Below are 56,341 nucleotides of genomic sequence, written 5' to 3'. Positions count from 1 at the left end.
TGTGGAAGAGCAAATCGGCGAAGGCCGCTTCAACCTCATGACCGAAGCCAACAACCAGAAAGTCGAACTTTGGGTGGCCCCGCAGCGTTGCGTCGACCCGGTCAGCGGCAGCCTGCAGCACATGAGCGCCGAGTTGCGCGTCAACGGCAAGGTGCAACGGGGTTGCGCAGCGTTTGGCGGTTCGCGCGACGACTGACTGGACCCCTGTGCTTTTTTAACCTGACGGGAAACGGCCTTTGGGGCTTATAATCGCCGGTTTGCAAAACAGCCGGCCTCATTGCCCGCCGCCCACCGGATCCTGTCATGTTACGAATCACCGAACTCAAGCTGCCCATCGACCATCCTGAAGAGGACCTGCGGCCTGCCATCGTGCAACGCCTGGGCATCGCCAGCGATGACCTGCTCGACTTCACCCTGTTCAAGCGCAGCTACGACGCCCGCAAGAAGTCGTCGGAGTTGTGCTTCATCTACACCATCGACTTGAACGTGAAAGGCGAAGCCGCCCTGCTGCTCAAGTTCGCCGATGACCGCAACGTCAACACCGCACCGGACGTCAGCTACAAAGTCGTGGGCCATGCGCCGCAAGGCCTGACAGAACGCCCTATCGTCGTCGGCTTCGGCCCCTGCGGGATCTTCGCCGGGCTGTTGCTGGCGCAAATGGGCTTCAAGCCGATCATCCTCGAGCGCGGCAAGGAAGTGCGCCAGCGCACCAAGGACACCTGGGGCCTGTGGCGCAAAAGCGTACTCAACCCCGAGTCCAACGTGCAGTTCGGTGAAGGCGGCGCCGGGACCTTTTCCGACGGCAAGCTGTACAGCCAGATCAAGGACCCGAAATTCCACGGTCGCAAAGTCCTGCACGAGTTCGTCAAGGCCGGCGCGCCGGAAGAAATCCTTTACGTCAGCAAACCACACATCGGCACGTTCCGCCTGACCGGCGTGGTAGAAAACATGCGCGAGCAAATCATCGCCCTCGGCGGTGAAGTGCGCTTCGAACAGCGGGTGACCGACGTACTGATCGAAGACGGCCAATTGAACGGCGTGGTCGTCGATGGCGGCGAGCCAATCCTCTCCAAGCACGTGATCCTGGCCCTGGGCCACAGCGCCCGCGACACCTTCCGCATGCTCCATGGTCGTGGCGTGTACATGGAAGCCAAGCCGTTCTCGGTGGGCTTCCGCATTGAACACCCGCAATCGCTGATCGACGCCGCACGCCTGGGTAAGTATGCCGGGCACCCGAAGCTCGGCGCTGCCGACTACAAGCTGGTGCACCACGCCAAGAACGGCCGCTCGGTCTACAGTTTTTGCATGTGCCCAGGCGGTACCGTGGTCGCAGCCACGTCAGAGCCGAACCGCGTCGTGACAAATGGCATGAGCCAGTACTCGCGTAACGAGCGCAATGCCAACTCCGGCATCGTGGTCGGCATCACGCCTGAGGTGGATTATCCGGGTGGCCCGCTGGCAGGTATCGAATTGCAGGAGCGCCTGGAGTCCCACGCCTACATTCTCGGCGGCAGCAACTATGAGGCGCCCGCGCAGTTGGTCGGTGATTTCATCGCCGGCAAGCCGTCCACGGCGATTGGCAGTGTGGAACCGTCCTACAAACCCGGCGTGTCCCTGGGAGACCTCGCCCTGGCCTTGCCGGACTTCGCCATCGAGGCGATCCGCGAAGCGTTGCCTGCGTTCGAGAAGCAGATCAAGGGCTACTCGCTGCACGATGCGGTGTTGACCGGTATCGAGACGCGTACCTCATCGCCGCTGCGGATTACCCGCAACGAATCGATGCAGAGCTTGAACGTGAAAGGCCTGTTCCCAGCCGGTGAAGGTGCGGGTTATGCCGGTGGGATTCTGTCGGCGGGTGTGGATGGGATTCGGATTGCCGAGGCATTGGCCCGGGATATGTTGGGCATCGAAGCCTAAAACACCGCGATCCAAATATGGGAGGGGGCAAGCCCCTCCCATATTTTACTTTGCGTCGGGTCAGATATTTGCGCGCAAGATGCTGGCGGGCAACGGCTCACCCCGCTCTACACTGGCCGCAACAGCCGCAATCAAACCGTCCAATTCATACCCCTGCCCCGCCAGCCACGCCGGGGCGTAGTAGGTCGTGGCGTAGCGCTCGCCCCCATCACACAAGATCGCCACGATTGAGCCTGACTCCCCGTTTTTTTTCATTTGCTGCGCCGCCACCAGCGCGCCAATCAGGTTGGTCCCACTGGAACCGCCGACCCGTCGCCCCAGCCGCTCGGCCAGGTAATGCATGGCCGCCAGCGACAACGCATCCGGCACCTTGACCATCGCATCAATCACCTTGGGCAAAAACGACGCCTCGACCCGTGGCCGGCCAATGCCTTCGATGCGCGAACCGCAGTCCAGGCGCAAGCTCGCATCGCCACTCTGATAAAAATCAAAAAACACCGATCGCTCGGCATCGGCGCACAGCACGCGGGTGCAATGCTGGCGGTAGCGCACGTAGCGACCGAGGGTCGCGGTGGTGCCGCCGGTGCCGGGGCTGGAGATCAACCAGCTCGGTTCCGGATGCTGCTCGAAGCGCATCTGCTGGAAGATCGACTCGGCGATATTGTTGTTCGCTCGCCAGTCGGTGGCGCGCTCGGCGTAGGTGAATTGGTCCATGAAATGCCCGCCACTTTCCTGGGCCAGGCGTTCGGACTCAGCGTAGATCTGCGTCGGATCCTGCACCAGGTGGCTCTTGCCGCCATAGAAGGCAATCTGCGCGATTTTTTCCTGGGAGGTGGTGGCCGGCATCACCGCAATAAACGGCAAACCCAGCAGGCGCGCAAAGTAGGCTTCGGAAATCGCCGTCGACCCGCTGGACGCCTCAATCACCGGCGCCCCCGGCTTGAGCCAGCCATTGCACAGTGCATACAGGAACAGCGAGCGCGCGAGTCGATGCTTGAGGCTGCCGGTGGGGTGGCTGGACTCGTCCTTGAAATACAACTCGATACCCGGCAATCCCGGCAACGGCAAGGGGATCAGGTGCGTGTCGGCGCTGCGCTGGAAGTCGGCTTCAATGATGCGAATGGCTTCGCGGGCCCAGGGACGGTGGTCGCTCATGGAGGTTTTCTCTAAGGATTTCGGCTTTGATTCTAGGGGGTTTCCTACACGCCACACAGGTACAGTAACGGCACGTTTGGACACACAATTGCTAGGCTTAAGCACAACCTCATCCCAGCGCTCCGCTTATAACAAATAAGAATATAACTTTTGTTTTAACAACTAACGGTACGGGTTAGGGTACCCACCTATTGAATCTGGATTGGAGAGCATCCCTTGGCTCTGCGTAGCACTTTCACCCGTTTCTTCCAGCTGGAAGCCGCCAGTGGCCTGTTATTGATCGCGGCTGCGGCGCTGGCGCTGATTATTAACAATTCGCCTTTGTCACACCTGTACAACGCGTTTCTCGATGTACCGGTGGTGGCACAGATTGGCGCGTTGAAAATCGCCAAGCCGGCGCTGCTATGGATCAACGATGGCCTGATGGCCTTGTTTTTCCTGTTGATCGGCCTGGAGGTCAAGCGCGAGTTGCTCGACGGCCACCTGTCAAAACCCTCGCAAGTGGTGTTGCCAGGCGCAGCGGCCATCGGCGGCATGGTCGTGCCGGCCCTGATCTATTGGGCGATCAACAAGGACTACCCGGCTGCGCTTTCCGGCTGGGCGATCCCCATGGCCACCGACATTGCCTTCGCCCTCGGCGTCCTCGCCCTGCTGGGCAAGCGCGTGCCAGTGTCGCTGAAACTGTTCCTGATGACCCTGGCGATCATTGACGACCTGGGCGCGATCATCGTGATCGCTATTTTCTATTCCGCTGACCTGTCCGGTGCCGCCCTGGCAGGTGCAGGTGCGTGCTTGATTGCCTTGATCGCGATGAACCGCCTGGGTGTGATCAAGCTCGGACCGTACCTGATTATTGGGCTGATCCTGTGGGTGTGCGTACTCAAGAGCGGCGTGCACGCGACGCTCGCCGGTGTGACGTTGGCATTCTGCATCCCGATGCGCACCAAGAACGCCGAGCCGTCGCCATTGCTCACGCTGGAGCACGCCCTGCACCCGTGGGTGGCCTACGCCATCCTGCCGCTGTTCGCCTTCGCCAACGCCGGGGTGTCCCTGACCGGCGTCAGCCTGGAAAGCTTCACTCACCATGTGCCTATGGGCATCGCCGCGGGCCTGTTGATCGGCAAGACCGTTGGTGTGTTCGGGCTCACTTGGCTGGCCATCAAGACCGGCATCGCTGCCCTGCCCAACGGCGCAAACTGGGGCCAGGTGTTTGGTGTGGCGATCCTGTGCGGTATCGGCTTTACCATGAGCCTGTTTGTGGGTTCGCTGGCATTTGTGCCGGGTGCCAGTGAGTTCGCAGGTGAGGACCGGATGGGGATTTTGACCGGTTCGATACTGGCGGCGTGTATTGGTTATGCGGTGACGGCAATGGCGAGTCGCAAGAAGGCTTGATACGCCCGACGAAGCATACTCACTGTGGCGAGGGAGCTTGCTCCCGCTGGGCTGCGCAGCGGCCCCAGAGCGTTTACCGCGATTGTGGTGCTATATCGCTTACCCAACAGGGGTCGCTTCGCGCCCCAGCGGGAGCAAGCTGCCTCGCCACAGGTCGTGCAAACTTGGACATACTCGGCCCTCCTAACGCTGGGCCTTACCTCCAGCGCACTTACCGGAACACGTGAGCCCTTGGATGCAGGTCAATGCATCTTTGAAGTCGCAGCCCCGTCAATAATGGGGTTCGCAATAAAAAACCGCCTTACCAAGGCGGTTTTTTATTGCCTGCATTTTTTGCAATTCAACCCGGCCACACCCCATAAAACCAAAAACCCCAACCGGTCACCCGGCTGGGGTTTTGTGTTTCTACAACCAGCGCTTAACGCGTAACGCGGCTGGTACCATCAACGGTCATGATGCGTACGCGGTCACCAATGCGGAAGATTTCATTCTCCTGCACGGCCTGCACGTAGGCGCGCATGCTGCCATCGTCTTCGCGAACGGTGATTTCCACACCTTGGGTGCGGGTCAGGCCTTCTTCGGTGGCCGAACCCAGCAGGCCACCGGCGACGGCGCCGATCACGGCGGTCACGATGCTGCCACGGCCACCGCCGATGGCGCTGCCGCCAACGCCGCCGATGACTGCGCCTGCAGCGCCGCCGATTGGGGTCTTGGTGCCTTCGATTTTCACCGGACGCAGGGATTCGATGGTGCCCATGCGCACGGTCTGCACACGACGCGCTTCGTCACGGGAGTACGAGTCGCCGGTCAGACTCGAGGCGCAGCCACCCAGCAGCAACGACAGGGTGGTAAAGCAGGCAACCAGTAAAACGGACTTACGCATAGCATCAACTCCAAAGGACAGGTGTTCATTAAACGCTGCGGCTTGACGCCTGTCACGGCAAGCCCCACAGAAAATTGCTTTCATTCAGCCTTAGTACAGACTGCCCGCACCAGAAAACTCGACGAACGGTAGCACTTCTCTCGTAGCCAGGACCTTCATGGATTACCTCATCATTGTAGTCACAACCCTTGCCGGCCTGTATTTCCACGGCTGGTTGTACCTGCGCATCAGGCGCTGGATGGACCGTGATCTGGCGCTGTCCCTGGCGGGCAATGATCTGCACAAGCGTGCCTTCATGCTCAAGCAGCTGGAGAGGGCCCGCGCATTGAAGATCAAACGGCCAGACTTGCCGCACTGGTTGAAGAATGCCGCACAGCAATACACGCCAGAAGTCTCTGTCCAAGAGACTTCAGGGTGATGGGCAACATTCAAGCGAAGTGACGAAAGGTGCAGCTCAGGGTGCCAGACGCTCGCGCGTCCACTGGGAGTCTTGCAGGCGGTAGTTCAGGCGATCATGCAGGCGGCTGGCGCGGCCTTGCCAGAACTCTATGCGCTCGGGCAACAAACGATAGCCACCCCAATGCTCCGGGCAATCGGGCTGGGTATCGCTGAAACGTTGCTCGGTGGCCTTGAGCAGGTCCTGCAGTTCTTCCCGGTCACGAATGACCTGGCTCTGCGGAGAAGCCCATGCCCCCAGGCGGCTGCCCAGCGGACGGACCTGATAATAAGCGTCCGACTCCTCAGGGGTCACCTTGACCACCCGACCCTCGATGCGCACTTGGCGCTCAAGGGTCGGCCAGAAAAACGTCATGGCCGCAAACGGCCGTGCCGCGAGCTGTTGGCCCTTGGCACTCTGATAGTTGGTGAAGAAGGTAAAGCCCTGCGCGTCCAGGCCCTTGAGCAACAGGATGCGACAGTGCGGACGACCGTCCTGGTCGACCGTGGCCAAGGTCATGGCATTGACCTCCACCGGTGGCTGCTCGGTTTTCACCGCGTCAGCAAACCACTGGTGGAATAAGGCAAACGGCTCGCCCGGGGCCTGGGCCTCGCTCAAACCATCCCGTGTGTAGTCACGGCGCATATCGGCCAGTGCCTGGGTCATGCGGCTTTATCCTTGTGGTTCAGCGGCTCAGTTTTTTGCCTGGTCACTGGCCGGTGCAGCAGCCTTGGCTTTGGCTGGGGCCGGTTTTTTCGCAGCGGGCTTGGCCGGGGCTTTTTTAGCGGCTGGCTTGGCGGCGGCTTTCTTGGCCGGCGCCTTTTTGGCCGGTGTCTTGGCGGCTGGGGCCGGGGCTGGAACGTCCTGCACGGCAACCATTTCGGCGGCAGGCGGGGTCTTGCCCGATTGATACTTGCTCAGCAGCGCCAGCATGGTGGTGCGCTGGGTGAACATGATTTCCATACGACGGTTCAGGGCACGGCCCTGGTTGCTGTCGTTGGCGGCACGTGGCATCAGGTCGCCCATGCCACGCAGCATCAGACGATCCTGCTTCAAGCCGCTGAGGCTGAAGATCGAGGCGATGGATTGCGCACGTTCCTTGGTCAACGCCTGACTGGCCGGGGCGGTGCCGGTGGCATCGACGTGGCCCAATACGAGTACGGCGGTCTTCGGATCGGCTTCAACGGCCTTGGCGACGCGAGTGAAGGGACCGAGGGTGACCGGCAGCAACATCGCTGGACGTTTCGGGTTGTAGGAACCGTCTACCGGGGCAATCACCACCAGCACGTTGTCGCGACGCTCAAGTTGCAGGTTGCTGTCCTTGATGGCGGCGCGCAGACGCGGCTCATAGTCGTCCAGCCAGGCTTGAGTGATTTTCGGATCGGGCATCGGCACGTTGGTCACATCGACCTTGGCCAGTGGCTTGGGCTTGCTTTCGAACGGCCACCACCAGTGGGTTTCAGTGTCGTTCTTAGCGACCGCAGGGGCAGGCTCCGCGGCCTTGAGGTCGGCTTTCAGGTCGGCCTTGGCATCGGCGGCCTTTTCGTCGGCGGTCTTGGAAGAGAACGGCCACCAACTGGAGCCGGTATCGGCCTTGGCAGTAGGCGCCGGAGCCGGCGCAGCAGCGGCAGGCGCTACCGGTGCGGCAGGCTTGGCGCCAGCAGCTGGCTTGGCGTCCGGTTTGGCATCCGGCTTGGCGTCGGTTTGGGTCACTGTATCTTTGGTCGCGGCCTTATCAGACCCAAATGACCACCAATGCCCGCCCTCGGCATCATTTTGTGGAGTTTGTGCGCAGCCGGTAATAGTGAGGCATAGCGCCAGTGCCAAGGACTTGTTCGATAACATGAGATATCCACAAAATGAGAAAAGAAACGGGGGTCTGTATGACCCATTAAACAGACGCTTACAGAACATTAAAGTTACATCATTTCGTTCAGCGCCTTCTTATACTCGCCTTTGTAACAAAAAAACGTGAAACAGCAAGGGGTTTACAGACAACCGGCCAATATTCCGACCAACTTCTGTGCCCGTGGGTCCATAAGTACGTAAGGTCCCAATGTATTAGTCACGAAACCAAATGCTACATCATGCTCAGGGTCGGCAAAGCCGACCGAACCACCGGCACCGGGATGCCCGAAAGCACGCGGGCCAAGGCCGAAGGTGGCGTTGGGGAGTTGCGGTTGGTCCAACATGCAGCCCAGGCCAAAACGGGTCTGGGTCAATAATGTTTTATCCGGCCCGATACTGTGTTCGCGGGTCAATTGTTCAAGCATGTCGGCTTCGAGCAAACTACCGTCCAACAATCCGCTATAAAAACCCGCCAGGCTGCGCGCATTACCGTGACCATTTGCCGCCGGCTGCTGCATGCGACGCCATTCAGGTTTATTAGTGCTGGTCAGAATAGACGGGGGATTGGCAAAAGCACGCGTCGTCATGGACGTAGGTTCACGCATCATTACTTGCAGTAAACGTTGCGCGGCTGCATCGCCCATGTTGCCTTTACTGCGCGCTATATGGGCGACGCGATAAAACTCTTCATCCGCCAGGCCCACATGGAAGTCCAGCCCCAATGGCCGCGCAACCCGCGCAACGATGGATTCTCCCGGCCCGCGCCCATCGGCACGACGCAGCAACTCACCGACCAGCCAGCCGTAGGTGATCGCCTCGTAGCCATGGCCTTGACCCGGCGTCCACCACGGGGCTTCGGCCGCCAGGGTATCGACCATCAGTTGCCAGTCGTAGAGCGCTTCGGTGGGCAGCATCTCGCGGATCGCCGGCAACCCGGCCTGGTGGCAGAGCAACTGGCGCAGCGTGATCGCCTCTTTCCCGGCCGCAGCAAATTCCGGCCAGTAGTGGGCGACCGGTGCATCAAGTTGCAATTTGCCTTCGGCCACCAATTGAAGGGCCGTGACGGCGGTGAAGGTCTTGGTGCAGGAGAACAGGTTGACGATGGTGTCGCTGTGCCAGGCCTCGGCACCGTCCTTGTCGGCGGTGCCGGCCCACAGGTCGACAACGGTTTCACCGCCGATCTGGATGCAAAGCGCGGCACCACGCTCCTGCGGGTCTTCGAACAACGCGGCGAAAGCTTCACGTACCGCTTCGAACTGGAGTTCGTAATGACCCTGGATCTGCACCTGAACACCCTCGGAAAACACAGCAAAAAGTGGCCGACATTGTTCCAGCCCCGGCGGGTTTTGTGAACCCGTCACCCCTCAATCAATGGCCATTCCCAGCGTGTCCGCCTGCATGTCCGGCGCCCTGCCCCGCGCCTTTGCCGTCGTGCCCGTCCCTGCCGCCTTCGTTTTCACGCACGGCGCCGGCCGCCTTGGCCTTTTCCGCTTCCTTGCCCAGTTGATCAACCGCCGCCAGATTGCTTTTGCGCACACTGTCGACAAACCCGTGGAACGGTACATCGGTGATGCCCACCAGGCCGAAGTGGCCATTTTCGCCGTCGAGCAAACGCCCGGTCACCGGCTGGTCCAGGTACTGGAACCAGTGCACACCGACAATCGACGGTTCGGCCATGGCCTGCTTGAGGAAATTGCCATAGGCCGCGCCGCGGTCTTCTTCCTTGGCCAACTGCGTCACGCCGCCCCAGAACGGCCCACGATCGGCCGAGCCGAAGTTGAATTCGGTGATCAGCACGGGTTTGTCCAACGCCCGCAACGCGGCGAAGTCATAACCGTCCTGGGGTTTGAGGGTGTACATGTTGAAGCTCAACACATCGCAGTACTGCGCGCAGGAGGCCACGGCTTCCGGCGTGCTGACCGCATACCGGCCGCCCAACAGCAGGTGGTTGGGCGCGTGCCATTTCAGCGAGTCGGAGAGGGTCTTGAAGTAAGCATCCGCGAACGTCTTCTGGAAGTATTTGAAGTCAGCTTCGATTTCCGGGTGCTCAGGGTTGGGTACCGGCGGCTCGAAGCCGGGGTCTTCCATCAGCTCCCAGCCCTTCAATTCGATGCCCCAGGCTTTCGACAGGCCTTCTTCGTTGCGGTACTTGTCGCGCAGCTGCTTGAGGAACGCACGCTTGGCCGGCACATCGGTGGTCATGCGCAGGGTGCCGTAGGCCAAGGCGTAACGGGACTTGGGATCATCACCAGGGCCGGCCCAGGCCAGTTCGTTGTCGGCAAAGAAGCCAATCAACCACGGGTCATCACGATGATCGCGGGCCGCAATGGCCACGGCGCGTTCGGTGGCCATGGCAAAGCGCGGGTCGAACGGGTCGGGCATGCCGCCCCACCAGTCGGTGCCGGTACTGATGCTGGCGTAGTCGCCGACAATCGACAGCGGCAAGGTGTACGGCACACGGTCAGCGCTGGCCAGGCTCTCGTCGCTCCAGTTGCCGACGGTGTTGAAACCCCAGGCTTGCAGGCGGTCGAGGGTGTGCGTCATCCAGCGTTTCTGGTCAAACCCTTCACCGCCATAAGTGCGCTGCAGGTTGGCGCCGTAAAAGTCATACCAACGCCCGGCACCAAAGCTGCGCCCTTCGCCCGCGCCGTTGCCGGTGCGGTTGTCGCCGCTGCCGTAGTACTTGTCGAAGGGTTCGCCGCCTTTAGGCAGCGCACCGAACATCCATTCACGGCCGGCGACGTAGGTCTGGCTGTTGTCCGGGGCCACGGTATTGACGCCCAGGGAGTAGAACGGATGCCCCTCCGGCGTCACCAAGTACCAGCGCCCATCGCGCTTCTCGGTGCGGAAAAACCCGCTGGCGTCGAACGCCGGGCCTTTGCTCCAGCCGCCATATTGGTCCAGGGCGGATTTATCCCGCGTGGCCAGCCAGCCCTGCAGTTGCTGTTGCTCCTTGGCGGCGGCGGCCTTGAGTTGCTCGTCGCTGCTGACTTTTTCCGGCCAGCGCGCACGGGTGGATTGACCGTAGGCATCCACCAGTTCGCTGTAGGCGGCCTTCAGCACCGGCTCGCTGTCCTGCACGCCGAAACGCTCCAGCAGGATGCTTTGAGCGGCGTTGGGCTTGATCATCGACAACGTCACCGAAACCACCTGGCTGCGGTCGATCTCACCCGCGCTGCTGGCGAGCAACACGCGCTGGCCGTCCACGGTGATCGGCATCGGCGGACCGGCCTTCATGCCCTGGCTCAGCGGCGAGTTGGCCTGCAGCGGTACCAACAGCGTCTGCGCCGGGCCGGCGGGCAGGTCGACGCGACTGACCAGGGTACGGCCATCACTGCTCTGCACCTTGACGTAGAGCGTCAGCGCCCAGTCCATCGCACTCTGGATGCGCAGGCTCATGGCCCCCGACTGGGACCAGTCCCAGGTACCGGTTTGCGGGCTGAGGACCAGATTCGGTTCGGCGGCCGCGTTGAAGGTGATGCGGCGCAGCACTTCGCCTTCGGGCGTTTGTTCGGCGTTGTACTGCGGCAGGCTGGCGTCCTGGGTCGCCACCTTGACCACATCGGCAGGCCGGACGAAGTTGAACAAGGTCTGTTGCCCAGCAGGCGCGGCCATCAAGGGCGCGGCGAACAGCAAGGCAAAAAGGGCGGGCAGCGTGCGAATCATACGAACAAGGTTCTCCCAGACGGCCGGTGAATGGCCTGATGACATAATTGAGATAGACCACGAAGTGGGCGAATCCGCCCACGGTGGCTTAAGAAATTTCGCGCCTGAACGGCGGCAAGGCATTGAGGATAGCCTTGCCATAGCGTTGGGTGACCAGGCGGCGGTCGAGCAAGGTGATGGTGCCCCGGTCTTCTTCGGTACGCAGCAAGCGACCGCAGGCCTGGACCAGCTTCAAGGAAGCATCCGGCACCGAGATTTCCATGAACGGATTACCGCCCCGAGCCTCGATCCACTCGGCCAAGGCCGCCTCGACCGGGTCATCCGGTACCGAGAACGGGATCTTGGCGATCACCACGTGTTCGCAGTAGGCGCCGGGCAAGTCGACACCTTCGGCGAAACTCGCAAGGCCGAACAACACGCTGGAGTCCCCACCGTCCACGCGCGCCTTGTGTTTGTTCAGGGTCTCCTGCTTGGACAGGTTGCCCTGGATAAACACCTGCTTGCGCCAGTCACGGTCAAGGCCGTCGAACACGTCCTGCATCTGTTTGCGTGAAGAGAACAGCACCAGGGTGCCGCGCGAACCCTCCACCAATCCCGGCAGGTCACGAATGATTGCCGCCGTGTGCGCTGGCGCATCCCGTGGGTCGGCCTTGAGGTCCGGCACCCGCAGCACACCCGCATCGGCGTGATGGAACGGGCTCGGCACCACCGCGGTGACGGCCTTTTTCGGCAGGCCGGCGCGCATGCGGAAACGGTCGAAGGTACCCAGTGCGGTCAGCGTGGCCGAGGTCACCAGGCAGCCGTAGGCTACGTTCCACAGGTTGCGCCGCAGCATTTCGGCCGCGAGGATCGGGCTGGCGTTGACCTCGATGTCGAACAACGCGCCGCTTTCCGACAGGGTCAGCCAGCGCGCCATGGGTGGGTTGTCTTCCGGGTCTTCGACGGTGAAGGCGGTCCACAACTCCCAGTTACCCTGGGAACGCGACAACAGGCTGCCGAACAGCGGATACCATTCTTCGGCCTGGTTGCTGGCGATACCAATGTTGACCTCGCCGTCCATGCCCTCTTTGAGCAGGTCAGTGAGGCGGGTGAACAAGTCGGTCAGGCGTGAAAAGCCCTTCTTCAGCTCAATGCCCATTTCGCGCATGTGCTCGGGGATCAACCCGCCGACGAAACGGTGACGTGGCCGCTCACGGCCCTCGACGTCTTCGCCGGGCTTGAAGTCGGCTACCTGCTCGCAGGCGCTGAACATGAACTGCTGCTGGGTCTTGATCTCCCGCGCCAGTTCCGGCACCTGTTCGATCAGCTTGCCCAGGTCGCCGGGCAGCGGGTGCTGGGCCAGCAACTTGGTGAGGTTCTTGGCGGTGGTTTCCAGCCAGTCGGCGGTGGAGCGCAGGCGTGTGTAGTGGGCGAAGTGGCCGATGGCCTTGTCGGGAAGGTGATGCCCTTCGTCGAAGACGTAGAGGGTATCGCGCGGGTCGGGCAGTACAGCGCCGCCGCCCAGGGCCAGGTCGGCCAGGACCATGTCGTGGTTGGTGACGATCACATCGACCTTGCCCATGCCTTCGCGGGCTTTATAAAAAGCGCATTGACCGAAGTTGGGGCAATGGCGGTTGGTGCATTGGCTGTGGTCGGTGGTCAAGCGCGCCCAATCGGCGTCTTCCAGGGCGGTGGGCCAGCTGTCGCGGTCACCGTCCCATTTATTACCGGCCAGTTTCTCGATCATGCTGGTGAACAGCTTCTGGCTGACTTCATCCACCTCGATCTTGAAGCCTTCTTCTTCAAACAGCGACGCCGTAGCGGTTTGCGCGTGGCCTTCCTGCAACAGCACGTCAAGCTTGGACAGGCACATATAGCGCCCACGGCCCTTGGCCAGGGCGAAGGTGAAGTTGAGGCCGCTGTTGCGCATCAGGTCGGGCAAGTCTTTGTAGACAATCTGCTCTTGCAGGGCGACGGTGGCGGTGGCGATCACCAGCCGCTTGCCGGCGGCCTTGGCGGTCGGGATCGCGGCCAGGCTGTAGGCCACGGTCTTGCCGGTACCGGTGCCGGCCTCGACGGCCACGACCGCGGGCTCACCCTCGCGGCGACCTTCGTCGTCGGTGTCGATATCCCCGAGGACCTTGGCCACTTCGGCGATCATCAGGCGTTGGCCGTAACGCGGTTTCAAGCTCTTGGCTTCGAGAAAACGCGAATAGGCGCCCTGGATCGTGGTTTTGAGTTCAGTGCTGATCATGGATAGTCGGGCGCAAAAAACGCTGGATAAATTTTCAGTGGTTCGGATCGGCCGCTATCATACCCCGCTAATTAATCCCGCGCAGAACGGAGTACCACAATGACCGCGTTTAGCCTCGCTTACACCCTGCATGTATTGGCCGCCCTGGTGTGGGTCGGCGGTATGTTTTTCGCCTGGATGATCCTGCGCCCCGCCGCAGTGGCGGCACTTGAAGGCCCTGCCCGGCTCAAACTGTGGGCGAATGTGTTTCAACGTTTTTTCGTGTGGGTGTGGGTGGCGGTGCTGGTTTTGCCGATCAGCGGTGTGGGCCTGCTGCAACTGCGTTTCAGCGGTTTTGAGACGGCGCCGCGTTATGTGCAGGTGATGATGGGTTTGTACCTGGTGATGACGGCGCTGTTTATCCGCATTCAGGCGTTGAAATTCCCGGAACTGCGCAAGGCGGTGGCGGCCGAAGATTGGCCGGCGGGTGCAGCTGCGTTGGGTCAGATTCGCAAGCTGGTGGGAATCAATCTGATCGTGGGGTTGTTGGTGGTGGCAATTGCTTCGGCCCGGCCGATGTTCTGAGGCAACCATGAGTCCGCTATCGGGAGCAAGCCCCCTCCCACATTTGGAATGCATTCCAATGTGGGAGGGGGCTTGCTCCCGATAGCGCCAGGCCAGCCGATTTAGAGCCGCTGGATAGTCACAGTGCCCGCTGGCCCAGCAGGCCCCGGCTGCCCTTCCAACCCTGGGCGGCCTTTCTCGCCACCGTCGGCGCGGTACACCAGGCAGCCCTTGGACTCGCCGCCGCGACCCGGTTTACCCGCCGTGCCCGCCAGGCCACCGGGGCCACCGTCCACCCACACCTTGATCTGCTGCGCGGGGAAGTCCTGCGGCAACTCAACCCGCACCTGCGCACCGGCCGCGCCGGGCAAACCATCGCCGCCGTTATCACCATTGGCACCACGACCGGCCGAGCCCCACGTGCAACCCGGATCTTCGCCATTGGCGCCATCCAGACCGGCATAACCTTGGGCACCGGCACCGCCACGGGCGTCTACCGAGAGTTCTTCAGCGGCCAGGGAATTGATGCGCAAGGTCAGGTCACGCCCGGCCTTGGCAGGTTTTTCATGGGTACCGGGAGCACCGCGTGAGGTGATCTGGCTGCCGTGCTCCAACTGCGCATGGCGCACCTGCAATTGCAGTGCGGTGTTGCCGGGCACAATGGCGATGCGGGCGTCGCGGCCCAAATGCAGCTCATCCACCGTGACTTGGCTGATGGTGGCCGGAATCAGCAAGGTGCCGTAGTCCGCCACGTCCAGGCGCTCCAGCTGCAACACACTGGTGCTGCTGGGCAGGCGCATCAGCGAGTTGGTTTCAACACTGACGCTCTGGGCCAGGGCAACGGGGCTGACCAACAGGGCCAACAGAAAAACCTTACGCATCATGGGGCTCCTGACTTATTTCTGATTTTTTCTTTGGACGCACAGTAACGACTTCCACGGGCGCTTTGCCAGTGAAGGATCAAAAAAGTTAATAAAGGGGGAGGATTGGCAGCAATGCCCCTGTGGATCCCACAGGGGCAAGGGCCGTCAGCGGTTGATCTGGATTTCCGTGCGGCGGTTCAAGGCGCGGCCTTCAGCGGTTTTGTTGTCGGCTACCGGATGGCTCTCGCCCGCGCCGGTCACCGAGACAAAGTTGCTGCGCGGCACACCGGCGCCGATCAGGTAATCGGTGACCGAATGGGCGCGTTTTTCCGAGAGCCTTTGGTTGTAGGCATCTTTGCCGACGCTGTCCGTGTGGCCACTGACCCGCAGTTGTGCGCCAGGGGCTTCCTGTTTCAAGCGCGTGGCGACGGTATCGAGCTTGGTTTTATCCGCCGCCGTCAACTGGGCCGAATCAAACTGGAAGTGCACATCACGAATCACGATGGTTTCCTCCTTGACCACCACGACTTCCTCAACCACCACCGGTGGCGGTGCGGGTGGGCAACCGTCGGCATCCACCTGCACACCTTTCGGCGTGCCCGGGCACTTATCGCGGCTGTCCGGCACGCCATCGCCGTCCTCGTCGCCATCGCCGTGCACCCAGCAATAGGCACCGGCCATGCCGCCGACCAGCAACGCGCCGTAGCCTGCGTAGGCCGAGCTTTCAGTGGCACCGATCGCCGCGCCGGTCACGCCGCCAACCGCGGCGCAGGTGGGCCAATCGGTTTTTTGCAAGCCTGCGCAACCTGTCAATACTCCGGTTAGCAGAACCAAGGGTAGAGCTGTCCGCATGATGCTCATCTGATTTCTCCTGAGGGGATCGGCGGGGGCCGATGGGTGGAGTAAAGACGGCTCTTTTCATCTGCGCCACTACGCCGCGGCCCCGTATTCATTGAGGCTCGTCGCTTTTTTCGGACTTTTCACTGGCACCCGCTCTAGGCCCGCACGCTCAGCCGCGCTAGTCTCTACGGTCCTGATGTGAGGATCTCTGATGACCGCCGGTATTTCTGCCCGTACACCCCAGCAAGCCCTGGCCGCCTTGCTCGACCTGCACCAGCCCAAACGCCTGCTGCTGTTGGGCGCCAGCCAGTTCCCGGCGCTGGAGGCATTTCAAGCGGCGCACCCCGACACCCAAGTAGCCCTCGCCCCACCCGGGCCACTGCCGGCGGAGCTGGCGGCGCAGCGTTTTGACCTGGCACTGGTGGTCGATTGCCTTGAGCACCTGTCAAAACCGCAAGGCCTGACCCTGCTGGGCGGCATCCGTAACCTCAACGCCAGCCGCATTGCGGTGCTGGTGGACCTGGGCGCCTGCGACTGGAAGGACACCGACTTCTTTTCCCTGGCCCTGCAGGCCGGCGAGCGTTTCCAGCGTGACGAGCAGGTTCTGACGCTGTTTACCTACGATCTGCTTGACTATAAACAGGTGCCGGACTGGCTCAACGCCCGCTTCTGGGCCAACCCGGAAAACTTTGGAAAGTATTGGTGGTAACCCGATGAGTACATCCATTTGCCCCTGCGGCAGTGGCAACCTGCTGGATGCCTGCTGCGGCCATTATCACGCCGGGCACCCGGCGCCCTGCGCCACCGCGTTGATGCGCTCGCGCTACAGCGCCTATGTGCTGGGCCTGGTCGAATATCTAGTGGCTACTACTTTGCCCGCGCAACAGGCGGGCCTGGACCGCCATGCCATCGGTGCCTGGAGTGCCCAGAGCACCTGGCTCGGCCTTGAGGTGGAAAGCTCCGAGGTGTTCGGCGGCCAGCCGGAACACGCGTTCGTGACCTTCACCGCGCGCTGGCATGACAGCACCGGTGAACATAGCCACCGCGAGCAGTCCTCTTTCGTACAGAATGACGGGCGCTGGTACTTCATCGACCCGACGGTGGAAGTGAAGGTCGGGCGCAACGATGCCTGCCTGTGCGGCAGTGGGCAGAAATTCAAGAAGTGTTGCTCCAGCTACCTCTAACCACGACAGGACTCACGCCATGCTTCGGATGTACAGCTTGATGCTGGCGTTAACCCTCACCCTCACCGGCTGCGCGTCGTGGTTCGAAGACGATTCGCCCCCCCCTCACGTCTCCCTGGTGAAAGTCGAGGTGGTGCGCGCCAAGCTGCTGGAGCAGAAGTTCAAGCTGTACTTTCGCGTGGACAACCGCGACGACGCCGACCTGACCGTGCGCGGCCTGATCTACAAGGTCACCCTGGGCGACTTCGTGCTCACCGAGGGCGAGTCTGACGAATGGCTGACCGTACCGCCGCGCAGTCATAAGTTTTTCCGGGTGTCGGTGCGCACTAACCTCTGGCCGCAGATCCGTGATGTGGTGCAGATGTTGAAAAAACCCGACCGGCCCGTGCCCTATCGCCTGGAGGGTGAGCTGAAAACCGGCTTATTCATCGGTTATGACGTGCAGGTGAACCACAATGGCGAGATAATCCCCGGCGATTTTATTCCGGAGCGACATCGATGACTCAGCAACCCCATGTCCATGGTCCTGACTGCAACCACGATCACGATCACCATGATCACGACCACGGCCATGTCCACGGCCCGAACTGCGGCCACGCCCACCAGGAGCCGGTGCGCAATGCCTTGAAGGACGTTGGTCGCAACGATCCTTGCCCCTGCGGCAGCGAGAAGAAATTCAAGAAGTGCCACGGGGCTTAATGCCCTGACCCTGTAGGAGCGGGCTTGCTGTGGTGAGCGGGCTTGCCCGCGCTGGGCTGCGCAGCAGCCCCAACACATTCAACGCGGTCTCTCAGACACAACCCAACCTCAGGTTTTAGGGTCGCTTCGCGCCCCAGCGCGGGGCAAGCCCGCTCACTACAGCAAGCCCGCTCGCTGCAAAAACAACCCCACTTCCCCCCCCACTAGCCGAACGTTCAGCCAGCAGTGCGCGGCCTTGCGCGTCGTCCCCAGGTGATGCTGCCGGACCCGGCGCTGTTTGCCGAGGTGTATGGCGTGCAGGTGCGTATCGAGCGGTGCTCGCAGCGGTCGCTGCAGGTGTTGGTGGATGGCGCCGTGTGATTGGCTTCTAAGGGTATGCGCAAATGTTTCATTGAATTTTCGCACACCCAACATTACCTATACCTACAGGCATCCGCTCAAGCATCACCACTTTTGGAGAGCTTCATGATCGACTTGTATTACTGGACCACCCCCAACGGCCACAAAGTATCGTTGTTCCTGGAAGAAGCCGGCCTGCCCTATAAGGTGCACCCGATCAATATTGGCCAGGGCGACCAGTTCAAGCCTGACTTCCTGAAGATCGCTCCCAACAACCGCATTCCCGCCATCGTCGATCAGAACCCGACCGACGGCGGCGCGCCGATTTCGCTGTTTGAATCCGGCGCGATCCTTTTGTACCTCGCGGAAAAAACCGGCCAGTTCATTCCAAAAGACCTGCGCGGTCGCCAGGAAGCGCTGCAATGGCTGTTCTGGCAAATGGGCGGCCTGGGGCCGATGGCCGGCCAGAATCATCACTTCAGCCAGTTCGCGCCGGAGAAAATTCCTTACGCGATCAAGCGCTATGTGGAGGAAACCGCGCGTCTTTACGGCGTGCTGGACCGGCGTCTGGCCGGTCGTGCGTTCGTGGCGGGCGAGGACTACAGCATTGCCGACATGGCGATCTACCCATGGATTGTTTCCCACAAGTGGCAGAGCCAGCGCCTGGAAGATTTCCCACACGTGCAGCGCTGGTTCAACAGCATCAAGGAACGGCCGGCGACGGTTCGGGCGTATGAACTGGTGCAGAAAGTGAACCCGCCAAAAGCCTGATCACCATTTTTACATTCCACTCGTTCAAATGTGGGAGGAGGCTTGCCCTCTCCCACATTGTTGTGTGTCCGTCTCACGATCTCACGCAATTGCCAAAACTCCCGCTTGCGTCGTCCCGCCGCGCTCACTAACGTAGCGCCTTTACTGACGCTACCCCCGCAGGAGCTTTGCCATGGCCTCGCCAGCCCTCTCACATTTTCTTCCCCGGTTCGGCGTTGCCGCGGCAGTGGCCAGTGCATTAAGCCTGGCCGGTTGCCAGCTCCAGAGCACCCAGGACACCCTGCCCCCTGTTGCCGGCGTACAGCCGATCAAAGGCCTGGCGCAGAACGTATCGGTACGCCGCAATGCCCAAGGCATGCCGCTGATCGAAAGCAACACCTTCCATGACGCACTGTTCAGCCTTGGTTACGTGCACGCCAGCGACCGCATCACCCAAATGGTCACCCTGCGCCTGCTGGCCCAGGGTCGCCTGGCGGAAATGTCCGGACCCGACGTACTGGATGTCGACCGCTTCATGCGGGCGGTCAACCTGAAGAAAAGCGCCGGCGAGCTGTATAACGCCTCCAGCCCACGCCTCAAGCGCTTCTTTGAAGTGTATGCGCGTGGCGTCAACGCTTACCTGTTCCGCTACCGCGACAAGCTGCCGCCGGACCTGGCCCAGACCGGCTACAAGCCCGAGTACTGGAAGCCGGAAGATTCGGCGCTGCTGTTCTGCCTGCTGAATTTCAGCGAATCGGCCAACCTGCAGGAAGAAATTTCATCGCTGGTGCTGGCGCAGAAAGTCGGCGTCGACAAGCTGGCCTGGCTCACGCCAAGCGCGCCGGATGAAGCGATCCCGCTGGCCGAGGCCGAGAAACTCAAGGGCGTCAACCTGGGCCAGGTCACCGAGCTCGCCGGGCTGGACGCGGTTGGTCAGCAACTGAGCAGCCTCAATTCACTGGCGGTCACCACCTCGAGCAACTGGGCGATCGGCCCGCAACGCAGCCGCAGCGGTAAAAGCCTGCTGGCGGGCGACCTCGCCGCCCAGCCGCAAGCGCCGTCGCCCTGGAGCTACGTGCAGATCCGCGCACCGAAGTACCAGGCCGTGGGCGCCTCGATTGCCGGCCTGCCGACGCTGTTGTCCGGCTTCAACGGCAAAGTCGCGTGGAGCATGAGCACCGTCAAGGGCGACACCCAGGACCTGTTCCTGGAAAAAGTCAGACGCCAGGGCAGCGCGTTGTACTACGAGAACAACGGTAAATGGCTACCGGCGGGCGTGCGCAACGAAACCTTCTTCGTCAAAGGCCAACGCTCGATTCGCGAAGTGGTGTACGAAACCCGCCACGGTGCCCTGCTCAACAGCAGCCAAGCGCTGACCACCGGCCTGGGCCTGGCCCTGCAAACCGCCGACTTCAAGGACGACAAGAGCCTGGACGCGTTCTTCGACCTGTCCCGCGCACAAAACGCCGGTAAAGCCTCGGACGCGACCCGCGAGATTCGCGCCATCGCGCTGAACATGGTGTTCGCCGACGCCAGCAACATTGGCTGGCAAGTCACCGGCCGCTTCCCCAACCGCCGCGAAGGCGAAGGCCTGTTGCCGTCACCGGGCTGGGACACACGCTTCGACTGGGACGGTTACGCCGACGCGATGCTGCACCCCTATGACCAGGACCCACCGCAAGGCTGGATCGGCACCGCCAACCAGCGCACCGCGCCGCGCGGTTACGGCATGCAGTTATCCAACTCCTGGGACGCCCCGGAGCGCAGCGAGCGCCTGGCGCAACTGGCCAATGCCGGCAAACATGACAGCCGCAGCGTGATCGCCATGCAGTACGACCAGACCACCACGTTCGCCGCCAAGCTCAAGACTATGTTCCAGGCGCCCGGCATGGCCCAGCCGCTGAAACAGGCGATTGATGCGCTGCCAGCGGCCGAACAGGCCAAGGCCCGTGAAGCGCTGAGCCGCCTGATGGCTTTTGACGGTCGCCTGGTGGCCACTTCCGCCGACGCCGCGCTCTACGAACTGTTCCTGCAGGAAAGCACCAGGCAGATCTTCCTCGACGAACTCGGCCCGGAAAACAGCGCCAGCTGGAAGGCATTTGTCAGCAACGCCAGCCTGTCCTACGCCGCCCAGGCCGACCACTTGCTGGGCCGTGAAGACAGCCCGTTCTGGGATGACGTGCGCACCCCGCAGAAAGAAGACAAACCGGCCATTCTAGCCCGCAGCCTCGCCGCCGCGATCAGCGTCGGTGACAGCCAGTTGGGTGCCGACCACAAGGCCTGGCAGTGGGGCAAACTGCACACCACCACCTGGAAAAACATCAATGGCCAGGTGATTCGCGGCCCACTGGCGTCCGGTGGCGACCACAACACCTTGAACCCGGCGCCCTACAGCTGGGGCCAGGACTTCACCACCACCCAAGTGCCCGCGCTGCGCATGATTGTCGACTTCGGCCAGGCGGAACCGATGATGGGCCAGGGCGGCATCGGCCAGTCCGGCAACCCGGCCAGCCCGAACTATGCCACTGGCATCGACCCGTCGCTCAAGGCGCAATACCTGAGCTTCCCGATGCAACCGCAGAAGTTCGAGAAGGTGTATGGGAAGGCGAGGCTGACGCTGACGCCCGGTAAATAACCGGGTCAACGTGTGGGGTGGCTTGTTGTGGTGAGCGGGCTTGCCCCGCGCTGGGGCGCGAAGCGGCCCCAACCCAGTCACCACGTGTTTCCAGTCAGAAACAGGTCGCCTGGTTTTAGGGCTGCTTCGCAGCCCAGCGCGGGGCAAGCCCGCTCACCACACAAGCCGGCTCACCCCAAATAGTTAATCGAACTTCTCCTCCTCCGTCAGTCAATGCAAATTTGTCTGATCCACCGCCATCGGGAGCAAGCCCCCTCCCACATTTTGACCGCATGCACTCCGATAGAACTTCTGCGCTCAGCCCCGCCTCATAAGTAACAAGCCCACCTCCCCCGGTCACCCCATGGACCTCGTCATCGCCCGCCCCGAAGGCCTCTACTGCCCCGCCGGAGATTTCTACATCGACCCCTGGCGCCCTGTGGAGCGCTCGGTCATCACCCACGCCCACGGCGACCATGCTCGCACCGGCAACCAGCACTATCTGGCGGCCGCTCCCGGCGAAGGCATCCTGCGTTCACGTCTAGGCCAGGACATCAACCTGCAGACCCTGGCCTATGGCGAAAAACTTCTACACCATGGCGTCACCCTAAGCTTCCACCCGGCCGGGCATGTGCTCGGCTCGGCCCAGGTGCGCCTGGAATACCAGGGTGAAGTCTGGGTCGCGTCCGGCGACTACAAGGTCGAGCCCGACGGTACCTGCGCGCCCTTCGAACCGGTGCGTTGCCACACGTTTATCACCGAATCTACCTTCGGCCTGCCGATCTACCGCTGGCAGCCCCAGGCGCAGATCTTCGCCGGGATCAACGACTGGTGGCAGGCGAACATCGCCGCCGGCAAAGCCAGCGTGTTGTTCTGTTATTCCTTCGGCAAGGCACAGCGCATCCTGCATGGTATCGACGCCAGCATCGGCCCGATCCTCAGCCACGGCGCGGTCGAGCCGTTGAACCGGGTGTACCGCGAGGCTGGCATCTACATCCCTGAAACGCTTTACGCCGGTGACTTCAAGAAGACCGATCCGCTGTTACGCCAGGCCCTGATCATCGCCCCCCCATCTGCGGGCGGCAGCAGTTGGATCAAGCGCTTCGGCGACTACAGCGACGCCTTCGCCAGCGGCTGGATGCGCTTGCGCGGCACCCGCCGACGACGCGGGGTCGACCGTGGTTTTGTGCTGTCGGACCACGCCGACTGGCCGGGCCTGTTGTGGGCCATCGAGCAAACCGGCGCGGAACGGGTGATGGTGACCCACGGTTCTGTCGGCGTATTGGTACGCCATCTGCGGGAAAAAGGCCTGGATGCCATGGGTTTCACCACTGAATACGGCGATGACGAAGAGGAGGCCAGCGCATGAAGGCCTTCGCCGAGCTGTACGCCAACCTCGACGCCACCACCTCGAGCAACGCCAAGCTGGCGGCGCTGCAGGCGTACTTTCGCCATGCCGCGCCGGAAGATGCAGCCTGGGCGGTGTACTTTCTGTCCGGCGGACGGCCGCGGCAATTGGTACCCACGCGTCTGTTGAGGGACATGGCCACCGAAGCGTCCGGCATCGAGCCGTGGCTGTTTGAAGAGAGCTACCAGTCGGTGGGCGACCTGGCGGAAACCATTTCCCTGCTGCTGCCGGAATCCCCCTACACCTCAGAGGACGGTCTGGCGGTGTGGCTGGAGGAAAAACTCTTGCCTCTGCGTGGCCTGCCTCCGCTGGACTTGGCAGAGCGGCTCCCTGCGTTATGGGCGCAACTGGATCAGCCGAGCCTGATGGTGTGCATCAAGTTGATCACCGGCAGTTTTCGTGTGGGCGTGTCGAAGTTGCTGGTCACCCGCGCCCTTGCCGCGATGGCAGAGCTCGACAGCAAGCGCGTGGCCCAGCGGTTGGTGGGCTACACCGATCTGTCCAATCGCCCTACGCCTGAGGGCTACCTCAAGCTGATCGCCCCTGAATCGTCCGACGAACATGCGCAACGGGGCGGGCAGCCTTATCCGTTTTTTCTCGCTCACGGCTTGGCGCAACCGGTGGAGCAGTTCGACACCTTGCTGGGTTCTCCCGCCGATTGGCAGGTCGAGTGGAAGTGGGATGGTATCCGTGCGCAGTTGGTCAAGCGTGACGGCCGTCTGTGGATCTGGTCACGGGGTGAAGAGCTGGTGACCGAGCGCTTCCCCGAACTCCACAGCCTGTTGAGCGGCTTGCCCGACGGCACGGTGATCGACGGCGAGATCGTGGTGTGGAAAGACGCGGTGCAACCCTTCGCTCAGTTGCAACAGCGCATCGGCCGCAAAACCCTGAGCAAAAAGGTACTGGAGGATGCCCCGGTCGCGGTCCTGGCGTACGACCTGCTGGAACATCAGGGTGACGACTGGCGCAACCACACCCAGGCCGAGCGCCGCGCCCAGCTTGAGCAGGTGATTGCCGGGTGCAACCAGCCTGTATTGCTGGCGTCCCCTTTGCTGACGGCAAACAGTTGGCAGGACCTGGCAGAACAGCGCGAAGCCTCCCGCAGCCTCGGCGTGGAAGGCATGATGCTCAAGGCGCGTGATGGCCTGTACGGCGTAGGCCGTACCAAGGACATGGGCGTGTGGTGGAAGTGGAAGGTCGACCCGTTCAGCGTCGACGCGGTGTTGATCTACGCCCAACGTGGCCACGGCCGACGCGCCAGTCTCTACAGCGACTACACCTTCGCGGTGTGGGACGGCCCGTCCGGCAGCGAACGTACGCTGGTGCCCTTTGCCAAGGCCTACTCAGGGCTGACCGACGAAGAGATGCGCAAGGTCGACGCGATTGTGCGCAAGACCACGGTGGAAAAGTTCGGCCCGGTGAGCAGCGTGACGCCGAGCATGGTGTTTGAATTGGGGTTTGAAGGGATTGCCCTGTCCAAGCGGCATAAGAGCGGGATTGCGGTGCGGTTTCCACGGATGTTGCGCTGGCGGCAGGATAAATCCGTGGAAGACGCTGACAACCTCGCCACCCTGCAAGACCTCCTGACCTGACACCGACCAACATGACCTTAAATGATGCACTGAATTTTCAATGCCCATTTTCGGGCATCACCTACACTCAGAACGCCCTTGTCCCACCTTTTAAAACGATCATTCGGAACTACATTCGGAACTATGGTGCAGAAATTGCTACTTGTGATCCGTCTGACACCGTTCAGTAACAGTCCTAAACGCGCCACAAGCGCTTATCTTGGTTTCCAGGGATTACATAATGAAAAAAGCATTGCTGACCCTTTCTGCACTGGCTCTGTGCATGGCCGCCGGTTCCGCGCTGGCCAAGGAATACAAGGAATTGCGTTTTGGTGTCGATCCGTCTTACGCGCCGTTCGAATCCAAGGCCGCCGACGGCAGCCTGGTAGGCTTCGATATCGACCTGGGCAATGCGATCTGCGCTGAGCTGAAAGTGAAGTGCAAATGGGTCGAAAGCGATTTCGACGGCATGATTCCAGGCCTGAAAGCCAACAAGTTCGACGGCGTGATTTCGTCCATGACCGTGACCCCGGTGCGCGAAAAGGCTATCGACTTCTCCAACGAGCTGTTCTCCGGCCCGACGTCGCTGGTGTTCAAGAAAGGCGCTGGCTACTCGACGCCTGAGTCCCTCAAGGGCAAATCCGTGGGCTACGAGCAAGGCACCATCCAGGAAGCCTACGCCAAGGCCGTACTGGATAAAGCCGGTGTGACCACCAAGGCCTACGCCAACCAGGACCAGGTGTATGCCGACCTGACTTCCGGGCGCCTCGACGCTTCCGTGCAGGACATGCTGCAAGCCGAACTGGGCTTCCTGAAGTCGCCGGCCGGTGCTGGTTATGAAGTCAGCGCAGCCATCGACGACCCACTGCTGCCGTCGAAAACCGCCATCGGTATCAAAAAAGGTAACACTGAACTGAAGGCGCTTTTGGATAAAGGTATCAAAGCGTTACACGATGATGGCACCTACGCCACTATCCAGAAGAAACACTTTGGCGATCTGAACCTGTACAGCGGCAAATAATGCCTGGAGCGCCCTTCCATTGGAGGGGCGCTTTTTTATCGCCATAGGTCCTGATTTATGTTCGAAGAATTGTTGCAAACCCTCGGGTTGAGCGCGCTCAGCTTGAAGGGTTTCGGCCCACTGTTGCTGCAAGGCACCTGGATGACCATCAAGTTGTCGGTGCTGTCCCTGGCCGTCAGCGTGTTGCTGGGCCTGCTCGGCGCCAGCGCCAAATTGTCCAGCCTGCGCCTGCTGCGTATCCCCGCCCAGCTCTACACCACGTTGATCCGCGGCGTGCCCGACCTGGTGCTGATGCTGCTGATTTTCTACAGCCTGCAAACCTGGCTCACCGGCCTGACTGATTTCATGGAATGGGAATACATCGAGATTGACCCATTCAGCGCCGGGGTGATCACCCTGGGCTTTATCTACGGTGCGTATTTCACCGAGACCTTCCGTGGCGCCATCCTTGCCGTGCCGCGCGGCCAACTGGAAGCCGCCACGGCCTACGGCCTCAAGCGCGGGCAACGGTTTCGCTACGTGACCTTCCCGCAGATGATGCGCTTTGCCTTGCCGGGTATCGGCAATAACTGGATGGTGATGCTCAAGGCCACGGCACTGGTGTCGATCATCGGCCTGGCCGACCTGGTCAAGGCCGCCCAGGACGCGGGCAAGAGCACTTACCAACTGTTCTATTTCCTGGTGCTCGCTGCACTCATCTATTTGCTGATCACCAGCGCGTCCAACTTTGTCCTGCGCCGTCTTGAACGTCGCTACTCCGCAGGCTCCCGGGAGGCAGTGCGATGATTGAACTCTTGCAGGAATACTGGCGCCCCTTCCTTTATAGCGACGGCCAGCACATCACCGGCCTGGCCATGACGATGTGGTTGCTCACGGCCGCACTCGTCATCGGCTTCGTGGTGTCGATCCCGCTGTCCATCGCCCGGGTATCGCGCAACCCGCTGGTACGTTGGCCGGTGCAGTTCTACACCTACCTGTTCCGGGGCACGCCGCTCTATATCCAGTTGCTGATCTGTTACACCGGCATCTACAGCATCGCCGCCGTGCGGGCGCAACCGGTGTTGGATGCGTTCTTTCGCGATGCGATGAACTGCACCATCCTGGCGTTCGCCCTCAACACATGCGCCTACACCACCGAGATTTTCGCCGGTTCCATACGCAGCATGGCCCACGGTGAAGTCGAAGCGGCCAAGGCCTACGGCTTGAGCGGCTGGAAGTTGTACGCCTACGTGATCATGCCATCGGCGTTGCGCCGCTCGTTGCCGTACTACAGCAATGAAGTGATTCTGATGCTGCACTCGACCACGGTAGCCTTTACCGCGACGATTCCGGACATCCTGAAAGTGGCACGGGATGCCAACTCGGCTACCTTCATGACCTTTCAATCATTCGGTATCGCTGCGCTGATCTACCTGACCGTGACCTTTGCGCTGGTCGGTCTGTTTCGTCTGGCGGAACGCCGCTGGCTGGCCTTCCTCGGGCCGAGCCATTAAGGAGCATTCATGCGGCATCACGTCCATGAGCTGATTGCGCCGGTGCCAGGCACGGCGCGGCAGATTCACAGTTTTCACTTCGGCCCGGAGCAGGCCGAGGGCAAGATCTACATTCAGTCATCGCTGCATGCCGACGAGCTACCGGGCATGCTGGTGGCGTGGCACCTCAAGGTGCAGCTGGCGAAGCTGGCAGCGGCCGGCCGCCTGCGCAGCGAGATCGTGCTGGTGCCCATCGCCAACCCGGTCGGCCTGGAACAGGTGTTGATGGATATCCCGTTGGGTCGCTATGAGCTGGAGAGCGGGCAGAACTTCAATCGCCTGTTTGTCGACCTCAGTGAGGCCGTCGGCAACCAGATCGAAGACTTGCTCGGGGATGATCCCCGGCACAACACCGAGCTGATCCGCGCGGCGCTGTCCACCGCGCTCGCCGCGCAGAGTGCCGACACCCAGTTGCAATCCCAACGCCTGGTGCTGCAACGCCTGGCCTGCGACGCCGATATGGTGCTGGACCTGCATTGCGACTTCGAAGCCGTGGCGCACCTGTACACCACGCCCGAGGCTTGGCCGCAGGTGGAGCCGCTGGCGCGGTACATCGGTTCGGAAGCGAATTTGCTCGCGACCGATTCCGGTGGGCAGTCCTTCGATGAGTGTTTCACCTTGGTGTGGTGGCAGTTGCAGCAACGCTTCGGCAAGCGCTTCCCGATCCCCATGGGCAGTTTTTCGGTAACCGTCGAACTGCGCGGCCAGGGCGACGTCAACCACGGCTTGGCGGCGCTCGACTGCCAGGCGATCATCGATTACCTGATTCACTTCGGCGCCATTGCGGGCGATGCAGCACCGCTGCCCGACCTGCCCTACCCGGCCACGCCGCTGGCCGGCGTCGAACCGGTGGCAACGCCGGTGGGCGGCCTGCTGGTGTTCAGCGCCCTGCCCGGTGAATACCTGGAAGCCGGGCAACTGATCGCCGAAATCATCGACCCCATTTCCGACCGCGTAACGCCCGTGCACTGCCGACAGGCCGGCCTGCTTTACGCCCGTTCGCTGCGCCGCATGGCCACTGCCGGGATGGTCATCGGCCATGTCGCAGGCGCTGAGGCCTACCGCAGCGGCTACCTACTTTCGCCTTGAGGATGCACGCCCCATGTACAAATTGACCGTTGAAGGCCTGCATAAAAGCTATGGCGACAATGAGGTGCTCAAAGGTGTTTCGCTCAAGGCCAAGACCGGCGACGTGATCAGCCTGATCGGCGCCAGCGGCTCGGGTAAAAGCACTTTTTTGCGCTGTATCAACTTCCTGGAAACCCCCAACGACGGCGCGATGACCCTCGACGGGCAGCCGATCCGCATGGTCAGCGACCGCCACGGCATGCGCGTGGCCGATGACGCCGAATTGCAGCGCCTGCGCACGCGGCTGGCAATGGTGTTCCAGCACTTCAACCTGTGGAGCCACATGAGCGTGCTGGAAAACATCACCATGGCCCCGCGCCGGGTATTGGGTTGCAGCAAGAAGGACGCCGAAGACCGCGCCCGACGCTACTTGGACAAGGTGGGCTTGCCGGCGCGCGTGGCCGATCAATACCCGGCGTTCCTGTCCGGCGGCCAGCAGCAACGGGTGGCCATCGCCCGGGCATTGGCGATGGAACCGGAGGTGATGCTGTTCGACGAACCCACGTCGGCCCTCGACCCGGAGTTGGTGGGCGAAGTGTTGAAGGTGATCCAGGGACTGGCCGAGGAAGGCCGCACCATGATCATGGTGACCCACGAGATGAGCTTCGCGCGCAAGGTGTCGAGCCAGGTGCTGTTCCTGCACAAGGGCCTGGTGGAAGAGCAAGGCGCGCCGGAAGACGTGCTGGGCAATCCGAAGAGCGAACGCCTGCAACAGTTCCTGAGTGGCAACTTGAAGTAAACCTTTGCCCGCTCTGGAAGGTCTGTGGAATAGGCCTTCCAGAGTGTCAGCCGCCGTATGGCAAAACCCATCGACTTCGCCAAACAATGGTTTGCCGCCAAAGGCTGGAAGCCGTTCGCCTTTCAAAAAGACGTGTGGGCGGCGGTCAAGGACGGCCGGTCAGGATTGCTGCATGCCAGTACCGGCGCGGGTAAAACCTACGCGCTGTGGTTTGCGGCGCTTAATCGCTTCGCCCTCACTCGCCCGCCTGTGACGGGTAAGCGCAAACCAGCCGCCGAACCGCTGACGGTGCTGTGGATCACGCCCATGCGAGCCCTTGCGGCCGACACTGCGCGCGCCCTCGAAGCACCGCTTGAGGCTTTACAGATCCCCTGGAGCATCGGCCTGCGTACCGGCGATACCAGCAGCAGCGAGCGCGCCCGTCAGACCCGTCGCCAACCCACCGCACTGGTCACCACCCCGGAAAGCCTGACCTTGATGCTCGCCCGCGCCGACAGCGAAGCGAGCCTTGCGCACCTGCGCATGGTGGTCGTGGATGAATGGCATGAATTGATAGGCAACAAGCGCGGCGTGCAGTTGCAACTGGCGCTGGCGCGGCTGCGGCGTTGGCATCCGGAATTGATGGTGTGGGGCATTTCGGCGACCTTGGGCAACCAATCCCACGCCCTGGAAGTTTTGGTCCCACAAGGCGGTGGGATCAATGTGCAGGGGCAAACGGTCAAGCGGCTGGAAGTCGACACCTTGCTGCCGCCTGTTGCCGAGCGCTTTCCCTGGGCCGGGCATATCGGCTTGAAAATGTTGCCCCAAGTGGTGGCCGAGGTCGACGCCAGCCGCAGTTGCCTGGTGTTTACCAATACACGGGCGCAATCGGAAATCTGGTACCAGGCGCTGCTGGACGCCCGCCCCGATTGGGCCGGGGTGATCGCCCTGCACCATGGCTCGCTGTCACGCGAGACCCGCGACTGGGTGGAGCGGGCGCTCAAAGACGGCCAGCTCAAGGCGGTGGTGTGTACGTCCAGCCTGGACCTGGGGGTGGATTTTCTGCCGGTGGAGCGGGTGCTGCAGATTGGCTCGGCCAAGGGTGTGGCGCGCCTGATGCAGCGTGCCGGACGTTCAGGGCATGTACCGGGACGGCCGTCGCGGGTGACGTTGGTGCCGACCCACAGCCTGGAACTGGTGGAAGCCGCCGCCGCTCAGGATGCGATTGCCCAGCGGCGTATCGAAGCGCGGGAATCGCCTCACAAACCCTTGGATGTGCTCGTACAACATTTGGTGAGCATGGCCCTGGGCGGTGGCTTTACGCCGGATGCGCTGCTGACGGAAGTACGTGGCGCCTGGGCGTATCGCGAGCTGACGGATGCAGACTGGGCCTGGGCGCTGGGGTTTGTGCGCCATGGCGGTCTGTCGCTGACCGCTTACCCGGATTACCGCCGCGTGGAGCCGGACGAGCACGGCATCTGGCGCGTACCCGATGCGCGGCTGGCACGCCGTCATCGGATGAGCGTGGGCACTATCGTCAGTGACGCGAGTATCCATTTGAAATACTGGAGCAAGGGCGGTGGTGGCAAGAATCTGGGCAGTGTCGAGGAAGGGTTTATCGCCCGGCTCAAACCCGGCGACGGCTTCCTGTTTGCCGGACGTTTGCTGGAACTGGTGCGCGTGGAAAACATGACCGCTTATGTGCGGCGCAGCACCGCGAAAAAGGCCGCCGTACCGCGTTGGAATGGCGGGCGCATGCCCCTTTCCAATGAGCTGGCCCAGGCGGTGGTGGAACGTTTTGATGCGGCGGCGCATGGGCACTACGACGGCCCGGAGATGCAGGCGGTGCAACCCCTGTTGCAGACGCAGTTGCGCTGGTCCGGCTTGCCGACGCGCAAGCACTTGCTGGCCGAAGCCCTGAAATCGCGGGAGGGGTGGCACCTGTTTCTTTATCCGTTCGCCGGGCGCCAGGTGCACTTGGGGCTGGCGAGCCTGCTGGCGTGGCGGGTCAGCCAGCGGCAGCCTGTGACTTTCTCGATTGCGGTCAACGATTATGGGCTGGAGCTACTGAGTGCCACCGAGGTGGAGTGGCCGGAGTTGCTGGACCCGACACTGCTGGGGCCAGAACACCTGCTGCACGATGTGGCGGCCAGCCTGAATGCCGGAGAGCTGGCCCTGCGGCGTTTTCGTGAAATCGCACGGATCGCCGGGCTGGTGTTTGCCGGCTACCCCGGCGCGCCGAAAAGTACACGCCAGGTACAGGCCTCCAGCGGGTTGTTCTTCGAGGTATTCAAGCAATATGACCCACAGAACCTGTTGCTGACGCAGGCCGGGGAAGAAGTCTTGCGTGATGAACTGGATATTCGTCGGCTGGAGGAGACATTGCTGCACATGGCGACGCTGCAATTGGACGTGCACGTGATCGAACGGCCTACGCCTTTGGCCTTTCCGTTGCTGGTTGAGCGGATGCGCGAAAGCATGAGCTCGGAAAAACTCTCGGAGCGTATTGCGCGAATGGTCAAGGATTTGGAAAAAGTCGCGGATAACGGGAAGCGCTGATGGTGTGTTCGGTGAGGCTTGAGGGAGAAGAATTGTGGTTGCTGGCAGACAAGGCGGTGTATTGGCCGGCGCGCCGCTGCCTGTTGATTGCCGATGCGCATTTCGGCAAGGCGTCGGCGTATCGCAGCCTGGGCCAGCCGGTGCCGCAAGGCACCACGAGCGAGAACTTACAGCGTCTGGATCGATTGCTCTCGGCCCTACCGTGCGCGCAGGTGATCTTTCTCGGCGATTTCCTGCACGGCCCAGGGTCTCACGCCAGTGGAACGCTGAGCGCGCTGAGAGCCTGGCGAGCGCTTACCCCTGACCTGCCGATGACGTTGATTCGCGGCAATCACGATAAGCGCGCGGGTGACCCGCCTGTCGACTTGAGGATTGAGGTTGTCCCGGAGCCGCTGCTGATGGGCCCTTTCGCCCTGCAGCATGAACCGCACGCCCATCCCAGCCATCATGTCCTGGCGGGGCATGTGCATCCGGTGTATCGCTTGCGCGGCAAAGGCCGGCAGAGTTTGCGGCTGCCGTGCTTTCAGATCGGTACGCGGGTCAGCTTGCTGCCGGCGTTTGGGGCGTTTACAGGGGGGTATGCGGTGGAACAGCGAGAAGATCACCAACTTTTTGTGATCGGCGATCAGGAAGTATGGCCAGTACGCTGAGGGACTGACCATTTCCCAACCTGCTGCCTGGCATCAAGCAACGGGAGCGGGTGGCGGCTCGTCTGGAAGGGTTGGCACCCCTTGCTCGTCGGGCTGCTCGGGCTGGCCGGGCGCAGGGTCTGGATCCGGTTGTCCAGGGACGCCACCTTCAAATGCAGGGTTTGCCATCAAGGACCAGGCCAGAACGCCAATCTGGTTGGGTTCAAGCCGGGCAAGTTCTGCGCTGATTCGCGGGTCGATCTTCATAAGGTACTCCTCAAGCGTGGCTCGGTGCGTTTTACACGCACCGAGGCAGTACACCTAGATAGAGTCATTTTCCGCAGACTAATTCCCTTTACGCGTAAGACCTTTCGATCAAGCGCGTGGGAGGGTGACGCCGCGCTGGCCCTGGTACTTGCCTGCGCGGTCCTTATAGGACACTTCACACGCCTCATCGGACTGCAGGAACAGCATCTGCGCCACACCTTCGTTGGCATAGATCTTCGCCGGCAAGGTGGTGGTGTTGGAGAACTCCAGGGTCACATGGCCTTCCCACTCGGGTTCAAGTGGCGTCACGTTGACGATGATGCCGCAACGCGCGTAGGTGCTCTTACCCAGGCAGATGGTCAGCACGTCACGGGGAATACGGAAGAACTCCACGGTGCGCGCCAGGGCGAAGGAGTTGGGCGGAATGATGCACACGTCGCTCTTAACGTCGACGAAGCTCTTCTCGTCGAAGTTCTTCGGATCGACGATCGCCGAGTTGATGTTGGTGAACACCTTGAATTCATCGGCGCAACGTACGTCGTAGCCGTAGCTGGAAACCCCGTACGAAATCACACGTTCGTCGCCTTCGCCACGAATCTGCCGCTCAACGAACGGTTCGATCATGCCGTGCTCTTGCGCCATGCGGCGAATCCACTTGTCCGATTTGATGCTCATGGCGGGTGTCCTGAATAGCGAGGTGGAAAAATACTGTGGGGCATCTTACCGGGGCCGGCGTTGGGGTTCAAAGGTCACAAGGCTTTTCTTGATGAATGCGCCGGCGGCTATAAGCCGCAGCCAGCGGGGCCGGGGTTCATATTGCCGCGCAGGGCGACCGTGGATACCACCGTCAGTCACGAATTTAGAGAAACCTTCGGAAATACCATTGGCACGTTCCGGAAAAAGGGTTAAGGTGGCGCCACTGTGCTGCTTGTGTCACTGAGAATCTCTACACGATATGTTGAATTTCGATCCAACCATCTCCAAGAATTTTTCCTGCTCTTTGCACTCAGTCTCGGCCAGGGCTTTTCCTGAGTCGCAGTTAACTTTGTCCAAGGAGATACACCATGTCTAATCGCCAAACTGGTACCGTTAAGTGGTTCAACGATGAAAAAGGCTTCGGCTTCATCACTCCACAATCCGGTGACGACCTGTTCGTTCACTTCAAAGCTATCCAATCCGACGGCTTCAAAAGCCTGAAAGAAGGCCAACAGGTTTCTTTCATCGCTACCCGCGGTCAGAAAGGCATGCAAGCTGAAGAAGTTCAAGTTATCTAACTTGTACTGACTTAGTCGAAAAGACCCCGCCCTTAAAAGCGGGGTTTTTTTATGCCTGGGATTTGGTAACACCGGGCACAAAAAATGTGGGAGGGGGCTTGCTCCCGATGGCGGTGGGTCAGTCGATACATCCAGTGACTGAACGATTGCCATCGGGAGCAAGCCCCCTCCCACATTCAAGCATTCAAGCGGCGTTGCTTACTGGAACAACGACTCACTCGACAAGCCATTCTTCTCCAGGATCTCACGCAAGCGCTTGAGCCCTTCCACCTGGATTTGTCGCACCCGCTCACGGGTCAGACCGATCTCCAGGCCTACATCCTCCAGGGTGCTGCTCTCATGGCCACGCAGGCCGAAGCGGCGAATCACCACTTCACGCTGCTTGTCCGTAAGCTCCGACAGCCACTGGTCAATACTTTGGGAAAGATCATCGTCCTGCAACAGCTCGCAAGGATCTGTAGGGCGATCATCCGTCAGGGTGTCCAGCAGGGTTTTATCCGAATCCGGACCCAGCGAGACGTCAACCGAAGACACACGCTCGTTTAAGCCGAGCATGCGTTTCACCTCCGCTACCGGTTTCTCCAGCAGGTTGGCGATTTCTTCGGGCGAGGGTTCGTGATCGAGTTTTTGGGTCAGCTCACGTGCTGCCCGCAGGTAGACGTTAAGCTCTTTGACCACATGGATCGGCAACCGGATCGTACGGGTCTGATTCATGATCGCCCGTTCGATGGTCTGGCGGATCCACCAGGTCGCATAGGTTGAAAAGCGGAAGCCCCGCTCGGGGTCGAACTTTTCCACGGCCCGGATCAGGCCCAGGTTGCCTTCCTCGATCAAGTCCAACAGGGACAGCCCACGATTGACATAGCGTCGGGCGATTTTCACCACCAGGCGCAGGTTGCTTTCAATCATGCGCTTGCGCCCAGCCGGATCGCCCTTTTGCGACAAGCGCGCAAAATGGACTTCTTCTTCGGGGGTCAGCAGAGGGGAAAAGCCGATTTCATTGAGGTACAGCTGGGTCGCATCGAGCGCCCGCGTGTAGTCAATGTACTTGTGTTGCTTTAACGCGGTGGAGTTCTTGGATTTGGCGCGAACTGAAGGTACAGCAGGTCCCTCATTCGACATCGATTCCGTAGCGATGCCGGTCTCCATAAGGAGAACCTCATCGTCGATGTCAAACTCCGGCGCTTCTTTACTGAGAGCCATTGTTATAGTCCTTTGGTGAGTTCGACCTCAAGCTCAAGCGGCGCCTTTATCCTTGGCAACGCTGGAGCCTGTTCCTTCTACGCGAGGGAACAGGCTGTGCAACACATCAACGACGGGGTAGGAATTGCAGCGGATCTACAGGCTTCCCTTGACGGCGAATCTCAAAGTGCAGTTTCACCCGGTCTGTACCCGTTGACCCCATTTCGGCAATTGTCTGTCCGACTTTGACCTGCTGCCCCTCCCGAACCAACAGCCTACGGTTGTGACCGTAAGCACTGACGTAGGTATCGCTGTGTTTGATGATGACCAGCTCGCCGTAGCCCCGTAAACCACTCCCGGCGTACACCACCGTCCCATCAGACGCAGCTAAAACAGGCTGTCCCAAATCCCCGGCGATATCAATGCCTTTATTCAAACTACCGTTTGAAGAGAATTTTCCAATCAACACTCCATTTGAAGGCCATCCCCAACCGGTCGGCGCGGGCCCGGCGGGCGGTAAAGGCGCAGGTGCGGGCTTGCTCGCAACCGTCGGTGCGGCGGTGCCGGCAGGCCGGGTAATGATGGTGGTCTTGCTTGAGGACGAGGGCGAAGATCCGGTATTTGTCACAACTGCCGTAGGCGCTGAACCGGTACGTCCATCGAAACGGATCGTCTGACCCGGATGTATCGTGTAGGGCACAGGAATATTGTTACGAGCTGCAAGCGCCTTGTAGTCCCAGCCATAACGGAAGGCGATCGAGAACATCGTATCGCCCTTGCGCACCACATACTGCCCGGTGGTTACCGTCGGCTTTTGCGGTGCGGCGTTATTACGGTCTACCACCCGCGCCCCGCTGCTTGGCGAGCTTGAGCACCCTACCAACACGGAACTGAAGACGAGGCCAAGCACCAGTCGATGAAAGCTTGTTTTACTCATACGCTGCGCAAGACCTGTGAGACTCACCCGCCGCTCCCTTTGTGGTGGCTGAACATGAATGCCTGTATCAGGCTTGAAATATGTCGCAAGTATAACTGGGCATTGAAGTTTTACCGGCACACGACTGAAACGAATCATTCAGCGTGTTTAAACGTCGTGCCAGTCATGTTGACTCAATAGACCCCGCCGTAAGACACATCCCCGCCAGCAGAATTCACCGCCGGCAAAAATTGATCACGCCAGCGGGCCATTGAGCAACGGCACAAAACGCACGGCCCCCAGCACATGCCGGGAAAAACCTTCGTCCTCACGGATAATGAGCATCAATTGTTGCACTTCACCGGAGCCTACCGGGATCACCAGGCGTCCGCCGGGAGCGAGTTGATCGAGCAATGCTTGCGGCACATCGGTGGCCACCGCAGTCACGATGATGCCGTTGTACGGCGCCAGCGCCGGCCAACCTTCCCAGCCATCGCCCCAGCGGAACACCACGTTGCGCAGGTTCAGTTCCACCAGGCGCTCCTTGGCGCGGTCTTGCAACACCTTGATGCGCTCCACCGAGAACACCCGCTCGACCAACTGCGCAAGCACGGCGGTCTGGTAGCCGGAGCCGGTGCCGATTTCGAGCACCTTGTCCAACGGCCCCGCCGCCAGCAGCAGCTCGCTCATGCGTGCCACCATGTACGGCTGGGAAATGGTCTGGTTATGGCCGATGGGCAGCGCCGTGTCTTCATAAGCGCGGTGGGCCAAGGCCTCATCGACAAACAAGTGCCGAGGCGTACGCCGGATCACTTCCAGCACTTGGGCGTTTGACAGACCCTCTTCGTACAAGCGCTGGATCAAGCGTTCACGGGTACGCTGGGACGTCATCCCGATACCCCTGCGCAGCAAGTCGTCTTGTTCACGGCCCATCAGCGCAGCCCCTCCAGCCAGCCATCGAGACCACTGAAGGCATCACTGAAGGTGCGATCAAATTGCAATGGAGTAATCGACACATAACCCTGCATCACCGCATGAAAGTCCGTGCCCTCACCGCCATCTTCGGCATCACCCGCTGCGGCGATCCAATAGCCTTCCTTGCCACGCGGGTCGACCACCTTCAACGGCGCCGCCGCACGGGCACGATGACCCAGGCGCGTCAGCTGGATGCCGCGAATATGATCGAGGGGCAAATTGGGGATATTGACGTTGAGCACCGTGCGCGGCGGCAAGTCCAGGGTGGCATGGGCCTCCACCAGCTTGCGCGCGAAATACGCCGCAGTGGGCAGGTTATCCAGTTGGTGCGAAGCAAACGAAAAAGCGAATGCGGTACGCCCCAGGAAGCGCCCTTCAAGGGCCGCCGCCACGGTGCCGGAATACAGCACATCATCGCCCAGGTTGGCGCCCAGGTTGATACCCGACACCACCAGGTCCGGCTCGTGATCCAGCAGGCTGTTGATGGCGAGGTGGACGCAATCGGTGGGGGTGCCGTTCACGCTGATAAAGCCATTGGCCAGGACCTGCGGGTGCAGCGGACGGTCGAGCGTCAGCGAACTGCTGGCGCCGCTCTTGTCCTGGTCGGGGGCGACCACCACGCACTCGGCATAATCTTCCAGCGCAGCATAGAGCGCGGCAAGACCGGGTGCGGTGGCACCGTCATCGTTTGATATCAGAATACGCATGGGTTGTCCGTCTGCCCCACCGGCACCAGATCAACAAGCTCGCGCACCAAGACAGTGGCGAAGCATCCGGCCGGCAGGACGAATTCCAATTGCAGAATGTCCAGCGAGGGATAATGCCACGTCAAACCGCCAATGGGCAGTCGCAGAATGCGACGTTCCTGGCTCATGCCGGCATTCACCAGCCAATCGCGCAGGTCGGCCTCGCCGGCGGCAATGGCCTGTTCCAGCTCAAAGGTTGCACCACTGGCAGGTGAATCGCCTTCGCCCCACTGCGGACCGGTGGGGTGTAGGTCCAGAATCGCCAGGCGCGGGTCGCTGCATTCAGCCTCCCCCGCCGGAAAAAAACTGCGGCTGTCGGTGAACGCCAGCAAGTCGCCGACCTGGGCGCGCTGCCAGGAACCCTCGGCAACCCGCGCCGCCAGCACTTTGTTGAAGAGATAACTGCGCGCAGTCGACAACAAGCGCGAACGCACATTGCGCTGCTCCGGCAACGCCTTGCGCACGGCCCACTCGCGGGCGTCGACGACGTTGCCGCCGTTATGGCCAAAGCGCTGGGTGCCGAAGTAGTTCGGAATGCCATGCTGGGCGATCAGCTGCAACCGCGCGTCGATGGCGGCGGTATCGCCGACCAACTGCGTCAGGCGCAAGGTGAAACCATTGGCCGAATGCGCGCCGCGCTGCAGCTTGCGCTTGTGGCGGCCGGTCTTGAGGATCCTGAGCGTGTCGTTTTCTGCCGCGCTCATGTCCGGATCAGCCTTGCCCGGTAGCTGCACGCTGAACCATTGGCGGGTCAACGCTTGGCGATCCTTGAGCCCGGCATAGCTGACGGTGCGCAACGGCACACCGGCCGCTTTGGCGATCCGACGCGCTGCTTCCTCGGTATTGAGACCGCGCTTCTCGACCCATAACCACAGGTGCTCGCCTTCGCCGGTCAACGGAATATCCAACACTTCGTCGACTTGGAAGTCTTCAGCCGTGGCCTTCAGCACCGCGCTGCCCAACGCCTCGCCATACGCCCGTGGGCCCAGCAGTTCCAAGTCGTTCATGCGCGCAGCAACAAGGCAACGGAGTGCACCGCAATGCCCTCTTCACGACCGGTAAACCCGAGTTTTTCGGTAGTGGTGGCTTTCACGTTGACTTGATCCAGTTCAATTTGCAGGTCAGCGGCAATCAGTGCGCGCATCGATTCGATATGGGGCGCCATCTTCGGCGCCTGGGCCACGATGGTGTTGTCGACGTTACCGACTTTCCAGCCCTTGGCATGGATCAAGCCCACAACGTGGCGCAGCAATACACGGCTGTCCGCGCCTTTGAAGGTCGGGTCTGTGTCCGGAAAGTGCTTGCCGATATCGCCCAACGCCGCAGCGCCGAGCAAGGCATCGCTCAAGGCATGCAACACAACGTCGCCGTCGGAATGAGCCAGCAACCCATGGTGGTGCGCAATGCGCACGCCGCCCAGGGTGATGAAATCGCCTTCAGCGAAACGGTGCACATCGTAGCCGTGGCCAATACGCATAAAAAAACGCCCCGATTTAATTCAGGGCGTGATTCTACCTACTTTTGCCTCACATTAACCGAGCAAAGCACGGCCATGGTGTCGCAAATGATCTTCGATGAAGCTGGCGATAAAGAAGTAGCTGTGGTCGTAGCCGGGTTGCAGGCGCAGTTCCAACGGATGGTTGGCCGCCTTGGCCGCTTGCTGCAAGGCTTCAGGCTTGAGTTGCACGGCGAGGAAATCGTCGCGGTCACCCTGGTCCACCAGCAGTGGCAGCTTTTCGGACGCTTCGCTGATCAGCACGCAGGCGTCCCACTCACGCCATTTTGAACGTTCTTCACCCAGGTAACGGGAGAACGCTTTCTGACCCCAGGGGCAATCCATCGGGTTGTTGATCGGCGAAAATGCCGACACCGATTGGTAACGCCCTGGGTTGCGCAATGCACACACCAACGCACCGTGGCCGCCCATGGAGTGGCCGCTGATGCCCCGTTTAGCCGAAGCCGGGAAATGCGCTTCAACCAATGCCGGCAATTCCTGCACCACGTAGTCATGCATCCGATAGTGCTTGGCCCAAGGTTCCTGGGTGGCATTCAGATAGAAACCGGCGCCGAGGCCGAAATCCCAGGCGTTATCCGGGTCACCCGGCACACCCGGCCCACGCGGGCTGGTGTCCGGTGCAACAATGATCAACCCCAGTTCGGCGGCCATGCGCTGGGCGCCGGCCTTCTGCATGAAGTTCTCATCGGTGCAGGTGAGACCGGACAACCAGTACAGCACCGGCAGCTTGCCGCCCTGCTCCGCTTGCGGCGGCAGGTAGACGGCAAACGTCATGTCGCAGTCGAGCACATCGGAATGATGCTTGTAGCGTTTATGCCAGCCGCCGAAGCTTTTCTGGCACGACAGGTTTTCCAGACTCATGGCCGACCTCAGAAGTGGATGACGGTACGAATGCTCTTGCCTTCATGCATCAGGTCAAACGCTTTGTTGATGTCTTCCAGGCCCATGGTGTGGGTGATGAAGGTGTCCAGCGGGATCTCGCCGGTCTGAGCCATTTCCACGTAGCTTGGCAGCTCGGTCCGGCCGCGCACGCCACCGAATGCCGAACCGCGCCAGACGCGACCGGTCACCAGTTGGAATGGACGGGTGGCGATTTCCTGGCCGGCACCGGCCACGCCGATGATCACCGACTCGCCCCAACCTTTGTGGCAGCACTCGAGGGCAGCGCGCATCAACTGCACGTTACCGATACATTCGAAGGAAAAGTCCACGCCACCGTCAGTCAGGTCGACGATCACGTCCTGGATCGGGCGATCGTAGTCTTTCGGGTTGATGCAGTCAGTGGCGCCGAGTTGCTTGGCGATCTCGAACTTGGCCGGGTTGATATCGATGGCAATGATGCGGCCAGCCTTGGCTTTGACCGCGCCAATAATGGCCGACAGACCGATACCGCCGAGGCCGAAAATGGCCACGGTATCGCCCGGCTTGACCTTGGCGGTGTTGATCACCGCACCGATACCGGTGGTAACGCCACAGCCCAGCAGGCAGACTTTTTCCAGCGGCGCTTCTTTAGGAATCTTGGCCACGGAAATTTCCGGCAGCACGGTGTATTCGGAGAAGGTCGAGGTGCCCATGTAGTGGAAAATCGGCTGACCTTTGTAGGAAAAGCGTGTAGTGCCGTCCGGCATCAGGCCTTTGCCCTGCGTGGCGCGGATGGCCTGGCAGAGGTTGGTCTTGCCCGACAGGCAGAATTTGCACTTGCCGCACTCCGGGGTGTACAGCGGAATTACATGATCACCCACCGCAACGGAAGTCACACCCTCGCCGATGGCTTCAACCACGGCACCGCCTTCATGGCCGAGGATCGACGGGAAGATGCCTTCCGGGTCGGCACCCGACAGGGTGTAGGCGTCGGTATGGCACACACCGGACGCGACCACCCGTAACAGCACTTCGCCAGCCTTGGGCATGGCGACATCCACCTCTACGATCTCAAGGGGCTTCTTGGCTTCGAAGGCTACGGCAGCGCGGGACTTGATCATCCAGGTTTCTCCAGGGAGTTAAAAACTGAGACCTAGAGTGTAAAACATGGCCATCTGATTAATAATCCAGACAAAAGCAAAACTTTATTGCTGTACAGGGATAATTGCCATGCTGGAAAACCGCTGGGAAGGCATCGACGAGTTTGTCGCCGTGGCTGAATGCAGCCAATTTACGGCGGCGGCCGAGCGCTTAGGCGTGTCGTCGTCCCATATCAGCCGGCAGGTGGCACGCCTGGAAGAGCGGCTGCAAACACGCCTGCTGTATCGCAGTACGCGCAAAGTGACCCTGACCGAAGCGGGCCAGACCTTTCTGCAGCATTGCCAGCGCCTGCAGGATGGTCGCGAAGAAGCTCTGCGCGCGGTCGGCGACCTCACCAGCGAACCCAAAGGCATGTTACGCATGACCTGCGCCGTGGCGTACGGCGAGCGCTTTATCGTGCCGCTGGTCACACGGTTCATGGCGCTCTACCCTCAACTGCGGGTGGATATCGAGCTGAGCAACCGCCCATTGGACTTGGTGCACGAAGGCCTCGACCTCGCGATTCGCCTGGGGCGCCTGCAGGATTCGCGCATGGTTGCCAGCCGGCTGGCGCCGAGACGCATGTACCTGTGCGCATCGCCGTCCTACCTGGCGCGGTATGGGCGGCCACATAGTTTGTCGGAGTTGAGTCGGCATAACTGCCTGATCGGCAGCTCGGATATCTGGCAACTGGCCCAGGACGGGCGGGAATTTTCCCAGCGTGTGCAGGGAAACTGGCGCTGCAACAGCGGTCAAGCGGTGCTGGATGCAGCGCTACAAGGCGTCGGGTTGTGCCAATTGCCGGACTATTATGTGCTGGAGCATCTGCACGGTGGCGCGCTGGTGTCGTTGCTGGAGGCACATCAACCGCCGAATACGGCGGTGTGGGCGCTGTATCCGCAGCAACGGCATTTGTCGCCGAAGGTCAGGAAGCTGGTGGATTTCTTGAAGGAGGGGCTGGCTGGGCGGCCGGAGTACAGCAGCTGACTGTATTGTTGTTTGGGCGGACCTCATCGGGGTGTAGCCCCCTCCCACCTTTGAATATGTTCACAGGTCAAAATGTGGGAAGGGGCTTGCCCCCGATGAAGTCGACACGATACAGGCGACTACCTGCGATTCGCCCACCGCAGCCGTAACCATTCCAGATCTTCGGGCCGGGTCACCTTGATGTTGTCCGAGCGCCCTTCGATCAGGCGCGGTGCCTGTCCGGACCATTCCATGGCCGAGGCTTCGTCGGTAATCACCGCATCGGCTACCAGGCTATCGGCCAAAGCACGGTGCAAAGCACCCAGGCGGAACATCTGCGGCGTATAGGCTTGCCAGATCAGACGACGGTCGACGGTTTCCACCACACGCCCGTGCTTGTCGACGCGCTTGAGCGTATCGCGGGCCGGCACGGCCAGCAAGCCGCCGACCGGGTCGTCCGCCAGTTCGGCGAGCAACTTGTCCAGATCATCGCGACTCAGGTTCGGTCGTGCAGCATCGTGCACCAACACCCAGTCGTCATCGCCGGCACCCAAGGCATTGAGTTGCAGCAGTGCATTAAGTACTGAACCAGAGCGCTCAGAACCACCCTCCGCACGCTGGATACGCGGGTCGGCAGCACAGGCCAGGCTGGGCCAGTAGGGATCATCAGCAGCAAGACTGACCACCACGCCCTTGAGCGATGGATGGTCGAGAAAACAGCCGAGGCTGTGTTCGAGAATAGTGCGCCCGCCCAATTGCAGGTACTGCTTGGGACGGTCCGCGGCCATACGGGCACCGACGCCCGCGGCAGGAATCACGGCCCAGAAGGCCGGCAAACGCTGACTCATTGGGCCAACTGGTAGAGGGTTTCGCCCTCCTTGACCATGCCCAGTTCATGACGAGCACGCTCTTCAACGGTCTCCGTGCCTTTTTTCAGCTCAAGCACTTCGGCATCGAGGACGCGGTTGCGCTCCAGCAAGATCTCGTTTTCGGCGTGCTGTGCAGCAATTTGCTCGGTCAGGTCTTTCACCTGCGCAAAGCTGCCATTACCCACCCATAGGCGGTATTGCAGGCCAGCCAGCAACAAGAGCAAGACGAGGAACAACCAATTGGGACTGCGCATCGAATATCGGGTATCCAGTGAAAAAAAACAGCCATGCAAAACTTTTGCAGCAACTGATAGCACGAAGCCTGGAAGAACCAGGCTTGTGCTTGATAGCCATCAGATTAGCGTCGAAATACACACTGTCGTGAGTTTTCCGACGCAATCCGCCGACCTTTTACCATTTTTACCATGTAGCGATCAGCCGCGAAACTCGCCGCGACCGTTGTACTTGGCCTTGCCAGCCAGTTGCTCTTCGATACGCAGCAATTGGTTGTACTTGGAAACGCGATCGGAACGGCACAGGGAACCGGTCTTGATCTGGCCCGCCGAAGTGCCCACGGCCAGGTCGGCAATGGTCGAATCTTCGGTTTCGCCGGAGCGGTGCGAGATCACGGCCGTGTAGCCCGCCGCCTTGGCCATCTGGATGGCTTCCAGGGTTTCGGTCAGGGTGCCGATCTGGTTGAACTTGATCAGGATCGAGTTGGCGATCTTTTTATCGATGCCTTCTTTCAGGATCTTGGTGTTGGTCACGAACAAGTCGTCGCCCACCAGTTGGATTTTCTCGCCGATCTTGTCGGTGAGGATTTTCCAGCCGTCCCAATCGGACTCGTCCAGGCCATCTTCGATCGAGATGATCGGGTAGCGCTGGGTCAAGCCCTTCAGGTATTCAGCGAAACCTTCGGAGTTGAACACCTGGCCTTCGCCGGACAGGTTGTATTTACCGTCCTCGTAGAACTCGCTGGCCGCGCAGTCCAGGGCCAGGGTCACGTCGGTGCCCAGCTTGTAGCCTGCGTTGGCCACGGCTTCGGAGATCACTTTCAGTGCGTCTTCGTTGGACGCCAGGTTCGGAGCGAAACCACCTTCGTCACCCACCGCAGTGCTCAGGCCACGGGCCTTCAGAACAGCCTTGAGGTGGTGGAAAATCTCGGTGCCCATGCGCAGGCCTTCGGAGAAGGACTTGGCGCCCACCGGCTGCACCATGAATTCCTGGATGTCGACGTTGTTATCGGCGTGCTCGCCACCGTTGATGATGTTCATCATTGGCACCGGCATCGAGTAGACACCCGGGGTACCGTTCAGGTTGGCGATGTGAGCGTACAGCGGCAGGTCCTGGTCCTGAGCAGCGGCCTTGGCGGCGGCCAGGGACACGGCGAGGATAGCGTTGGCACCCAGGCTGCCTTTGTTTTCGGTGCCGTCGAGCTTGATCATCGCGTGGTCCAGGGCTTTCTGGTCCAGCGGGTCCTTGCCCAGCAACAGGTCACGGATCGGGCCATTGATGTTGGCTACAGCCTTGAGAACACCCTTGCCCAGGTAACGGCTCTTGTCGCCATCACGCAGTTCCAGCGCTTCGCGCGAACCGGTGGAAGCACCGGACGGCGCGCAGGCGCTGCCGATGATGCCGTTATCGAGAAGCACGTCGGCTTCGACGGTGGGGTTGCCACGGGAGTCGAGAACTTCACGACCTTTGATGTCGACGATTTTTGCCATTGTTGTAAACACTCCAAAGTTGACGAAAACGACGCAGCTGAAGGAAATCTTTTGACCGACCGCAAGGGTGGAACAACGGGGCAGGCTTGCAGGCGACAAGGCCCAGGCCCGAGGGCCTGAGCTTTTAGCGTGGGATACTTTACCGGAGAAATGGCGCTTACGCGGTCTCTACCGTCGGAAAACTCTTGACCAGTTCGTCCAACTGCTTGAGCTGGGCCAGGAATGGCTCCAGTTTGTCCAGGCGCAGGGCGCATGGGCCGTCGCATTTGGCGTTGTCCGGGTCCGGGTGGGCTTCCAGGAACAAGCCCGCCAGGGACTGGCTGATGCCCGCCTTGGCCAGGTCCAGCACCTGGGCACGGCGCCCACCAGCGGAATCGGCACGGCCACCCGGCATTTGCAGCGCGTGGGTCACGTCGAAGAACACCGGGTATTCGAACTGTTTCATGATGCCGAAACCGAGCATGTCCACCACGAGGTTGTTGTAGCCGAAGCTCGAACCACGCTCGCAGAGAATCAACTGGTCGTTACCCGCTTCCACGCACTTGTTCAGGATGTGTTTCATCTCCTGAGGTGCGAGGAACTGGGCTTTCTTGATGTTGATCACAGCGCCGGTCTTGGCCATCGCGACGACCAGGTCAGTCTGGCGCGACAGGAAGGCCGGCAACTGGATGATGTCGCACACCTCGGCGACCACGGCAGCCTGTTCAGGCTCGTGGACGTCGGTGATGATCGGCACGCCGAAGGCTTGCTTGATGTCCTGGAAGATCCGCATGCCTTCTTCAAGACCCGGGCCGCGATAGGAGGTCACGGACGAACGGTTGGCCTTGTCGAAGCTGGCCTTGAACACGTAAGGGATACCGAGTTTCTCGGTGACCTTTACGTACTCTTCACAGACCTGCATCGCCATGTCACGGCTTTCCAGCACGTTCATGCCACCGAACAGCACCATGGGCTTGTCGTTGGCAATCTCGATGTCGCCTACGCGAATGATCTTCTGGGCCATCAGGGTTACGCCTTCTTCTGATGTTGCGTCAGTGCTGCTTTGACGAAGCCGCTGAACAACGGGTGACCGTCACGCGGCGTCGAGGTGAACTCAGGGTGGAACTGGCACGCGACGAACCATGGATGATCCGGCGCCTCGACCACTTCCACCAGCGCGCCATCACCGGAGCGACCGGAGATTTTCAGGCCAGCCTCTTTGATTTGCGGCAGCAGGTTGTTGTTCACTTCGTAGCGGTGGCGGTGACGCTCGACGATCACGTCCTTGCCGTAGCAATCGTGAACCAGCGAGCCTTGCTCCAGCAGGCAGTCCTGCGCGCCGAGGCGCATGGTGCCGCCCAGGTCGGAAGCTTCGGTACGGGTCTCGACGGCACCGGTGGCATCTTCCCACTCGGTGATCAGGCCGACGACCGGGTGGCCGCTCTTGCTGTCGAATTCAGTGGAGTTGGCGTCTTTCCAGCCCAGCACGTTACGGGCGAACTCGATAACGGCCACTTGCATGCCCAGGCAGATGCCCAGGTACGGCACCTTGTTCTCGCGAGCGTATTGCACGGCCGTGATCTTGCCTTCCACGCCACGCAGGCCGAAACCGCCAGGCACGAGGATCGCATCAACCCCTTCGAGCAGCGCGGTGCCCTGGTTCTCGATGTCTTCTGAGTCGATGTAGCGCAGGTTGACCTTGGTACGGTTGCTGATACCGGCGTGGCTCATCGCTTCAATCAGCGATTTGTACGCGTCCAGCAGTTCCATGTACTTGCCGACCATGGCGATGGTGACTTCGTGCTCAGGGTTGAGCTTGGCGTCGACCACGGCTTCCCACTCGGACAGGTCCGCGCCATTGCATTGCAGGCCGAAACGCTCGACGACAAAATCGTCCAGGCCTTGCGAATGCAGGATGCCCGGGATCTTGTAGATGGTGTCGGCGTCTTCCAGCGCGATCACCGCACGTTCTTCAACGTTGGTGAATTGCGCGATCTTGCGACGCGAGGAAATGTCGATCGGGTGATCGGAGCGGCACACCAGCACGTCCGGTTGCAGGCCGATGGAACGCAGTTCCTTGACCGAGTGCTGGGTAGGCTTGGTCTTGGTCTCGCCGGCGGTGGCGATGTACGGTACCAGGGTCAGGTGCATCAGCATCGCGCGTTTGGCGCCGACTTCGAAACGCAACTGGCGGATGGCTTCGAGGAACGGTTGGGACTCGATGTCACCCACGGTGCCACCAATCTCGACCATTGCCACATCGGCATCGCCGGCACCCTTGATGATGCGGCGCTTGATTTCGTCGGTGATGTGCGGGATCACCTGGATGGTTGCACCCAGGTAGTCACCACGACGCTCTTTGCGCAGCACGTGCTCGTAGACACGGCCGGTGGTGAAGTTGTTGTTCTGGGTCATGGTCGTGCGGATGAACCGCTCGTAGTGGCCCAGGTCCAGGTCGGTTTCGGCGCCGTCGTGGGTGACGAACACTTCACCGTGCTGGAACGGGCTCATGGTGCCCGGGTCAACGTTGATGTACGGGTCCAGCTTGAGCATGGTGACCTTAAGTCCCCGCGCCTCCAGGATGGCCGCCAATGAAGCGGAGGCAATGCCTTTCCCCAATGAAGAAACAACACCGCCCGTGACGAATATGTAGCGCGTCATGAAAAACCCTAGAAGTCTGCGTTAAAGCGGTCCGAGCCGCCGGGGAAAGCGAAGGAAGGCCGAAGCCCCCGATCACCTGCATTAATCACAGTGCACCTTTCAAAAAAACCGCCGCGTGGTGACAGACCAGCAATGAAACACCGGTACGTTGATCGCTACACATTTTTTGGAATCGCCCAGCAAAGACTGCTTGGTAATCGGCAACTGCTGCGATTCAGTCGAATCCACAGAAGTTGTATCAAGAAGGGAGCGTAGTCTACCGGAAAGGCTCTATCAGCTCAAACCTTGATCGCAGGTCTGTGGCATCCAATGTAATTGCCAGTCATGGCTCGATGCTGGCCAAAGTCCCGCAAGGCTGGGCACACCCAGCAATTGCTCGCCCTGATACAGCAGCGGCAATCTGCCACGGACGAAGCCCGGCAAGCCACTTTCGTTAAGCAGGCGCTTCAAGTCACGTCGACCGCGACCTGGCACTTCGATGATTTCGCCGCCTTGGCGGTAACGGACCTGCAACGGACCATCAGGCGCCTCACCACTGAGTATCAACTGACCATTGCCGGCTAACTCTAGTGGTTTTTGCGGATCGGGCCAGCTCACCGTTGCGTCGGAAAATTCCGACCCTGTCGAGGGCAGCCACCAGATGCGCTGACCACAACGGTGCAGCTCGCCATCGGCCAAGCGCCACAGGGGCTGTGCATCGGCCTTGGCGTCACGTAGCGAATGCCAGCCGGCCCAGTGGTCGCTGTCAGGCAGACGGGTCAGTGGCGTCAGCCAATGGCGCAGGGCATTGCGCTGGCGAGCGTCGGAAAGCTTGCGTAAGGGGGCGAGGGTCAATGACGGCAATCTCAGCCAGGGAAACGCTGACGGTTGGTCGGCGGCCTGCAGGTCCATGACTGCCAACTCGTCAAGCAGGCCCTGGGCTTCGCTCAAGTGCTCAGCGGTGCGGGCCAGGCTTGAGACAGCTTGAGGCCAGCGCTCCGTCAGCATCGGCAACACCCGGTGACGCAGGTAATTACGGGAAAACCGCGAATCAACGTTGGAAGGGTCTTCGATCCATTCGAGCTGATGCTCCTCGGCATAGGCTTCCAGCTCTGCCCGCGAGACCTCCAACAAGGGCCGCACCAGATAGCCGGCCGCCAGTGGGCGCTGCGCCGGCATCGCCGACAGCCCGCGCACCCCAGCCCCACGCAGCAGGCGGAATAACAGGGTTTCCGCTTGATCGTCGCGATGCTGGCCCGTCAGCAACACCTGCCCTGCCCCGGTCACCTCGATAAAAGCCTGGTAACGCGCGTCACGGGCGGCCCGCTCAAGGCTGGCGCCGGGTTGCACCTGCACGCGCATCACGCGCAGAGGCACACCCAAGTTGTCGCATATCGACTGGCAGTGAGCAGGCCACGCGTCGGCGGCGGTTTGCAGGCCGTGGTGGACATGGACAGCGCTGAGGGGCGGCAGGGTGTCGGTGTTGGCCAGATTGGCCAGGAGGTGCAGCAGGACGGTGGAATCAAGGCCACCGGAGAATGCGATGTGCCAGGATGGGGCGCTGCGCCAGGGGGCCAGGGCTTGCAGGAGCTTGGCGGGCAGGGTTGGCTTCATCAAACATTACCGCCGCAAATCTGGAATACGTTGACCAAGCATACACAAAGCAAATGTGGGAGGGGGCTTGCTCCCGATAGCGGTGGGTCAGTCACTGGATACATTGACTGACACTCAGCAATCGGGGGCAAGCCCCCTCCCACATTTTGGTAGTGCGTTGGTCTTAGAGACCGTAGCTCATCAGGCGCTCATAACGACGGGCCAGCAAGGCTTCGTTATCCAGCTTCTTGAGCATCGCCAGTTGCGAAGCCAGCTCACCACGGATAGTTGCGGCAGCGGCAGCCGGGTCGCGGTGTGCGCCACCCAATGGCTCGGCGATGACTTTATCGACGATGCCCAGGCCCTTGAGGCGATCGGCGGTGATCCCCATGGCTTCGGCAGCGTCCGGCGCCTTTTCAGCGGTTTTCCACAGGATCGAAGCGCAACCTTCCGGCGAGATCACCGCGTAGGTCGAATATTGCAGCATGTTCAGTTGGTCGCAAACACCAATGGCCAGGGCGCCGCCGGAACCACCTTCGCCGATTACCGTGGCGATGATCGGGGTTTTCAGGCGTGACATGACGCGCAGGTTCCAGGCGATAGCCTCGCTCTGGTTGCGCTCTTCGGCGTCGATACCTGGGTAGGCACCCGGGGTGTCGATGAAGGTCAGGATCGGCATCTTGAAGCGCTCGGCCATTTCCATCAGGCGGCACGCCTTGCGGTAGCCTTCCGGGCGCGGCATGCCGAAATTACGGCGGACTTTCTCACGCACTTCACGGCCTTTCTGGTGACCAATCACCATCACCGGCTGGTCGTCCAGGCGAGCGATACCGCCCACGATGGCGGCGTCGTCGGAGAAGTGGCGATCGCCATGCAGCTCGTCGAACTCGGTGAAGATGTGCTGAATGTAGTCCAGGGTGTACGGACGGCGCGGGTGGCGGGCCAGGCGCGCGATCTGCCAGCTGGTCAGCTTGCCGAAGATGTCTTCGGTGAGCGTGCTGCTCTTGTCTTGCAGGCGAGCGATCTCATCGCCGATGTTCAGCGAATTGTCATTGCCGACCAGGCGCAGTTCTTCGATCTTGGCTTGCAGGTCAGCGATCGGCTGTTCGAAATCAAGAAAATTCGGGTTCATAAGCGTCCGTCTTGGGTCGACGGCCAGGGCGTGCCTGGCCAGCCGGTTGTCTATTCGCGCCCTACCTTAAGGGAGAGGCGCGTTTAGGTCGAGATTAAATGTTTAGTCGAGATCAGACACATCTGACCGTCAACGGTATTGGAGGAAGACGTTGTCTCGCCCGAACTGGTCACGCAAAGCTTGAATCAAGCCGTCAGCGGGATCAATTCGCCAGCTCTCGCCGAACTGCAACATGGCCTTGGCGTCATTGCCGGTGTACTCCATGGTCACCGGGCACGCGCCACGGTGGCGTTTGAGCAGGTCGCCCAACCAGCGTAGCTGATCGCCCTTGAGCGCTTCGGTTTTCACCTTCAAACGCAGGCTTTCGGCCAAATTGGTGCGCGCATCTTCCATGCTCATCACCCGCTTGATGCGCAGGCGCAGGCCGCCGGAGAAGTCATCGTTGCTGACCTCCCCTTCCACCACCACCATCGCGTCGGTCTGCAGCAGCGACTGCGCGGAGTGGAACGCGTCGGCAAACAGCGACGCTTCGATACGGCCCGAACGGTCGTCGAGGGTGATAAAGCCCATCTTGTCGCCCTTTTTATTCTTCATCACCCGCAGGGCGATGATCATGCCGGCAACGGTCTGAGTGTCCCGCGCAGGCTTCAGGTCGATGATGCGTTGACGGGCGAACCGGCGGATTTCCCCTTCGTATTCGTCAATCGGGTGACCGGTGAGGTACAGGCCCAAGGTGTCTTTCTCGCCCTTGAGACGCTCCTTGAGGGTCAGGTCCTTGGCCTTGCGATGGTTGCCGTATACGTCCGCATCTTCTTCGACGAACAAACCGCCAAACAGGTCGGCGTGGCCGCTGTCGTGGGTTCGGGCGGTTTGCTCGGCGGCCTTGATCGCTTCTTCCATGGCGGCGAGCAGCACGGCGCGGTTACGGTCGATATTCGCCTGGTAAGCCTTGGGCTCATCATGGAAATACGGACCGAGACGATCGAGTGCACCGCTGCGGATCAGGCCATCGAGTGTCCGCTTGTTGATGCGCTTGAGGTCAACCCGTGCGCAGAAGTCGAACAGGTCCTTGAACGGCCCGTCCTGACGCGCTTCGGTGATAGCTTCCACCGGGCCTTCGCCCACGCCTTTGATCGCACCCAGACCGTAAATGATGCGGCCTTCGTCGTTCACGGTGAACTTGAACTCCGAGGCGTTCACGTCCGGCGCGTCGAGGCGCAGCTTCATGGTGCGCACTTCCTCGATCAAGGTCACGACCTTGTCGGTGTTGTGCATATCCGCCGAGAGTACCGCGGCCATGAACGGCGCCGGGTAGTGGGCTTTCAGCCAGGCGGTCTGGTACGACACCAGGCCGTAGGCGGCGGAGTGGGATTTGTTGAAACCATAACCGGCGAATTTTTCTACCAGGTCGAAGATGTTACCCGCAAGATCGGCGTCGATATTGTTGGTCGCGCAACCTTCGATGAAACCGCCACGTTGCTTGGCCATTTCCTCGGGTTTTTTCTTACCCATGGCGCGACGCAGCATGTCCGCACCGCCCAGGGTATAACCGGCCATCACCTGGGCGATCTGCATCACCTGTTCCTGATACAGGATGATGCCGTAGGTCGGCGCCAGTACCGGCTTGAGACCTTCGTACTGGTAGTCCGAGTGCGGGTAGGCCAGTTCGGCGCGACCGTGCTTACGGTTGATGAAGTCATCCACCATGCCCGATTGCAGCGGGCCCGGACGGAACAGGGCCACCAGTGCGATCAAGTCTTCCAGGCAGTCGGGTTTGAGCTTTTTGATCAGCTCTTTCATACCCCGTGATTCAAGCTGGAACACAGCCGTGGTTTCGGCTTTTTGCAGCAGGCTGTAGGTTGGCTTGTCGTCCAGCGGGATAAACGCGATATCCAGCGGCTCTTCATTGACCTTGGCGCGGTCACGGTTGATGGTCTTGAGCGCCCAGTCGATGATCGTCAGGGTCCGCAGGCCAAGGAAGTCGAACTTCACCAGGCCGGCCGCCTCCACGTCGTCTTTGTCGAACTGGGTAACCAGGCCACCGCCCTCTTCGTCGCAATAGATCGGCGAAAAGTCCGTGAGCTTGGTCGGCGCAATAACCACGCCACCGGCGTGTTTACCGACGTTACGCACCACACCTTCGAGCTTGCGCGCCATGTCCCAGATTTCGGCGGCTTCTTCGTCGACCTTGATAAAGTCGCGCAGGATTTCTTCCTGCTCGTAGGCTTTCTCCAGGGTCATGCCGACTTCGAATGGGATCATCTTCGACAGGCGATCCGCCAGGCCGTAGGACTTGCCCTGCACCCGCGCTACGTCGCGGATTACAGCCTTGGCCGCCATGGAGCCGAAGGTGATGATCTGGCTGACCGCGTTGCGGCCATATTTCTCGGCCACGTATTCGATCACGCGGTCACGGCCGTCCATGCAGAAGTCGACGTCGAAGTCGGGCATGGAGACCCGTTCCGGGTTCAGGAACCGTTCGAACAGCAGGTCATATTCCAGCGGGTCAAGGTCGGTGATCTTCTGCACATAGGCGACCAGCGAGCCGGCACCTGACCCCCGGCCCGGACCAACCGGTACGCCGTTGCTTTTGGCCCACTGGATAAAGTCCATTACGATCAGGAAGTAACCGGGGAATCCCATCTGGATGATGATATCCAGCTCGAAATTCAGCCGGTCGACATAAACCTGGCGCTTGGCGTCGTAATCCTCGGTGGTGTCCTTGGGCAGCAGGACAGACAAACGCTCTTCCAGGCCATCGAACGAGACCTTGCGGAAGTACTCATCGATGGTCATGCCATCGGGAATCGGGAAGTTGGGCAGGAAGTGCTTGCCCAACTTGACCTCGATGTTGCAGCGCTTCGCGATCTCTACCGAGTTTTCCAAGGCCTCGGGCAGGTCGCTGAACAGCTCGGCCATCTCGTCGGCGCTTTTGAGGTATTGCTCTTCGCTGTAGTTCTTCGAGCGACGCGGGTCATCCAGGGCCCGGCCTTCGCCGATGCACACACGGGTTTCGTGGGCTTCGAAGTCTTCCTTCTTGATGAAGCGCACATCGTTGGTCGCCACCAGCGGCGCGCCCAGCTTGTCGGCCAGGGCTACCGCGGCGTGCAGGTGTTCTTCGTCGTTGGGGCGATTGGTGCGCTGGATTTCGAGGTAGAAACGGTCCGGGAAGACCTGCATCCATTCGCGCGCCAGCACTTCGGCTTCCTGCGGGTTGCCGCCCAGTAGCGCGATACCGATCTCGCCCTCTTTGGCGGCCGACAGCATGATCAGGCCTTCGCTGGCCTCGGCGACCCATTCACGCTCGATGATGATCGAGCCATTGCGCTGGCCGTCGATGAAACCCCGGGAAATCAGTTCGGTGAGGTTGCGATAGCCCACGCCGTTCATCGCCAACAGGCTGATGCGGCTCAGGGGGTTATCCGGGTCTTTGTTGGACAGCCACAGGTCGGCGCCACAGATCGGCTTGATGCCGGCGCCCATGGCGTTCTTGTAGAACTTGACCAGGGAACACATATTGTTCTGATCGGTAACCGCGACCGCAGGCATGTTCATGCCCACCAGGGTTTTGACCAGCGGTTTGATCCGTACCAGGCCGTCGACCAGGGAGTATTCAGTGTGCAGGCGTAGGTGAACGAATGAAGCCGGCATAGTGATCCTGTCTAGAAACTTAGAAACAACAAGGCCCGGGATTGTACCGGGCCTTGAGCAAAACATCAGCCTACGCGACTACACCTCGCTGAGGCTCTCGCGCAGCTCGTAGGCCTGGCGCACAGGGGCGAACGAGCGGCGGTGGATCGGCGTCGGGCCAAGGCGAGCCAGGGCTTCCAGATGAACGGGCGTCGGGTAGCCTTTATGACCGCCAATGCCGTAGCCGGGGTAGATCAATTCGAACGCGGCCATTTCCCGGTCACGGCTGACTTTGGCCAGGATCGAGGCAGCGGCGATGGCCGGCACCTTGCTATCTCCCTTGACCACCGCTTCGGAAGGCATGGCCAGCTTGGGGCAGCGGTTGCCGTCGATCATCGCCATTTTCGGGGTGATGTGCAGCCCCTCGACCGCACGCTGCATGGCCAGCATGGTGGCGTGCAGAATGTTCAGTTCGTCGATTTCTTCGACTTCGGCGCGGGCGATATGCCAGCTCAGTGCTTTCTCACAGATCTCGTCGTAGAGCTTTTCGCGGCGCGCTTCAGTGAGCTTCTTCGAGTCGTTGAGGCCGAGGATCGGACGGTTCGGATCAAGAATCACCGCCGCCGTGACCACGGCACCACACAAAGGCCCGCGCCCTACTTCGTCAACACCGGCCACCAGCTCGTGGGCTTGGGCAACCAGGCTGAAATCCAGGCCCATTTGCGTCTTCATAAGGCTTCCTGTTTCTGGCCGATCAAGCTCAACACGGCGTCGGCCGCCTGGTTCGACGCATCACGACGCAGGGTGCGGTGGATGTCGTCGAAACCACGGGTCTGCTCTTCGCCACCGTCGATCAAGGGTAGTAGGGTTTGCGCGAGGGCCTCCGGCGTTGCATCGTCCTGCAAAAACTCCGGCACCAACAGGCGTTGGGCCAGCAGGTTGGGCAAGGAGATGTAGGGACTTTTGACCATGCGCTTGAGAATCCAGAAAGTCAGCGGCGCCAGGCGGTAGGCCACGACCATCGGGCGCTTGTACAGCAAGGCCTCGAGGGTGGCCGTGCCCGAAGCGATCAGTACCGCATCGCAGGCCGCCAGGGCCAGGTGCGACTGGCCATCGAGCAAGGTCAACGGCAGGTTGCGACCTTCCAGCAGTGTTTCGATCTGCACACGACGTTGCGGGCTGGCGCAGGGCAGCACGAAACGTACGCCTGGCTTCAGCGCCTGCAGACGCTCGGCGGCGTCGAAAAACACCGAGGCCAGGCGGCCGACTTCACCTCCACGGCTGCCTGGCATCAACGCTACCAACGGGCCGTCTGGCAAGCCCAGCTCGGCACGTGCTGCCGTGCGGTCAGCCTCCAAGGGAATGGTGTCGGCCAGGGTATGCCCGACAAACCGTACCGGCACGCCCTTTTCTTCATAGAACCGGGCTTCGAACGGCAGCAGGGTCAGCATCAGGTCGCAGCCCTCACGGATCTTGAGCACGCGCTTCTGCCGCCACGCCCAAACGGAGGGGCTGACGTAGTGCACGGTCTTGATGCCGGCCTGACGCAACTTGAGTTCGAGAGTGAGGGTGAAGTCCGGCGCGTCGATCCCGATGAACACATCAGGCTTTTCTTCGATCAAGGTCTGGATCAGCAGCTTGCGACGGGCCAACAGCTCGCGCAGGCGCCCCAGCACCTCAACCAACCCCATGACCGACAAGCGCTCCATGGGGAAGTAGGACGTAAGCCCTTCAGCCTGCATCAGCGGGCCGCCGACACCGATAAATTGCACCGCCGGATGCTGGGCCTTGAGGGCCCGCATAAGACCTGCGCCCAGAATGTCGCCGGAAGCTTCCCCGGCCACCAGCGCGATACGCAGATTAGCCATGATTAGCGGGTGATACCGCGAGTCGACGCCTGGATCGAGTCACGGAACACCGCGACTTCCGGGAACAACGCTGCCGGCTCGAGCAGTTGGGTCAATGCCTGGTCGACCGTGAGCCCTTGGCGGTAAACCACCTTGTAGGCGCGGCGCAGGGCGTGGATGGCTTCTTCGCTGAAACCGCGACGGCGCATGCCTTCGAAATTCATGCTGCGGGCTTCGGCCGGGTTGCCGAATACCGTGACGAACGCCGGAACATCCTTACCGATAGCGGTGCCCATGCCGGAAAAGCTGTGGGCGCCGATATGGCAATACTGATGCACCAGGGTGAACCCGGACAGGATCGCCCAATCGTCAACGTGCACATGGCCCGCCAACGCGGTGTTGTTGACCAGGATGCAGTGGTTGCCGATGACGCTGTCGTGGCCGATATGGGCATAGGCCATGACCAGGTTGTGATCACCCAGCGTGGTTTCGGCCCGATCCTGCACGGTGCCACGGTGAATGGTCACGCCTTCACGGATGATGTTGTGATCACCGATTACCAGGCGCGTCTCTTCACCCTTGTACTTCATGTCCGGGGTGTCTTCGCCTACCGAGGAGAACTGGTAGATGCGATTGTGTTTGCCAATGCGGGTCGGACCTTTGAGGATCACGTGCGGCCCGATGACAGTCCCCTCGCCGATTTCCACACCTGCGCCGATGATCGACCAAGGGCCGACCTCAACGTCGGCGGCCAGTACGGCCGACGGATCGATGATTGCGCGAGGGTCAATCAAACTCATAGTTTGCGTTCCGCACAGATGATCTCAGCGGAGCACACCGGCTTGCCGTCCACCGAGGCCTGGCATTCGAACTTCCAGATCTGGCGCTTGCAGCTGATGAACTTGGCTTCCAGGATCAGCTGGTCACCCGGGGTAACCGGGTTGCGGAAACGCAACTTGTCGGAGCCCACGAAATAGTAAAGCGTGCCGTCGGCAGGCTTGAGGTCAAGCATTTTGAAACCAAGGATACCGGCAGCCTGGGCCATCGCTTCGATGATCAACACGCCCGGCATGATGGGGTGTGCAGGAAAGTGACCATTGAAGAACGGTTCGTTGATGCTGACATTCTTGTAGGCACGAATGCGCTTTTCCTCGAC

Annotated in this window: 53 protein-coding genes and 1 pseudogene (2 of these 54 cut by a window edge); 23 read left to right on the top strand and 31 right to left on the bottom strand. The window is 60.9% G+C overall.

Features of this window, described 5'->3' with window-relative positions:
* Both AO064_RS25390 and AO064_RS25385 read left to right on the top strand, forming a co-directional pair.
* On the top strand, positions 1-196 hold the 3' end of the coding sequence (locus AO064_RS25390; RefSeq protein ID WP_046036654.1) for a COG3650 family protein. Its footprint begins 476 nt before the window's first position; only the last 196 of its 672 coding nucleotides appear in the window; the start codon falls outside the window, past its left edge; it ends in the stop codon at positions 194-196.
* A 107-nt stretch (positions 197-303) separates the two neighbouring features.
* A complete protein-coding gene (locus AO064_RS25385; RefSeq protein ID WP_064054987.1) occupies positions 304-1,917 on the top strand; it encodes an NAD(P)/FAD-dependent oxidoreductase in 1,614 nt (537 codons plus the stop codon).
* A 60-nt stretch (positions 1,918-1,977) separates the two neighbouring features.
* Here the strand turns inward: AO064_RS25385 and AO064_RS25380 are convergent, their stop codons facing one another.
* Positions 1,978-3,072 carry a PLP-dependent cysteine synthase family protein gene (locus tag AO064_RS25380; protein ID WP_064054986.1) on the bottom strand — a complete coding sequence of 365 codons (1,095 nt, stop codon included), beginning with the start codon at positions 3,070-3,072 and terminating at the stop codon, positions 1,978-1,980.
* Between the two features lie 216 nt (positions 3,073-3,288).
* Between AO064_RS25380 and nhaA the strand changes: the two genes are divergently transcribed.
* Positions 3,289-4,464 (top strand): Na+/H+ antiporter NhaA, encoded by a 1,176-nt coding sequence (gene nhaA, locus AO064_RS25375; protein WP_064054985.1) that lies wholly within the window; start codon positions 3,289-3,291, stop codon positions 4,462-4,464.
* A gap of 418 nt (positions 4,465-4,882) precedes the next feature.
* Here nhaA and AO064_RS25370 read toward each other — a convergent pair whose 3' ends face one another.
* Positions 4,883-5,347: an outer membrane lipoprotein gene (locus tag AO064_RS25370; protein ID WP_003189251.1), complete on the bottom strand. Its 465-nt coding sequence runs from the start codon at positions 5,345-5,347 to the stop codon at positions 4,883-4,885.
* Positions 5,348-5,504: 157 nt separating this feature from the next.
* Here AO064_RS25370 and AO064_RS25365 point away from each other — a divergent pair, with 157 nt between their 5' ends.
* Positions 5,505-5,765 (top strand): hypothetical protein, encoded by a 261-nt coding sequence (locus AO064_RS25365; RefSeq protein ID WP_064054984.1) that lies wholly within the window; start codon positions 5,505-5,507, stop codon positions 5,763-5,765.
* A 36-nt stretch (positions 5,766-5,801) separates the two neighbouring features.
* Here the strand turns inward: AO064_RS25365 and pdxH are convergent, their stop codons facing one another.
* The 5 genes from pdxH to dinG form a co-directional block, all read right to left on the bottom strand.
* Positions 5,802-6,449, bottom strand: a complete 648-nt coding sequence (gene pdxH, locus AO064_RS25360; protein WP_064054983.1) for a pyridoxamine 5'-phosphate oxidase — start codon at positions 6,447-6,449, stop codon at positions 5,802-5,804.
* A 27-nt stretch (positions 6,450-6,476) separates the two neighbouring features.
* Positions 6,477-7,628, bottom strand: a complete 1,152-nt coding sequence (locus AO064_RS25355) for an OmpA family protein (RefSeq protein ID WP_082893983.1) — start codon at positions 7,626-7,628, stop codon at positions 6,477-6,479.
* A gap of 143 nt (positions 7,629-7,771) precedes the next feature.
* On the bottom strand, positions 7,772-8,917 hold the full coding sequence (locus tag AO064_RS25350; RefSeq protein ID WP_064055068.1) for a serine hydrolase domain-containing protein: 1,146 nt from the start codon (positions 8,915-8,917) through the stop codon (positions 7,772-7,774).
* An 82-nt stretch (positions 8,918-8,999) separates the two neighbouring features.
* On the bottom strand, positions 9,000-11,297 hold the full coding sequence (locus tag AO064_RS25345) for a beta-galactosidase (protein WP_064054981.1): 2,298 nt from the start codon (positions 11,295-11,297) through the stop codon (positions 9,000-9,002).
* An 88-nt stretch (positions 11,298-11,385) separates the two neighbouring features.
* Positions 11,386-13,530: an ATP-dependent DNA helicase DinG gene (gene dinG, locus AO064_RS25340; protein WP_012722636.1), complete on the bottom strand. Its 2,145-nt coding sequence runs from the start codon at positions 13,528-13,530 to the stop codon at positions 11,386-11,388.
* Positions 13,531-13,629: 99 nt separating this feature from the next.
* On the opposite strand from dinG, the gene AO064_RS25335 reads away from it, so the two are divergent.
* Entirely contained in the window at positions 13,630-14,094 is a 465-nt protein-coding gene (locus AO064_RS25335; RefSeq protein ID WP_046036647.1) for a CopD family protein, read from the top strand.
* Between the two features lie 101 nt (positions 14,095-14,195).
* Here the strand turns inward: AO064_RS25335 and AO064_RS25330 are convergent, their stop codons facing one another.
* Both AO064_RS25330 and AO064_RS25325 read right to left on the bottom strand, forming a co-directional pair.
* Positions 14,196-14,954 (bottom strand): collagen-like protein, encoded by a 759-nt coding sequence (locus tag AO064_RS25330; protein ID WP_064054980.1) that lies wholly within the window; start codon positions 14,952-14,954, stop codon positions 14,196-14,198.
* 147 nt (positions 14,955-15,101) lie between these two features.
* Complete coding sequence (locus AO064_RS25325; RefSeq protein WP_064054979.1) at positions 15,102-15,797, bottom strand: PA1041 family peptidoglycan-binding anchor lipoprotein; 696 nt, start codon at positions 15,795-15,797, stop codon at positions 15,102-15,104.
* Between the two features lie 190 nt (positions 15,798-15,987).
* Here AO064_RS25325 and AO064_RS25320 point away from each other — a divergent pair, with 190 nt between their 5' ends.
* From AO064_RS25320 to pdeM, 16 genes and pseudogenes are all read left to right on the top strand, one after another.
* The gene (locus tag AO064_RS25320) at positions 15,988-16,485 is read left to right on the top strand and encodes a DUF6231 family protein (protein WP_012722632.1); all 498 of its coding nucleotides are present in this window, start codon (positions 15,988-15,990) and stop codon (positions 16,483-16,485) included.
* Between the two features lie 4 nt (positions 16,486-16,489).
* Positions 16,490-16,960 carry a YchJ family protein gene (locus AO064_RS25315; RefSeq protein WP_064054978.1) on the top strand — a complete coding sequence of 157 codons (471 nt, stop codon included), beginning with the start codon at positions 16,490-16,492 and terminating at the stop codon, positions 16,958-16,960.
* 19 nt (positions 16,961-16,979) lie between these two features.
* On the top strand, positions 16,980-17,462 hold the full coding sequence (locus AO064_RS25310; RefSeq protein WP_064054977.1) for an LEA/WHy family protein: 483 nt from the start codon (positions 16,980-16,982) through the stop codon (positions 17,460-17,462).
* Positions 17,459-17,659: an SEC-C metal-binding domain-containing protein gene (locus AO064_RS30465; protein ID WP_003189235.1), complete on the top strand. Its 201-nt coding sequence runs from the start codon at positions 17,459-17,461 to the stop codon at positions 17,657-17,659. Before AO064_RS25310 ends, AO064_RS30465 begins: the two co-directional genes overlap by 4 nt.
* Before the next feature lie 264 nt (positions 17,660-17,923).
* Positions 17,924-18,019, top strand: a pseudogene (locus AO064_RS30815) (ABC transporter ATP-binding protein); the annotation flags it as partial.
* A 105-nt stretch (positions 18,020-18,124) separates the two neighbouring features.
* Positions 18,125-18,769, top strand: coding sequence for a glutathione S-transferase N-terminal domain-containing protein (locus AO064_RS25305; RefSeq protein ID WP_012722629.1), 645 nt, complete (start codon positions 18,125-18,127; stop codon positions 18,767-18,769).
* Between the two features lie 172 nt (positions 18,770-18,941).
* The gene (locus AO064_RS25300) at positions 18,942-21,383 is read left to right on the top strand and encodes a penicillin acylase family protein (RefSeq protein ID WP_064054976.1); all 2,442 of its coding nucleotides are present in this window, start codon (positions 18,942-18,944) and stop codon (positions 21,381-21,383) included.
* Between the two features lie 343 nt (positions 21,384-21,726).
* On the top strand, positions 21,727-22,731 hold the full coding sequence (locus AO064_RS25295; RefSeq protein WP_012722627.1) for a ligase-associated DNA damage response exonuclease: 1,005 nt from the start codon (positions 21,727-21,729) through the stop codon (positions 22,729-22,731).
* Entirely contained in the window at positions 22,728-24,362 is a 1,635-nt protein-coding gene (locus tag AO064_RS25290; RefSeq protein WP_064054975.1) for an ATP-dependent DNA ligase, read from the top strand. The genes AO064_RS25295 and AO064_RS25290 overlap by 4 nt, the downstream gene beginning before the upstream one ends.
* A gap of 220 nt (positions 24,363-24,582) precedes the next feature.
* On the top strand, positions 24,583-25,362 hold the full coding sequence (locus AO064_RS25285) for a transporter substrate-binding domain-containing protein (protein WP_012722625.1): 780 nt from the start codon (positions 24,583-24,585) through the stop codon (positions 25,360-25,362).
* 57 nt (positions 25,363-25,419) lie between these two features.
* On the top strand, positions 25,420-26,148 hold the full coding sequence (locus AO064_RS25280; RefSeq protein ID WP_012722624.1) for an ABC transporter permease: 729 nt from the start codon (positions 25,420-25,422) through the stop codon (positions 26,146-26,148).
* Positions 26,145-26,855 (top strand): ABC transporter permease, encoded by a 711-nt coding sequence (locus AO064_RS25275; protein WP_046036646.1) that lies wholly within the window; start codon positions 26,145-26,147, stop codon positions 26,853-26,855. Before AO064_RS25280 ends, AO064_RS25275 begins: the two co-directional genes overlap by 4 nt.
* Positions 26,856-26,864: 9 nt before the next feature.
* Complete coding sequence (locus AO064_RS25270) at positions 26,865-27,983, top strand: succinylglutamate desuccinylase/aspartoacylase family protein (protein ID WP_046036645.1); 1,119 nt, start codon at positions 26,865-26,867, stop codon at positions 27,981-27,983.
* A 13-nt stretch (positions 27,984-27,996) separates the two neighbouring features.
* Positions 27,997-28,761 carry an ABC transporter ATP-binding protein gene (locus tag AO064_RS25265; RefSeq protein WP_012722621.1) on the top strand — a complete coding sequence of 255 codons (765 nt, stop codon included), beginning with the start codon at positions 27,997-27,999 and terminating at the stop codon, positions 28,759-28,761.
* Between the two features lie 57 nt (positions 28,762-28,818).
* Positions 28,819-31,299, top strand: a complete 2,481-nt coding sequence (locus tag AO064_RS25260) for a ligase-associated DNA damage response DEXH box helicase (protein ID WP_064054974.1) — start codon at positions 28,819-28,821, stop codon at positions 31,297-31,299.
* Positions 31,299-31,949 carry a ligase-associated DNA damage response endonuclease PdeM gene (gene pdeM, locus AO064_RS25255; protein ID WP_064054973.1) on the top strand — a complete coding sequence of 217 codons (651 nt, stop codon included), beginning with the start codon at positions 31,299-31,301 and terminating at the stop codon, positions 31,947-31,949. The genes AO064_RS25260 and pdeM overlap by 1 nt, the downstream gene beginning before the upstream one ends.
* Positions 31,950-31,982: 33 nt before the next feature.
* Here pdeM and AO064_RS25250 read toward each other — a convergent pair whose 3' ends face one another.
* Together AO064_RS25250 and dcd are read right to left on the bottom strand one after the other, a co-directional pair.
* A complete protein-coding gene (locus AO064_RS25250) occupies positions 31,983-32,195 on the bottom strand; it encodes a hypothetical protein (RefSeq protein ID WP_043204916.1) in 213 nt (70 codons plus the stop codon).
* 108 nt (positions 32,196-32,303) lie between these two features.
* A complete protein-coding gene (dcd, locus tag AO064_RS25245; RefSeq protein WP_003189215.1) occupies positions 32,304-32,870 on the bottom strand; it encodes a dCTP deaminase in 567 nt (188 codons plus the stop codon).
* A 389-nt stretch (positions 32,871-33,259) separates the two neighbouring features.
* On the opposite strand from dcd, the gene AO064_RS25240 reads away from it, so the two are divergent.
* A complete protein-coding gene (locus AO064_RS25240; protein WP_002554837.1) occupies positions 33,260-33,469 on the top strand; it encodes a cold-shock protein in 210 nt (69 codons plus the stop codon).
* A gap of 198 nt (positions 33,470-33,667) precedes the next feature.
* On the opposite strand, the gene rpoS is transcribed toward AO064_RS25240, so the two are convergent.
* The 8 genes from rpoS to AO064_RS25200 form a co-directional block, all read right to left on the bottom strand.
* Entirely contained in the window at positions 33,668-34,672 is a 1,005-nt protein-coding gene (gene rpoS, locus AO064_RS25235; RefSeq protein ID WP_012722618.1) for an RNA polymerase sigma factor RpoS, read from the bottom strand.
* Between the two features lie 106 nt (positions 34,673-34,778).
* The gene (locus tag AO064_RS25230) at positions 34,779-35,615 is read right to left on the bottom strand and encodes a peptidoglycan DD-metalloendopeptidase family protein (RefSeq protein WP_064054972.1); all 837 of its coding nucleotides are present in this window, start codon (positions 35,613-35,615) and stop codon (positions 34,779-34,781) included.
* Positions 35,616-35,822: 207 nt separating this feature from the next.
* Positions 35,823-36,458: a protein-L-isoaspartate(D-aspartate) O-methyltransferase gene (locus AO064_RS25225; protein WP_010563544.1), complete on the bottom strand. Its 636-nt coding sequence runs from the start codon at positions 36,456-36,458 to the stop codon at positions 35,823-35,825.
* A 41-nt stretch (positions 36,459-36,499) separates the two neighbouring features.
* On the bottom strand, positions 36,500-37,249 hold the full coding sequence (surE, locus tag AO064_RS25220; protein ID WP_064054971.1) for a 5'/3'-nucleotidase SurE: 750 nt from the start codon (positions 37,247-37,249) through the stop codon (positions 36,500-36,502).
* Positions 37,237-38,295 (bottom strand): tRNA pseudouridine(13) synthase TruD, encoded by a 1,059-nt coding sequence (truD, locus tag AO064_RS25215; RefSeq protein WP_064054970.1) that lies wholly within the window; start codon positions 38,293-38,295, stop codon positions 37,237-37,239. The genes surE and truD overlap by 13 nt, the downstream gene beginning before the upstream one ends.
* Positions 38,292-38,765, bottom strand: coding sequence for a 2-C-methyl-D-erythritol 2,4-cyclodiphosphate synthase (gene ispF / locus AO064_RS25210; protein ID WP_012722614.1), 474 nt, complete (start codon positions 38,763-38,765; stop codon positions 38,292-38,294). The genes truD and ispF overlap by 4 nt, the downstream gene beginning before the upstream one ends.
* 54 nt (positions 38,766-38,819) lie before the next feature.
* Positions 38,820-39,665, bottom strand: coding sequence for an S-formylglutathione hydrolase (fghA, locus tag AO064_RS25205; protein WP_064054969.1), 846 nt, complete (start codon positions 39,663-39,665; stop codon positions 38,820-38,822).
* Positions 39,666-39,673: 8 nt separating this feature from the next.
* Positions 39,674-40,786, bottom strand: a complete 1,113-nt coding sequence (locus tag AO064_RS25200) for an S-(hydroxymethyl)glutathione dehydrogenase/class III alcohol dehydrogenase (protein ID WP_012722612.1) — start codon at positions 40,784-40,786, stop codon at positions 39,674-39,676.
* A gap of 109 nt (positions 40,787-40,895) precedes the next feature.
* Here AO064_RS25200 and AO064_RS25195 point away from each other — a divergent pair, with 109 nt between their 5' ends.
* Positions 40,896-41,792, top strand: coding sequence for a LysR substrate-binding domain-containing protein (locus AO064_RS25195; RefSeq protein ID WP_064054968.1), 897 nt, complete (start codon positions 40,896-40,898; stop codon positions 41,790-41,792).
* 119 nt (positions 41,793-41,911) lie between these two features.
* On the opposite strand, the gene ispD is transcribed toward AO064_RS25195, so the two are convergent.
* The 12 genes from ispD to fabZ all read right to left on the bottom strand — a co-directional run.
* Positions 41,912-42,619 carry a 2-C-methyl-D-erythritol 4-phosphate cytidylyltransferase gene (ispD, locus tag AO064_RS25190; RefSeq protein WP_064054967.1) on the bottom strand — a complete coding sequence of 236 codons (708 nt, stop codon included), beginning with the start codon at positions 42,617-42,619 and terminating at the stop codon, positions 41,912-41,914.
* The gene (ftsB, locus tag AO064_RS25185; RefSeq protein WP_003231201.1) at positions 42,616-42,894 is read right to left on the bottom strand and encodes a cell division protein FtsB; all 279 of its coding nucleotides are present in this window, start codon (positions 42,892-42,894) and stop codon (positions 42,616-42,618) included. The genes ispD and ftsB overlap by 4 nt, the downstream gene beginning before the upstream one ends.
* A gap of 180 nt (positions 42,895-43,074) precedes the next feature.
* Positions 43,075-44,364, bottom strand: coding sequence for a phosphopyruvate hydratase (eno, locus tag AO064_RS25180; protein WP_003189193.1), 1,290 nt, complete (start codon positions 44,362-44,364; stop codon positions 43,075-43,077).
* A gap of 157 nt (positions 44,365-44,521) precedes the next feature.
* Positions 44,522-45,367, bottom strand: coding sequence for a 3-deoxy-8-phosphooctulonate synthase (gene kdsA / locus AO064_RS25175; protein WP_010212442.1), 846 nt, complete (start codon positions 45,365-45,367; stop codon positions 44,522-44,524).
* 5 nt (positions 45,368-45,372) lie between these two features.
* Positions 45,373-47,004, bottom strand: coding sequence for a CTP synthase (locus AO064_RS25170; RefSeq protein WP_012722609.1), 1,632 nt, complete (start codon positions 47,002-47,004; stop codon positions 45,373-45,375).
* Positions 47,005-47,277: 273 nt separating this feature from the next.
* Positions 47,278-48,597 (bottom strand): tRNA lysidine(34) synthetase TilS, encoded by a 1,320-nt coding sequence (gene tilS, locus AO064_RS25165; protein WP_064054966.1) that lies wholly within the window; start codon positions 48,595-48,597, stop codon positions 47,278-47,280.
* 163 nt (positions 48,598-48,760) lie between these two features.
* Positions 48,761-49,708 carry an acetyl-CoA carboxylase carboxyltransferase subunit alpha gene (locus AO064_RS25160; protein WP_012722607.1) on the bottom strand — a complete coding sequence of 316 codons (948 nt, stop codon included), beginning with the start codon at positions 49,706-49,708 and terminating at the stop codon, positions 48,761-48,763.
* A 129-nt stretch (positions 49,709-49,837) separates the two neighbouring features.
* A complete protein-coding gene (gene dnaE / locus AO064_RS25155; RefSeq protein ID WP_046036638.1) occupies positions 49,838-53,359 on the bottom strand; it encodes a DNA polymerase III subunit alpha in 3,522 nt (1,173 codons plus the stop codon).
* A gap of 78 nt (positions 53,360-53,437) precedes the next feature.
* Entirely contained in the window at positions 53,438-54,070 is a 633-nt protein-coding gene (rnhB, locus tag AO064_RS25150) for a ribonuclease HII (RefSeq protein WP_046036637.1), read from the bottom strand.
* Positions 54,067-55,206, bottom strand: coding sequence for a lipid-A-disaccharide synthase (gene lpxB / locus AO064_RS25145; RefSeq protein WP_064054965.1), 1,140 nt, complete (start codon positions 55,204-55,206; stop codon positions 54,067-54,069). Before lpxB ends, rnhB begins: the two co-directional genes overlap by 4 nt.
* A gap of 2 nt (positions 55,207-55,208) precedes the next feature.
* The gene (gene lpxA / locus AO064_RS25140; RefSeq protein ID WP_012722603.1) at positions 55,209-55,985 is read right to left on the bottom strand and encodes an acyl-ACP--UDP-N-acetylglucosamine O-acyltransferase; all 777 of its coding nucleotides are present in this window, start codon (positions 55,983-55,985) and stop codon (positions 55,209-55,211) included.
* Positions 55,982-56,341, bottom strand: the 3' portion of a protein-coding gene (fabZ, locus tag AO064_RS25135) for a 3-hydroxyacyl-ACP dehydratase FabZ (protein WP_003172281.1). The gene runs 81 nt beyond the window's last position; 360 of the gene's 441 nt are visible here — the last part of the coding sequence; its start codon lies beyond the right edge, outside the window; the stop codon is at positions 55,982-55,984. The genes lpxA and fabZ overlap by 4 nt, the downstream gene beginning before the upstream one ends.

Origin of the sequence: Pseudomonas marginalis, assembly GCF_001645105.1 — a bacterium.
Classification (GTDB): Bacteria; Pseudomonadota; Gammaproteobacteria; order Pseudomonadales; family Pseudomonadaceae; genus Aquipseudomonas; species Aquipseudomonas petroselini.
This window is presented reverse-complemented; position numbering and strand designations above follow the sequence as displayed.

What these genes read in the sequence shown, in the direction of transcription:
- AO064_RS30465 (WP_003189235.1), top strand. Translation starts at nt 17,459, where the DNA reads ATGACTCAGCAACCCCATGTCCATGGTCCTGACTGCAACCACGATCAC.
- AO064_RS25325 (WP_064054979.1), bottom strand. Translation starts at nt 15,797, where the DNA reads ATGAGCATCATGCGGACAGCTCTACCCTTGGTTCTGCTAACCGGAGTA.
- AO064_RS25315 (WP_064054978.1), top strand. Translation starts at nt 16,490, where the DNA reads ATGAGTACATCCATTTGCCCCTGCGGCAGTGGCAACCTGCTGGATGCC.
- AO064_RS25310 (WP_064054977.1), top strand. Translation starts at nt 16,980, where the DNA reads ATGCTTCGGATGTACAGCTTGATGCTGGCGTTAACCCTCACCCTCACC.
- AO064_RS25275 (WP_046036646.1), top strand. Translation starts at nt 26,145, where the DNA reads ATGATTGAACTCTTGCAGGAATACTGGCGCCCCTTCCTTTATAGCGAC.
- lpxA (WP_012722603.1), bottom strand. Translation starts at nt 55,985, where the DNA reads ATGAGTTTGATTGACCCTCGCGCAATCATCGATCCGTCGGCCGTACTG.
- AO064_RS25355 (WP_082893983.1), bottom strand. Translation starts at nt 7,628, where the DNA reads ATGTTATCGAACAAGTCCTTGGCACTGGCGCTATGCCTCACTATTACC.
- AO064_RS25300 (WP_064054976.1), top strand. Translation starts at nt 18,942, where the DNA reads ATGGCCTCGCCAGCCCTCTCACATTTTCTTCCCCGGTTCGGCGTTGCC.
- ispF (WP_012722614.1), bottom strand. Translation starts at nt 38,765, where the DNA reads ATGCGTATTGGCCACGGCTACGATGTGCACCGTTTCGCTGAAGGCGAT.
- fghA (WP_064054969.1), bottom strand. Translation starts at nt 39,665, where the DNA reads ATGAGTCTGGAAAACCTGTCGTGCCAGAAAAGCTTCGGCGGCTGGCAT.
- AO064_RS25320 (WP_012722632.1), top strand. Translation starts at nt 15,988, where the DNA reads ATGACCGCCGGTATTTCTGCCCGTACACCCCAGCAAGCCCTGGCCGCC.
- lpxB (WP_064054965.1), bottom strand. Translation starts at nt 55,206, where the DNA reads ATGGCTAATCTGCGTATCGCGCTGGTGGCCGGGGAAGCTTCCGGCGAC.
- AO064_RS25335 (WP_046036647.1), top strand. Translation starts at nt 13,630, where the DNA reads ATGACCGCGTTTAGCCTCGCTTACACCCTGCATGTATTGGCCGCCCTG.
- AO064_RS25160 (WP_012722607.1), bottom strand. Translation starts at nt 49,708, where the DNA reads ATGAACCCGAATTTTCTTGATTTCGAACAGCCGATCGCTGACCTGCAA.
- tilS (WP_064054966.1), bottom strand. Translation starts at nt 48,597, where the DNA reads ATGAAGCCAACCCTGCCCGCCAAGCTCCTGCAAGCCCTGGCCCCCTGG.
- dcd (WP_003189215.1), bottom strand. Translation starts at nt 32,870, where the DNA reads ATGAGCATCAAATCGGACAAGTGGATTCGCCGCATGGCGCAAGAGCAC.
- AO064_RS25280 (WP_012722624.1), top strand. Translation starts at nt 25,420, where the DNA reads ATGTTCGAAGAATTGTTGCAAACCCTCGGGTTGAGCGCGCTCAGCTTG.
- dnaE (WP_046036638.1), bottom strand. Translation starts at nt 53,359, where the DNA reads ATGCCGGCTTCATTCGTTCACCTACGCCTGCACACTGAATACTCCCTG.
- AO064_RS25305 (WP_012722629.1), top strand. Translation starts at nt 18,125, where the DNA reads ATGATCGACTTGTATTACTGGACCACCCCCAACGGCCACAAAGTATCG.
- AO064_RS25225 (WP_010563544.1), bottom strand. Translation starts at nt 36,458, where the DNA reads ATGACGTCCCAGCGTACCCGTGAACGCTTGATCCAGCGCTTGTACGAA.
- AO064_RS25330 (WP_064054980.1), bottom strand. Translation starts at nt 14,954, where the DNA reads ATGCGTAAGGTTTTTCTGTTGGCCCTGTTGGTCAGCCCCGTTGCCCTG.
- rpoS (WP_012722618.1), bottom strand. Translation starts at nt 34,672, where the DNA reads ATGGCTCTCAGTAAAGAAGCGCCGGAGTTTGACATCGACGATGAGGTT.
- AO064_RS25370 (WP_003189251.1), bottom strand. Translation starts at nt 5,347, where the DNA reads ATGCGTAAGTCCGTTTTACTGGTTGCCTGCTTTACCACCCTGTCGTTG.
- eno (WP_003189193.1), bottom strand. Translation starts at nt 44,364, where the DNA reads ATGGCAAAAATCGTCGACATCAAAGGTCGTGAAGTTCTCGACTCCCGT.
- pdxH (WP_064054983.1), bottom strand. Translation starts at nt 6,449, where the DNA reads ATGACCCAGGCACTGGCCGATATGCGCCGTGACTACACACGGGATGGT.
- AO064_RS25250 (WP_043204916.1), bottom strand. Translation starts at nt 32,195, where the DNA reads ATGAAGATCGACCCGCGAATCAGCGCAGAACTTGCCCGGCTTGAACCC.
- AO064_RS25170 (WP_012722609.1), bottom strand. Translation starts at nt 47,004, where the DNA reads ATGACGCGCTACATATTCGTCACGGGCGGTGTTGTTTCTTCATTGGGG.
- AO064_RS25380 (WP_064054986.1), bottom strand. Translation starts at nt 3,072, where the DNA reads ATGAGCGACCACCGTCCCTGGGCCCGCGAAGCCATTCGCATCATTGAA.
- ispD (WP_064054967.1), bottom strand. Translation starts at nt 42,619, where the DNA reads ATGAGTCAGCGTTTGCCGGCCTTCTGGGCCGTGATTCCTGCCGCGGGC.
- AO064_RS25200 (WP_012722612.1), bottom strand. Translation starts at nt 40,786, where the DNA reads ATGATCAAGTCCCGCGCTGCCGTAGCCTTCGAAGCCAAGAAGCCCCTT.
- AO064_RS25385 (WP_064054987.1), top strand. Translation starts at nt 304, where the DNA reads ATGTTACGAATCACCGAACTCAAGCTGCCCATCGACCATCCTGAAGAG.
- AO064_RS25290 (WP_064054975.1), top strand. Translation starts at nt 22,728, where the DNA reads ATGAAGGCCTTCGCCGAGCTGTACGCCAACCTCGACGCCACCACCTCG.
- AO064_RS25295 (WP_012722627.1), top strand. Translation starts at nt 21,727, where the DNA reads ATGGACCTCGTCATCGCCCGCCCCGAAGGCCTCTACTGCCCCGCCGGA.
- surE (WP_064054971.1), bottom strand. Translation starts at nt 37,249, where the DNA reads ATGCGTATTCTGATATCAAACGATGACGGTGCCACCGCACCCGGTCTT.
- AO064_RS25365 (WP_064054984.1), top strand. Translation starts at nt 5,505, where the DNA reads ATGGATTACCTCATCATTGTAGTCACAACCCTTGCCGGCCTGTATTTC.
- AO064_RS25270 (WP_046036645.1), top strand. Translation starts at nt 26,865, where the DNA reads ATGCGGCATCACGTCCATGAGCTGATTGCGCCGGTGCCAGGCACGGCG.
- pdeM (WP_064054973.1), top strand. Translation starts at nt 31,299, where the DNA reads ATGGTGTGTTCGGTGAGGCTTGAGGGAGAAGAATTGTGGTTGCTGGCA.
- AO064_RS25265 (WP_012722621.1), top strand. Translation starts at nt 27,997, where the DNA reads ATGTACAAATTGACCGTTGAAGGCCTGCATAAAAGCTATGGCGACAAT.
- truD (WP_064054970.1), bottom strand. Translation starts at nt 38,295, where the DNA reads ATGAACGACTTGGAACTGCTGGGCCCACGGGCGTATGGCGAGGCGTTG.
- ftsB (WP_003231201.1), bottom strand. Translation starts at nt 42,894, where the DNA reads ATGCGCAGTCCCAATTGGTTGTTCCTCGTCTTGCTCTTGTTGCTGGCT.
- dinG (WP_012722636.1), bottom strand. Translation starts at nt 13,530, where the DNA reads ATGATCAGCACTGAACTCAAAACCACGATCCAGGGCGCCTATTCGCGT.
- AO064_RS25195 (WP_064054968.1), top strand. Translation starts at nt 40,896, where the DNA reads ATGCTGGAAAACCGCTGGGAAGGCATCGACGAGTTTGTCGCCGTGGCT.
- kdsA (WP_010212442.1), bottom strand. Translation starts at nt 45,367, where the DNA reads ATGGCCCAGAAGATCATTCGCGTAGGCGACATCGAGATTGCCAACGAC.
- AO064_RS25345 (WP_064054981.1), bottom strand. Translation starts at nt 11,297, where the DNA reads ATGATTCGCACGCTGCCCGCCCTTTTTGCCTTGCTGTTCGCCGCGCCC.
- rnhB (WP_046036637.1), bottom strand. Translation starts at nt 54,070, where the DNA reads ATGAAGACGCAAATGGGCCTGGATTTCAGCCTGGTTGCCCAAGCCCAC.
- AO064_RS25260 (WP_064054974.1), top strand. Translation starts at nt 28,819, where the DNA reads ATGGCAAAACCCATCGACTTCGCCAAACAATGGTTTGCCGCCAAAGGC.
- AO064_RS25240 (WP_002554837.1), top strand. Translation starts at nt 33,260, where the DNA reads ATGTCTAATCGCCAAACTGGTACCGTTAAGTGGTTCAACGATGAAAAA.
- AO064_RS25285 (WP_012722625.1), top strand. Translation starts at nt 24,583, where the DNA reads ATGAAAAAAGCATTGCTGACCCTTTCTGCACTGGCTCTGTGCATGGCC.